This window comes from Clostridium sp. C1 (assembly GCF_018223625.1).
In the GTDB taxonomy this organism is placed as follows: Bacteria; Bacillota_I; Bacilli_A; order Erysipelotrichales; family Coprobacillaceae; genus Allocoprobacillus.
On the sequence record NZ_CP073631.1, the window covers coordinates 1,266,434 to 1,323,230 of the forward strand.

At 29.6% G+C, this 56,797-nt stretch carries 75 protein-coding genes and 1 pseudogene (2 of these 76 cut by a window edge); 22 read left to right on the top strand and 54 right to left on the bottom strand.

Annotated elements, in window-relative coordinates:
- A protein-coding gene (locus KEC48_RS06840; protein WP_211965045.1) for a hypothetical protein crosses the window boundary here: on the bottom strand, positions 1-79 show its start. The gene continues 605 nt to the left of window position 1, outside the view; only the first 79 of its 684 coding nucleotides appear in the window; its start codon is at positions 77-79; its stop codon lies off the left edge, out of view.
- A 153-nt stretch (positions 80-232) separates the two neighbouring features.
- On the opposite strand from KEC48_RS06840, the gene KEC48_RS06845 reads away from it, so the two are divergent.
- The 6 genes from KEC48_RS06845 (at position 233) to istB (ending at position 4,854) form a co-directional block, all read left to right on the top strand.
- On the top strand, positions 233-586 hold the full coding sequence (locus tag KEC48_RS06845) for a helix-turn-helix domain-containing protein (protein ID WP_211965047.1): 354 nt from the start codon (positions 233-235) through the stop codon (positions 584-586).
- 260 nt (positions 587-846) lie between these two features.
- Complete coding sequence (locus tag KEC48_RS06850; RefSeq protein WP_087356922.1) at positions 847-1,539, top strand: hypothetical protein; 693 nt, start codon at positions 847-849, stop codon at positions 1,537-1,539.
- Positions 1,540-1,552: 13 nt separating this feature from the next.
- The gene (locus KEC48_RS06855) at positions 1,553-2,551 is read left to right on the top strand and encodes a GGGtGRT protein (RefSeq protein ID WP_211965049.1); all 999 of its coding nucleotides are present in this window, start codon (positions 1,553-1,555) and stop codon (positions 2,549-2,551) included.
- 297 nt (positions 2,552-2,848) lie between these two features.
- Complete coding sequence (gene istA, locus KEC48_RS06860) at positions 2,849-3,820, top strand: IS21 family transposase (protein ID WP_211965051.1); 972 nt, start codon at positions 2,849-2,851, stop codon at positions 3,818-3,820.
- 97 nt (positions 3,821-3,917) lie between these two features.
- Positions 3,918-4,109: a hypothetical protein gene (locus tag KEC48_RS06865; protein ID WP_211962971.1), complete on the top strand. Its 192-nt coding sequence runs from the start codon at positions 3,918-3,920 to the stop codon at positions 4,107-4,109.
- Positions 4,096-4,854: an IS21-like element helper ATPase IstB gene (istB, locus tag KEC48_RS06870; RefSeq protein WP_211961934.1), complete on the top strand. Its 759-nt coding sequence runs from the start codon at positions 4,096-4,098 to the stop codon at positions 4,852-4,854. Before KEC48_RS06865 ends, istB begins: the two co-directional genes overlap by 14 nt.
- 63 nt (positions 4,855-4,917) lie before the next feature.
- On the opposite strand, the gene KEC48_RS06875 is transcribed toward istB, so the two are convergent.
- From KEC48_RS06875 to KEC48_RS06985, 23 genes are all read right to left on the bottom strand, one after another.
- Positions 4,918-5,370 (bottom strand): GNAT family N-acetyltransferase, encoded by a 453-nt coding sequence (locus KEC48_RS06875; RefSeq protein WP_129739212.1) that lies wholly within the window; start codon positions 5,368-5,370, stop codon positions 4,918-4,920.
- 111 nt (positions 5,371-5,481) lie between these two features.
- On the bottom strand, positions 5,482-5,964 hold the full coding sequence (locus tag KEC48_RS06880; RefSeq protein WP_211965053.1) for a GNAT family N-acetyltransferase: 483 nt from the start codon (positions 5,962-5,964) through the stop codon (positions 5,482-5,484).
- 29 nt (positions 5,965-5,993) lie between these two features.
- Complete coding sequence (locus tag KEC48_RS06885; protein ID WP_211965055.1) at positions 5,994-6,182, bottom strand: hypothetical protein; 189 nt, start codon at positions 6,180-6,182, stop codon at positions 5,994-5,996.
- 75 nt (positions 6,183-6,257) lie between these two features.
- Positions 6,258-6,821: a hypothetical protein gene (locus tag KEC48_RS06890; protein WP_129739208.1), complete on the bottom strand. Its 564-nt coding sequence runs from the start codon at positions 6,819-6,821 to the stop codon at positions 6,258-6,260.
- A gap of 388 nt (positions 6,822-7,209) precedes the next feature.
- Entirely contained in the window at positions 7,210-7,722 is a 513-nt protein-coding gene (locus KEC48_RS06895; protein WP_211965057.1) for a hypothetical protein, read from the bottom strand.
- Between the two features lie 407 nt (positions 7,723-8,129).
- On the bottom strand, positions 8,130-8,288 hold the full coding sequence (locus tag KEC48_RS06900) for a hypothetical protein (RefSeq protein ID WP_211965058.1): 159 nt from the start codon (positions 8,286-8,288) through the stop codon (positions 8,130-8,132).
- A 359-nt stretch (positions 8,289-8,647) separates the two neighbouring features.
- A complete protein-coding gene (locus tag KEC48_RS06905; RefSeq protein WP_211965059.1) occupies positions 8,648-8,839 on the bottom strand; it encodes a hypothetical protein in 192 nt (63 codons plus the stop codon).
- 26 nt (positions 8,840-8,865) lie between these two features.
- Positions 8,866-9,243 carry an SdpI family protein gene (locus KEC48_RS06910; RefSeq protein ID WP_211965061.1) on the bottom strand — a complete coding sequence of 126 codons (378 nt, stop codon included), beginning with the start codon at positions 9,241-9,243 and terminating at the stop codon, positions 8,866-8,868.
- Positions 9,244-9,263: 20 nt separating this feature from the next.
- Positions 9,264-9,845 (bottom strand): hypothetical protein, encoded by a 582-nt coding sequence (locus KEC48_RS06915; RefSeq protein ID WP_211965063.1) that lies wholly within the window; start codon positions 9,843-9,845, stop codon positions 9,264-9,266.
- 219 nt (positions 9,846-10,064) lie between these two features.
- On the bottom strand, positions 10,065-10,352 hold the full coding sequence (locus KEC48_RS06920; protein WP_211965065.1) for a hypothetical protein: 288 nt from the start codon (positions 10,350-10,352) through the stop codon (positions 10,065-10,067).
- 83 nt (positions 10,353-10,435) lie between these two features.
- Entirely contained in the window at positions 10,436-10,585 is a 150-nt protein-coding gene (locus KEC48_RS06925; RefSeq protein ID WP_211965067.1) for a hypothetical protein, read from the bottom strand.
- Positions 10,586-10,598: 13 nt separating this feature from the next.
- Positions 10,599-10,871 carry a hypothetical protein gene (locus tag KEC48_RS06930; RefSeq protein ID WP_211965069.1) on the bottom strand — a complete coding sequence of 91 codons (273 nt, stop codon included), beginning with the start codon at positions 10,869-10,871 and terminating at the stop codon, positions 10,599-10,601.
- The gene (locus tag KEC48_RS06935; RefSeq protein ID WP_211965071.1) at positions 10,871-11,041 is read right to left on the bottom strand and encodes a hypothetical protein; all 171 of its coding nucleotides are present in this window, start codon (positions 11,039-11,041) and stop codon (positions 10,871-10,873) included. The genes KEC48_RS06930 and KEC48_RS06935 overlap by 1 nt, the downstream gene beginning before the upstream one ends.
- An 18-nt stretch (positions 11,042-11,059) precedes the next feature.
- The gene (locus KEC48_RS06940) at positions 11,060-11,509 is read right to left on the bottom strand and encodes a GNAT family N-acetyltransferase (protein WP_211965073.1); all 450 of its coding nucleotides are present in this window, start codon (positions 11,507-11,509) and stop codon (positions 11,060-11,062) included.
- Positions 11,510-11,589: 80 nt separating this feature from the next.
- Positions 11,590-12,459, bottom strand: coding sequence for a LysR family transcriptional regulator (locus KEC48_RS06945; RefSeq protein WP_211965075.1), 870 nt, complete (start codon positions 12,457-12,459; stop codon positions 11,590-11,592).
- Positions 12,460-12,532: 73 nt separating this feature from the next.
- Positions 12,533-13,516, bottom strand: a complete 984-nt coding sequence (locus KEC48_RS06950) for an aldo/keto reductase (RefSeq protein ID WP_087245963.1) — start codon at positions 13,514-13,516, stop codon at positions 12,533-12,535.
- A gap of 356 nt (positions 13,517-13,872) precedes the next feature.
- The gene (locus KEC48_RS06955; RefSeq protein WP_211965077.1) at positions 13,873-14,256 is read right to left on the bottom strand and encodes a cyclophilin-like fold protein; all 384 of its coding nucleotides are present in this window, start codon (positions 14,254-14,256) and stop codon (positions 13,873-13,875) included.
- Positions 14,257-14,302: 46 nt separating this feature from the next.
- A complete protein-coding gene (locus KEC48_RS06960; protein WP_249191417.1) occupies positions 14,303-14,800 on the bottom strand; it encodes a cyclophilin-like fold protein in 498 nt (165 codons plus the stop codon).
- Between the two features lie 109 nt (positions 14,801-14,909).
- Positions 14,910-15,257, bottom strand: a complete 348-nt coding sequence (locus tag KEC48_RS06965) for a MerR family transcriptional regulator (protein ID WP_211965079.1) — start codon at positions 15,255-15,257, stop codon at positions 14,910-14,912.
- Positions 15,258-15,294: 37 nt separating this feature from the next.
- Positions 15,295-15,939: a DUF4405 domain-containing protein gene (locus tag KEC48_RS06970; protein ID WP_087298218.1), complete on the bottom strand. Its 645-nt coding sequence runs from the start codon at positions 15,937-15,939 to the stop codon at positions 15,295-15,297.
- Entirely contained in the window at positions 15,940-16,623 is a 684-nt protein-coding gene (locus KEC48_RS06975) for a flavodoxin (protein ID WP_087298219.1), read from the bottom strand.
- Positions 16,624-16,841: 218 nt separating this feature from the next.
- Positions 16,842-17,384: a hypothetical protein gene (locus tag KEC48_RS06980; protein WP_087298220.1), complete on the bottom strand. Its 543-nt coding sequence runs from the start codon at positions 17,382-17,384 to the stop codon at positions 16,842-16,844.
- Positions 17,385-17,394: 10 nt separating this feature from the next.
- Positions 17,395-18,225: a hypothetical protein gene (locus KEC48_RS06985; protein WP_087245945.1), complete on the bottom strand. Its 831-nt coding sequence runs from the start codon at positions 18,223-18,225 to the stop codon at positions 17,395-17,397.
- A 536-nt stretch (positions 18,226-18,761) separates the two neighbouring features.
- Here KEC48_RS06985 and KEC48_RS06990 point away from each other — a divergent pair.
- On the top strand, positions 18,762-19,166 hold the full coding sequence (locus tag KEC48_RS06990; RefSeq protein WP_087245943.1) for a hypothetical protein: 405 nt from the start codon (positions 18,762-18,764) through the stop codon (positions 19,164-19,166).
- 202 nt (positions 19,167-19,368) lie between these two features.
- Here the strand turns inward: KEC48_RS06990 and KEC48_RS06995 are convergent, their stop codons facing one another.
- Positions 19,369-20,115, bottom strand: coding sequence for a nuclease-related domain-containing protein (locus KEC48_RS06995; RefSeq protein WP_129739333.1), 747 nt, complete (start codon positions 20,113-20,115; stop codon positions 19,369-19,371).
- 153 nt (positions 20,116-20,268) lie between these two features.
- Here KEC48_RS06995 and KEC48_RS07000 point away from each other — a divergent pair, with 153 nt between their 5' ends.
- Positions 20,269-20,451, top strand: coding sequence for a hypothetical protein (locus KEC48_RS07000; RefSeq protein WP_087245939.1), 183 nt, complete (start codon positions 20,269-20,271; stop codon positions 20,449-20,451).
- Complete coding sequence (locus KEC48_RS07005) at positions 20,445-21,182, top strand: hypothetical protein (RefSeq protein ID WP_087298222.1); 738 nt, start codon at positions 20,445-20,447, stop codon at positions 21,180-21,182. The genes KEC48_RS07000 and KEC48_RS07005 overlap by 7 nt, the downstream gene beginning before the upstream one ends.
- A gap of 127 nt (positions 21,183-21,309) precedes the next feature.
- Here KEC48_RS07005 and KEC48_RS07010 read toward each other — a convergent pair.
- The 3 genes and pseudogenes from KEC48_RS07010 to KEC48_RS07020 all read right to left on the bottom strand — a co-directional run.
- Positions 21,310-21,462, bottom strand: a pseudogene (locus KEC48_RS07010) (IS200/IS605 family transposase); the annotation flags it as partial.
- Positions 21,463-21,549: 87 nt separating this feature from the next.
- Positions 21,550-21,702 (bottom strand): hypothetical protein, encoded by a 153-nt coding sequence (locus tag KEC48_RS07015; protein WP_211965081.1) that lies wholly within the window; start codon positions 21,700-21,702, stop codon positions 21,550-21,552.
- 583 nt (positions 21,703-22,285) lie between these two features.
- Entirely contained in the window at positions 22,286-24,214 is a 1,929-nt protein-coding gene (locus tag KEC48_RS07020; RefSeq protein WP_087246112.1) for an FAD-dependent oxidoreductase, read from the bottom strand.
- 135 nt (positions 24,215-24,349) lie between these two features.
- Between KEC48_RS07020 and KEC48_RS07025 the strand changes: the two genes are divergently transcribed.
- The gene (locus KEC48_RS07025) at positions 24,350-24,946 is read left to right on the top strand and encodes a TetR/AcrR family transcriptional regulator C-terminal domain-containing protein (RefSeq protein WP_087246110.1); all 597 of its coding nucleotides are present in this window, start codon (positions 24,350-24,352) and stop codon (positions 24,944-24,946) included.
- Positions 24,947-25,151: 205 nt separating this feature from the next.
- Here the strand turns inward: KEC48_RS07025 and KEC48_RS07030 are convergent, their stop codons facing one another.
- The 4 genes from KEC48_RS07030 to KEC48_RS07045 form a co-directional block, all read right to left on the bottom strand.
- Positions 25,152-25,532: a hypothetical protein gene (locus KEC48_RS07030; RefSeq protein WP_211965084.1), complete on the bottom strand. Its 381-nt coding sequence runs from the start codon at positions 25,530-25,532 to the stop codon at positions 25,152-25,154.
- Between the two features lie 34 nt (positions 25,533-25,566).
- A complete protein-coding gene (locus KEC48_RS07035) occupies positions 25,567-25,695 on the bottom strand; it encodes a helix-turn-helix transcriptional regulator (protein ID WP_211965086.1) in 129 nt (42 codons plus the stop codon).
- Between the two features lie 123 nt (positions 25,696-25,818).
- On the bottom strand, positions 25,819-26,361 hold the full coding sequence (locus KEC48_RS07040; protein ID WP_211965088.1) for a hypothetical protein: 543 nt from the start codon (positions 26,359-26,361) through the stop codon (positions 25,819-25,821).
- A 115-nt stretch (positions 26,362-26,476) separates the two neighbouring features.
- Positions 26,477-27,793 carry an AAA family ATPase gene (locus KEC48_RS07045; protein ID WP_211965090.1) on the bottom strand — a complete coding sequence of 439 codons (1,317 nt, stop codon included), beginning with the start codon at positions 27,791-27,793 and terminating at the stop codon, positions 26,477-26,479.
- A gap of 318 nt (positions 27,794-28,111) precedes the next feature.
- Between KEC48_RS07045 and KEC48_RS07050 the strand changes: the two genes are divergently transcribed.
- Positions 28,112-28,660, top strand: a complete 549-nt coding sequence (locus KEC48_RS07050; RefSeq protein WP_211965091.1) for a biotin transporter BioY — start codon at positions 28,112-28,114, stop codon at positions 28,658-28,660.
- A gap of 135 nt (positions 28,661-28,795) precedes the next feature.
- Here KEC48_RS07050 and KEC48_RS07055 read toward each other — a convergent pair whose 3' ends face one another.
- The 7 genes from KEC48_RS07055 to KEC48_RS07085 form a co-directional block, all read right to left on the bottom strand.
- Positions 28,796-29,356 (bottom strand): prolyl-tRNA synthetase associated domain-containing protein, encoded by a 561-nt coding sequence (locus KEC48_RS07055; RefSeq protein WP_349291048.1) that lies wholly within the window; start codon positions 29,354-29,356, stop codon positions 28,796-28,798.
- 171 nt (positions 29,357-29,527) lie between these two features.
- Positions 29,528-30,106: a helix-turn-helix domain-containing protein gene (locus KEC48_RS07060; protein WP_211965092.1), complete on the bottom strand. Its 579-nt coding sequence runs from the start codon at positions 30,104-30,106 to the stop codon at positions 29,528-29,530.
- Positions 30,107-30,325: 219 nt separating this feature from the next.
- The gene (locus tag KEC48_RS07065) at positions 30,326-31,174 is read right to left on the bottom strand and encodes an SAM-dependent chlorinase/fluorinase (protein ID WP_211965093.1); all 849 of its coding nucleotides are present in this window, start codon (positions 31,172-31,174) and stop codon (positions 30,326-30,328) included.
- 14 nt (positions 31,175-31,188) lie between these two features.
- Positions 31,189-32,031 (bottom strand): energy-coupling factor transporter transmembrane component T, encoded by an 843-nt coding sequence (locus KEC48_RS07070; protein ID WP_087358115.1) that lies wholly within the window; start codon positions 32,029-32,031, stop codon positions 31,189-31,191.
- Positions 32,024-33,727: an ABC transporter ATP-binding protein gene (locus KEC48_RS07075; RefSeq protein WP_211965094.1), complete on the bottom strand. Its 1,704-nt coding sequence runs from the start codon at positions 33,725-33,727 to the stop codon at positions 32,024-32,026. The genes KEC48_RS07070 and KEC48_RS07075 overlap by 8 nt, the downstream gene beginning before the upstream one ends.
- Positions 33,727-34,305, bottom strand: coding sequence for an ECF-type riboflavin transporter substrate-binding protein (locus KEC48_RS07080; protein WP_087358113.1), 579 nt, complete (start codon positions 34,303-34,305; stop codon positions 33,727-33,729). Before KEC48_RS07080 ends, KEC48_RS07075 begins: the two co-directional genes overlap by 1 nt.
- A gap of 100 nt (positions 34,306-34,405) precedes the next feature.
- On the bottom strand, positions 34,406-35,263 hold the full coding sequence (locus KEC48_RS07085) for an S-adenosyl-l-methionine hydroxide adenosyltransferase family protein (RefSeq protein WP_211965095.1): 858 nt from the start codon (positions 35,261-35,263) through the stop codon (positions 34,406-34,408).
- 177 nt (positions 35,264-35,440) lie between these two features.
- On the opposite strand from KEC48_RS07085, the gene KEC48_RS07090 reads away from it, so the two are divergent.
- Positions 35,441-37,054, top strand: coding sequence for a nucleoside kinase (locus KEC48_RS07090; RefSeq protein ID WP_087358111.1), 1,614 nt, complete (start codon positions 35,441-35,443; stop codon positions 37,052-37,054).
- A 68-nt stretch (positions 37,055-37,122) separates the two neighbouring features.
- On the opposite strand, the gene KEC48_RS07095 is transcribed toward KEC48_RS07090, so the two are convergent.
- The 3 genes from KEC48_RS07095 to gpr all read right to left on the bottom strand — a co-directional run bounded on the left by KEC48_RS07095 (position 37,123) and on the right by gpr (position 39,189).
- Entirely contained in the window at positions 37,123-37,425 is a 303-nt protein-coding gene (locus KEC48_RS07095; RefSeq protein ID WP_087358110.1) for a hypothetical protein, read from the bottom strand.
- A complete protein-coding gene (spoIIP, locus tag KEC48_RS07100; protein ID WP_211965096.1) occupies positions 37,422-38,132 on the bottom strand; it encodes a stage II sporulation protein P in 711 nt (236 codons plus the stop codon). Before spoIIP ends, KEC48_RS07095 begins: the two co-directional genes overlap by 4 nt.
- A gap of 88 nt (positions 38,133-38,220) precedes the next feature.
- Positions 38,221-39,189, bottom strand: a complete 969-nt coding sequence (gene gpr / locus KEC48_RS07105; protein ID WP_087358108.1) for a GPR endopeptidase — start codon at positions 39,187-39,189, stop codon at positions 38,221-38,223.
- A gap of 122 nt (positions 39,190-39,311) precedes the next feature.
- On the opposite strand from gpr, the gene rpsT reads away from it, so the two are divergent.
- The 6 genes from rpsT (at position 39,312) to KEC48_RS07135 (ending at position 43,082) form a co-directional block, all read left to right on the top strand.
- Positions 39,312-39,575, top strand: coding sequence for a 30S ribosomal protein S20 (rpsT, locus tag KEC48_RS07110; protein WP_087358107.1), 264 nt, complete (start codon positions 39,312-39,314; stop codon positions 39,573-39,575).
- Between the two features lie 103 nt (positions 39,576-39,678).
- Positions 39,679-39,996, top strand: coding sequence for a DUF6442 family protein (locus KEC48_RS07115; protein ID WP_211965098.1), 318 nt, complete (start codon positions 39,679-39,681; stop codon positions 39,994-39,996).
- 9 nt (positions 39,997-40,005) lie between these two features.
- Positions 40,006-40,329 carry a DUF6442 family protein gene (locus tag KEC48_RS07120; protein ID WP_211965100.1) on the top strand — a complete coding sequence of 108 codons (324 nt, stop codon included), beginning with the start codon at positions 40,006-40,008 and terminating at the stop codon, positions 40,327-40,329.
- The gene (locus KEC48_RS07125; RefSeq protein ID WP_211965102.1) at positions 40,326-40,544 is read left to right on the top strand and encodes a helix-turn-helix transcriptional regulator; all 219 of its coding nucleotides are present in this window, start codon (positions 40,326-40,328) and stop codon (positions 40,542-40,544) included. The genes KEC48_RS07120 and KEC48_RS07125 overlap by 4 nt, the downstream gene beginning before the upstream one ends.
- A 51-nt stretch (positions 40,545-40,595) precedes the next feature.
- The gene (gene pepF / locus KEC48_RS07130; RefSeq protein ID WP_211965103.1) at positions 40,596-42,383 is read left to right on the top strand and encodes an oligoendopeptidase F; all 1,788 of its coding nucleotides are present in this window, start codon (positions 40,596-40,598) and stop codon (positions 42,381-42,383) included.
- A 102-nt stretch (positions 42,384-42,485) separates the two neighbouring features.
- Complete coding sequence (locus KEC48_RS07135; RefSeq protein WP_206080708.1) at positions 42,486-43,082, top strand: helix-turn-helix transcriptional regulator; 597 nt, start codon at positions 42,486-42,488, stop codon at positions 43,080-43,082.
- A gap of 4 nt (positions 43,083-43,086) precedes the next feature.
- Here KEC48_RS07135 and KEC48_RS07140 read toward each other — a convergent pair whose 3' ends face one another.
- The 3 genes from KEC48_RS07140 to KEC48_RS07150 all read right to left on the bottom strand — a co-directional run bounded on the left by KEC48_RS07140 (position 43,087) and on the right by KEC48_RS07150 (position 45,265).
- Positions 43,087-43,584, bottom strand: coding sequence for a DUF6512 family protein (locus KEC48_RS07140; protein WP_211965104.1), 498 nt, complete (start codon positions 43,582-43,584; stop codon positions 43,087-43,089).
- Positions 43,585-43,621: 37 nt separating this feature from the next.
- Positions 43,622-43,894, bottom strand: a complete 273-nt coding sequence (locus KEC48_RS07145; protein WP_211965105.1) for a hypothetical protein — start codon at positions 43,892-43,894, stop codon at positions 43,622-43,624.
- 117 nt (positions 43,895-44,011) lie between these two features.
- Positions 44,012-45,265 (bottom strand): hypothetical protein, encoded by a 1,254-nt coding sequence (locus KEC48_RS07150; RefSeq protein WP_211965106.1) that lies wholly within the window; start codon positions 45,263-45,265, stop codon positions 44,012-44,014.
- Between the two features lie 168 nt (positions 45,266-45,433).
- Here KEC48_RS07150 and ispG point away from each other — a divergent pair, with 168 nt between their 5' ends.
- On the top strand, positions 45,434-46,495 hold the full coding sequence (gene ispG, locus KEC48_RS07155) for a flavodoxin-dependent (E)-4-hydroxy-3-methylbut-2-enyl-diphosphate synthase (RefSeq protein ID WP_087358100.1): 1,062 nt from the start codon (positions 45,434-45,436) through the stop codon (positions 46,493-46,495).
- 569 nt (positions 46,496-47,064) lie between these two features.
- Here the strand turns inward: ispG and KEC48_RS07160 are convergent.
- The 4 genes from KEC48_RS07160 to tig form a co-directional block, all read right to left on the bottom strand.
- Positions 47,065-47,631 (bottom strand): hypothetical protein, encoded by a 567-nt coding sequence (locus KEC48_RS07160; RefSeq protein ID WP_211965107.1) that lies wholly within the window; start codon positions 47,629-47,631, stop codon positions 47,065-47,067.
- A gap of 83 nt (positions 47,632-47,714) precedes the next feature.
- Positions 47,715-47,912, bottom strand: coding sequence for a hypothetical protein (locus tag KEC48_RS07165; protein ID WP_211965109.1), 198 nt, complete (start codon positions 47,910-47,912; stop codon positions 47,715-47,717).
- A gap of 9 nt (positions 47,913-47,921) precedes the next feature.
- Positions 47,922-48,089, bottom strand: coding sequence for a hypothetical protein (locus KEC48_RS07170; RefSeq protein ID WP_211965111.1), 168 nt, complete (start codon positions 48,087-48,089; stop codon positions 47,922-47,924).
- Positions 48,090-48,558: 469 nt separating this feature from the next.
- Positions 48,559-49,512, bottom strand: a complete 954-nt coding sequence (gene tig, locus KEC48_RS07175) for a trigger factor (RefSeq protein ID WP_211965113.1) — start codon at positions 49,510-49,512, stop codon at positions 48,559-48,561.
- Between the two features lie 125 nt (positions 49,513-49,637).
- On the opposite strand from tig, the gene KEC48_RS07180 reads away from it, so the two are divergent.
- A complete protein-coding gene (locus tag KEC48_RS07180; protein WP_205089235.1) occupies positions 49,638-49,898 on the top strand; it encodes a hypothetical protein in 261 nt (86 codons plus the stop codon).
- Here the strand turns inward: KEC48_RS07180 and KEC48_RS07185 are convergent.
- Positions 49,871-50,734 (bottom strand): deoxyribonuclease IV, encoded by an 864-nt coding sequence (locus KEC48_RS07185; RefSeq protein ID WP_349291049.1) that lies wholly within the window; start codon positions 50,732-50,734, stop codon positions 49,871-49,873. The two genes, KEC48_RS07180 and KEC48_RS07185, sit on opposite strands and share 28 nt — an antisense overlap.
- Positions 50,734-52,104 (bottom strand): DEAD/DEAH box helicase, encoded by a 1,371-nt coding sequence (locus tag KEC48_RS07190; RefSeq protein WP_087358094.1) that lies wholly within the window; start codon positions 52,102-52,104, stop codon positions 50,734-50,736. The genes KEC48_RS07185 and KEC48_RS07190 overlap by 1 nt, the downstream gene beginning before the upstream one ends.
- 359 nt (positions 52,105-52,463) lie before the next feature.
- On the opposite strand from KEC48_RS07190, the gene KEC48_RS07195 reads away from it, so the two are divergent.
- Complete coding sequence (locus tag KEC48_RS07195; RefSeq protein ID WP_087358093.1) at positions 52,464-52,796, top strand: hypothetical protein; 333 nt, start codon at positions 52,464-52,466, stop codon at positions 52,794-52,796.
- On the opposite strand, the gene KEC48_RS07200 is transcribed toward KEC48_RS07195, so the two are convergent.
- Positions 52,789-54,357, bottom strand: a complete 1,569-nt coding sequence (locus KEC48_RS07200) for a hypothetical protein (protein WP_205089237.1) — start codon at positions 54,355-54,357, stop codon at positions 52,789-52,791. The genes KEC48_RS07195 and KEC48_RS07200 overlap by 8 nt on opposite strands.
- A 20-nt stretch (positions 54,358-54,377) precedes the next feature.
- Positions 54,378-54,719 (bottom strand): hypothetical protein, encoded by a 342-nt coding sequence (locus KEC48_RS07205; protein ID WP_249191418.1) that lies wholly within the window; start codon positions 54,717-54,719, stop codon positions 54,378-54,380.
- 341 nt (positions 54,720-55,060) lie between these two features.
- Between KEC48_RS07205 and KEC48_RS07210 the strand changes: the two genes are divergently transcribed.
- Complete coding sequence (locus KEC48_RS07210) at positions 55,061-55,972, top strand: 4-hydroxy-3-methylbut-2-enyl diphosphate reductase (RefSeq protein WP_211965115.1); 912 nt, start codon at positions 55,061-55,063, stop codon at positions 55,970-55,972.
- A 22-nt stretch (positions 55,973-55,994) separates the two neighbouring features.
- On the opposite strand, the gene KEC48_RS07215 is transcribed toward KEC48_RS07210, so the two are convergent.
- On the bottom strand, positions 55,995-56,797 hold the 3' portion of the coding sequence (locus tag KEC48_RS07215) for an MATE family efflux transporter (protein ID WP_211965117.1). It continues 541 nt past the right edge of the window; only the last 803 of its 1,344 coding nucleotides appear in the window; its start codon lies off the right edge, out of view; its stop codon occupies positions 55,995-55,997.

The following is a 56,797-nucleotide window of genomic DNA, read 5'->3' on the forward strand; positions in this document are numbered from 1 at the left end:
CAGCTAAGAAATCTTCATCAAAAAATTGATCAGATGGTTGTAAAAAGGTTAGAGAATGAAAAAAATCATATATATACATAGGAACATCTCCTTATATAGTTACTTTTTTATCTATTATTTTTTTCATTATAACAACAGTTTAAATGGATATCAAATATAAATCAATTATTCATGAATATTCCACAGATTTTCCTAACTCTCCGATATAATGGTAAAAGACGAGGTGAGATAAATGTTAAAAATTGGCAAAATTTTAGCAACCAGATTAGAAGAAAAGAATATGACACAAAAAGAGATTGCTAAAAAATTAAATATTTCACCCGGTGCCTTTTCAGCATATGTAACAGATACGAACTTTCCACGTCTGGATATTCTTAAAGATATTTGTCAGATTCTTGATATTGATTTGAATCATCTCTTGCATTTGAATAGTCATGGCAACCCTGATTTGTTAATTCAAGGTAAAGATGAAGAAAAAGTCATTCAATATATGAGAAGTCTTTCTCCTAAAGAACGTGAAATATTGTTGGAAGGTATTCAGTCGCTTATGAATATTATTGAAAAGATGAATCATTTAAAGAAATAGTTTTGCTATTTCTTTTTTTATAATCAATATTTACTTAAAGCAACTTCATTATATCTTATTTATTTGATATTTGCAATGAGTAAATCTTAATATTTTTCTTTTTTTGATAATTTTTTCACTATGAAAGTACGCTCTACATTGACTTTAGAGGCTATTTGACTTATAATCACAGTAGGTGAATTCCTTCACCACAATCAGAAAAGAAGCACAATTTTCTGATTTGTCTGGCTAATCATTTTGAAGATGAAAGGAGTAAAAAAATGATTTATACAAAAGAAGTAGAAGAAATGTGTACTGTTGCACGTGGTGCAAGTCATGGATGTGCTCCAATTCCTGAAGAAGGAAAATGGGTATATTCAAGAGAAATCAAAGATATTTCTGGGTTAACACATGGTGTTGGTTGGTGTGCTCCTCAACAAGGTGCATGTAAATTAACTTTAAATGTGAAAGAAGGAATTATCGAAGAAGCATTAATTGAAACACTTGGATGTTCAGGTATGACTCATTCTGCTGCTATGGCAAGTGAAGCTTTAGTTGGTAAAACTTTATTAGAAGGTTTAAATACTGACTTAGTTTGTGACGCTATTAACACTGCAATGAGAGAATTATTCTTACAAATTGTTTATGGTCGTACTCAATCAGCTTTCTCTGAAGGAGGACTTACAATTGGTTCTGGTCTTGAAGATTTAGGTAAAGGTTTAAGAAGTATGTTAGGTACTGCTTATTCTACAAAATTAAAAGGACCTAGATACCTTGAATTAACTGAAGGTTACATTAATAGACTTGCTTTAGATGAAAACAATGAAATCATCGGTTATGAATTCATTAATCTTGGAAGAATGATGGATATGATTAAATCTGGAAAAGATGCTAATGAAGCAGTAAAAGAAGCTACTGGTACTTATGGTAGATTTGATAGTGCTGCAAAATACATCGATCCAAGAAAGGAATAATGGAGGTACGAAAATGGCATTATTTGAAAATTATGAACGTAGAATTGATCAAATCAACGCTGCATTAGCTAAATATGATATTAAATCAATTGAAGAAGCTAAAGCAATTTGTGATGAAAAAGGTATTGATGTTTATAACATTGTAAAATCAACTCAACCAATCTGTTTTGAAAATGCTTGTTGGGCTTATATAGTTGGTGCTGCAATGGCAATTAAAAATGGGGATACAAAAGCTGTTGATGCTGCAAAAACAATTGGTATTGGGTTACAATCATTCTGTATTCCAGGATCTGTTGCTGATGATCGTAAAGTTGGTTTAGGACATGGTAACTTAGGATCAATGTTATTAGATGAAAAAACTGAATGTTTTGCTTTCTTAGCTGGACATGAATCATTTGCTGCTGCTGAAGGAGCTATCAAAATTGCTGAAAAAGCAAATAAAGTTAGAAATAAACCATTAAGAGTTATCTTAAACGGTTTAGGAAAAGATGCTGCTAAAATCATTTCAAGAATCAATGGTTTCACTTATGTAGAAACTCAATTTGATTATTTTACAGGTGAAGTCAAAGAAGTATCAAGAACAGCTTACTCAGATGGTCCAAGAGCAAAAGTAAACTGCTATGGTGCTGATGATGTTCGTGAAGGTGTTGCAATTATGCACAAAGAAGGTGTAGACGTTTCTATTACTGGTAACTCTACTAACCCTACTCGTTTCCAACATCCAGTAGCTGGTACTTATAAAAAAGAATGTGTTGAACAAGGTAAAAAATATTTCTCAGTAGCTTCTGGTGGAGGAACAGGACGTACATTACATCCTGATAATATGGCTGCTGGTCCTGCTTCTTATGGTATGACTGATACTATGGGACGTATGCACAGTGATGCTCAATTTGCTGGTTCTTCTTCAGTTCCTGCTCACGTAGAAATGATGGGATTAATTGGTATGGGTAATAACCCAATGGTTGGAGCAACTGTTGCTGTTGCCGTAGCTATCGAAGAAGCTTGTAAATAATTTTTAAAAAGTCTTGATTTTATCAGGACTTTTTTTATTTCAGTATAAATTATTTTTATTTTTCAAATTAGGGCAATTTACTTTTTGACACCTTTTCGACACCTTTTCGACACCCTAAAAGCAAAAAAACACCTCTAACCGCATGATATGATCAGAGCTTTTTTATACAATAACTTGTTATCATGTATAAAAGTTAAAATAAGATTACCCAAATTGTTGCAGATAAGTGGTTACACTTTGCATTAATCAGGGTAATCTTTTTTGATATAATTCTTTCCTGTAAAGGAGTGAATTATATTGAATACAGCAGTCATTAAAATAAATAATTTGGATCAGGCTTTAATGTTAAGCAGAGCCTATAAGGAAGGAGAAATTAAATTGAATGTTTCTAAACTTGCAAGAGAATTAAACTGTAGCCGAAAAACACTAAGCAGAAGGCTAAACGGTATCGCACCTAAAAAAACAAGAAACAGAAAAAGATATTTAGATGATTATAAAGATCTTATATACAAATATTTGTGTGATGAACAGAGAAATTTTGATTATATCGATCATATTTATTATTTTATGAAACGTGAACATGGTATCACCTGTACACGTTCGACATTTTTCAGATACATTAAGGATAACGAAGAGCTCAATAGTAAATTTAAAAATAACAGAACCGATTCTTTTATCGAACGTTTTGAAACCAATCCTGGTCAACAGGCTCAGTTCGATATGAAAGAAAAAGTTAAACTTACAGATAAAAATGGCACGCAGACAGTAGTATATATTCCTACTCTGACTTTATCATGGTCAAGATATAATTACAGGCAGGTAATATTAAAACCTACAACTGATAACCTGTTAATATTTTTAGCCCAGGCATTTGAAGAAATCGGTGGTGTTCCTAAAGAACTGGTCATTGACAATCTTAAAGCATTTGTAGAAAAGCCTCGTAAATCAGCTGATGATAAAGCTTTATTAAACAGTAAATTTGAAGAATTCTGTAAAGATTATGGAATAACACCTATGCCATGTATGCCATATAGACCTCAAACCAAAGGAAAAACTGAGACACAAAATAAAATAGTGGATCAGCTTAAAAATTATAACGGTTATTATAGCGGATTATCTGATATACATGACAAACTGGAAATAATCAATAACGAGGATAATGAACGTTCCTCACAGGCAACAAGGCTTCCTAGAAATTTTCTTTTAGAAAAGAAAAGGCGATCTGCTTCCGTTACCCAGCAAAGAAATCAGAAGCAGGTATCACCTTAAATTAAATGAAGTCTATGTTACAAATGAATCACTATTCCAGTATAAATACAATAAATATTCCCTACCACAAGAATATATTGGAAAACGTGTCGGACTAGTGGTCCAAAACAAAGAACTTCTTATATATTATAACGGAAAAATTATTGAAAAACATCCTATTACTAATAATAAATTTAATATAAAAGAAGAACATGAACTTTATTATAAGAAAACAGATAAGCAGGCAGTTAAAGAAAGCAATCAAATAATATTAAAAGAACTGGAGAATATAATTTATGACAATGACTAATGATGTACTGGAACAATTGAATTATTTAAAACTGAAATCAGCATATTCATATTTAAATTCATTAGTAATGAATAATGAAATAGCTGAAGAAGAACTGCATGTAATGCATAAGATACTGAATAAGGAAGTGATAGCTAAAGAGGAGAATAACAGACTTTATAATGTAAAAGTAGCAGCATTTCCTTTTCTAAGAAAAGTTGATGATTATGATTTTAATTTTCAGCCAGGTATAAAAGAAGAAAAAATAAGATCTATTATTGAATCGGATTTTTATGAAAATGCTACAAATATCGTATTTGTAGGTAACCCTGGTACTGGAAAAACACATTTGGCAATAGCAATTGCATATACAGTAGCTATAAGAAGAAATAGTGTATATTTTATTAAATTTAATAAATTAATCAATATACTAAGACAGGCATATAATGAGGGGACATTAGAAAGAAAACTAAGACTCTTTTATAAGTATAAGCTGCTAGTCATTGATGAAGTTGGATTTAATGAAATAACACCACTGGAAGCTAAATTATTTTTTCAATTGATTGATTTAAGATATACTAAACGATCTACTATTTTTACAAGCAATATTTCATTTGATAAATGGTCACAGATATTAGGAAATGATGAAATGATAACTAAAGCCATATTAGACAGGATTCTTCATTATTCATATTTATTTAATATCACAGGTCCATCTTATCGAATCAAAGATAAATTAAATCCTAAAAAAACTGAGAACACTTAATTGCAACAAATTGGTCAAATTATCTTGACTTTTATATCATGTTATTAATCTATAAACTGAAATTTATCTATGGATATATATTCTTGTCATATCAGGCTCATTGTCCCCTTGAACCATACACAAAAATTCCCAGCCGTATCTTTCATAAAAACTCACATGATCTGTAATCAAATAGATAGGAGTAATTCCTTTAGACTTCATATCTTTTACAACTATATCCAACAGTTGTCCCGCAATGCCCTGACAACGATATTCCTTTTCTGTATATACTGCACATACATTTGGCGTAAGGTCTTTCCTGTCATGAAAATCATTTTCAATCACGCCAAGACCGCCTACAATACACTCGCCGTCTAAGCAAAGATACCAACCATATTCGGTTTCATAATTGAGATAGGCTTCCATACATTCAAGATAAGCTTCTTGTGACACTTTCCATTTGTCATGAAACCATGCAGCCACTTTTTCTTTTAATTCTGGTTTTTGCCTTAAAGTAATATAAGTATATTCTTTCATAGTTGCCCCCACAAATTAGAATTTAACGCATTTATAAGCATTCAAAGTTAGAATTGAAATCAATCGTGTATCTCGTTTTCAAGTTTTACTCATTTTCTTATTATCAGAATATTATAATTTTAAAACCGCTACTATTTCTTCGCCATCCATTTCACCATTTTCTATAAAGCCAAACTTTGAATAAAGTTTTTTCGCACCTACATTTTCAGGTTCGTAAGATAAATAACAATATTCCGCTTTACCGCATAGAAATGATCTAATAAACTCTAAAGCTAAACAAATTGCTTCTTTTCCATATCCATGACCCTGATATTTTTCATCAATCATCAATCGCCAGATACTATAATTACCATAAGCAATCTGTGGTGGATTATCAAATGAGTCATCTACATCATATCCTATCATCAAGAAGCCAACAGGAATTTCATCTTCAAAAATACCAAATGGAAAGGCATGTCCATTTCCTGTTATTGCAATATATGCTTCTATGATACTCAAATCATTGGGTGCAAAAAACGATTCCTGTTCCTTACTCACACGTAGTTTTAGTATATCCCATATATTTTTCGCATTTACTTTTTCAATTCTAATCACGACAACACATCTCCTTCAATTAAAATATTCTATTTCTTCAAATTTTCTATAAACCCAGAGATAGCAGATATAAACCAACCAAAACCTATAATAATTAGTCCAATTTTCCACCCAATATCATTATCAAAAACAAAGATAAATGTATATAAAGCAAATAAGCTAACAGGAATAGCTATTCCATATAACACCAAATAAAAATTCCTCTTTTTTTTATCCATTTATCCTCACCTCATTAACCTCCAATTTGATAACTGAGAATATGTCTATTTAACTCCTTGATAAACTGGTATTATTTACTCATTTAATTCAAACATTGGATAAATATTTATTACATTTCTTTTTTCAATATAGGGTAAATGAGCTTGAATAACATAACTTGGAAATTCAGAAACGCAAATCTGACCTTGTGTAATATCTTCCAATATTCTATTTATAGATTCTGATGTATATGGAGGTAAAAGCATAATTGGTGGCATTAAAAATTGAAAATCATTCATGTCAATAAATATAGGATTAAAATTATCCTCATAATTAAGCTCAATAATCATTGAATTATCTTTATCCAGTTGTTTCCAAAATCCCTCAATCACTGCATGTTTGCTTTTTATAAATTCTTTAAACTCTTCAATAGTCTTAATAGAACATATTCTATTGTTATCATTTTTTGCAAAAGCAAAAATAACACCAGGTAAATCTTTTTTATTTATTTGATTGAAAGAGTCTAATATTATAGAATACAAATCACTTAAATTCTTATTTATATGTAAATAGCGACTATTATTAAAATCCGGTTGATACACTCCTTTTTCTTGAATAATTTCAATTACATCTTTAGTTTGAACTGTCCAGAACTTCATATATACCTCCTAAATATATAAATTCTAATTTATCTATATTCTTAATTATAACATATACTATCATTTGATATCATATCTAAATAATAATTTTCATCAATCTACACGTCCATCTATCAAGAATAAATTTAATGATTTGACTTTATCTTCTAAAAATTTTAAACTTTCTAAATCGTCTTTTTCTACCAAACTCAAAGCTTTAGCTTGATATTTTTGTATTCATCAGTTACTTTAACTCCTGTCTGTTGGTGACTAATGGTACTATTTTCATTTAGCAGTTTTTTAACAAAAAAAATAAGATGACGATTCGATTGAAGATGCTAGTAAATAAGCATAAACAAATATTAGATTTAAAAAATTCTGATTTTAATTGAATCAGAACTTTTTCATTTTAATTATTTTTACTGTTATCCAGTATATATTCTTCATATTGTTGTCTACCTTCTTCGACCAATTTAAGTCTATATTTATCTCCAGTAAATAATATGCGACTCCACGTATTAATAGGAAATTCTTTTAATAGTGATGTTAGATATTGATCTCCGTCTTTAGGTATCCAGACTTCTTCTAATTTATACTGATCACCATTTATCTTCATTGTTACTTTCATATAATCCAAATAACCACTTACTGAAACATCACTATCTTCTTTATATTGTTCAATATAAAACATTCCATAAATATCTGCTTCATCTTTTGACTCATTGATTTTGAATAATCTATAAGATACGACTGCAAAATCATATTCAAAATATTCATTATCCATATGTGCTAATTCATATCTTAAACTTTTATCGAGTTCTTGAGATGGTGTCACAATCTGATGATCCCAATAAAATAGCAAAGCACTTAATGCTATAACAGTTCCTACAATTACCAAAATTATTCTTTTCTTCTTACTCATTTTTTCCTCCCGCATATATTCATTAAATCATATATATTTTTTTTAGTTATGACCTGAAATATCATGACTATCTAGATACTCATACATTTTTTTGCACATTATGTAGATAATTTCTCCATATATCCTTTTGGATCATCAAGATATATAAGGCCATGTTCTCATAGGCATGTGCTTTAATATATCAATTGTTGTTTGAGGATACTGATATATCCATGTTTTTTCTGGATTAGCTCTTTGTTGATTATTTTTTAAATAAGCGACAAAATAATTAGCTTCCCATATTCAGAAGAATACATATCAATCTGGTTATCTTTATTTTCTCTAAAAGTGTCATTAGTAAGTTAAAGCAAAACACAATATCCATAAACTTTTATATATGTATTATCTTCTGTGTATCCAAATGCATGTTAAGCTGAAGTTGTTAAATCAAAATGTAAAGGTCCTATCGTTGCTTGATACTCATCTGGTTTTAACCTTGTTTCAATACATTCCATAACAGTCCAAGCAACTTCTTTAGGCAAGTTCACAGACAAATTCAAACAATAATAAGCCTGTATTAACCCCATAAGAACTGTAATAACAACTGATATGATAGTTATTTTTTACTCTTTTTCATTTTGCTCTTCTCACTTCTCATTTAGTTCTTATAATTTATTGAAATGCATTGCTCATGATATGAAATCAAATAATCCATATGAATAATGCTATTGACAAAAAAATTATATAATTTATGAACTATAAATTTTTTAAAAATACTTTAATATATTCTTAAAAATGCTTTAATCTCTTCTATAAATCAATAATATTGTTTATAAAAGAACAGAACTATTATAGAAATACAAAAGTTTTTCTTGTATATAAAAAGCTGTAAAAATTATTTTTTAAAATAATATCTTTACAGCCTTCCATATAAACTAGAATTTTATTATTTTCGTTTTCCAAAATATTCTACTAAGTTGGATATTCCAGAAATTATCCAAAATATTGCAATTATAACTAAAATCATTCTCCAACCTTTAGAGACTTCTGCAACAAAAACAAAAGTATATAAAGCAAATATACTTAATATCAAACAAATTATTGTTGTCATGGCTTTTATTTTTATATGTTTATCCATAATTCAATACCATCTTAAAATCTCATTTATCGCCTTTTACCATTTTTATCAAACTTCTTTCTCAATGCCAATTCTGTTGGAAAAATACAACCAATGAAAGGGACAAGTTGCACAAACACTATAATAGTTCCTACAGTTCCTACATAATCTGTGCTTTTTCCAATGACCAAAAACATAAGTATAATAGTGATTGGTAATGTAATTAATCCACATATATACCATATTTTACCACAATATTGATGAGCAAAGTCCCATGTTTCTTTATTTTTCATAGACATAGATGTACGATATCCAAACATGGCATTTATTTCATTTGGTGCCTTTTTCATAAAATATCTTCCAAAACCAATCATGACACTTGGAATAAGTAAAACCATTATCAACACAAAAATCCAAAATCCCATAAGAAATTTTCCTCCATCAATTACAATCTATTAAATTCACGGCAAAATTCTCTCCATGGTTTTCCAAATGTATGATATGCAATGGGCATATAAACACATAAAAGAAGTAAAATAGGAACCAAAATTGACCCAAGTAAACCAACCAGAACTTCCATTTCTCTAACAGTCAAACCTTCTTCAACATTTGTTACTTGTATAACATTTTGCTCATTATCTACATACACTTTCAATTCATCACCAAACTCATATTCATCAGGAGATAATCCATAATTTGCAAGGGGATGTTCATATTTTTGAGAATCTTGAGTCCAATAAAAGTTTCCATCATAGTCTACTCTTGTTAGGACATAATCAGTTGCATTTTGAGGTGTATTCTTGGCTTCTACCCTTTTTGAAATAGGTGCATCAATAGCCAAATATGTAAAACCCATTATGATTGGAAGGCAACATACAAGAATAAATAAGGTTGTTCTTTTTTTCATTGTATGATATGAACGATGAATTTCTTGATATTTTTCTTTTGGTAAATTTTCTTTTGCCCATCTTAAAGCCAAACGCTGTGCTTTAAAATGAAATGCACTCGACAAGCCTAATAATTTCATAAATATCCCCTCCTTCACATAGATTTAGCATTTATTTTATTTTCATTTCTCTACTCTTATTATAACAATCGCAATTCAGCCATTCAATCAAATTCATAATGTGACTTTCTTTTACTATACCTTTTATTGAAACTTCTTTTTTAATAAAAAACAGTTAATCATAATAGACTAACCGCTTTGTGTCATGTTGGATATGAATTTATTGATCATGTATTTCATTTAATTTTTTTCTAAAAGAGCAAGTATCTCTTTAAATGTCTGTATATTGTACTTCTGTTCATATTTTGCTACTCGTAATGCATAAAACAGTGTGACAATCTCTAAGAATACTGATACTGCTATTCCATACCAATGAAATAATACTGCAAGAGGAATTATCAAAACAATCACAATTAACAACAATATTGTAGTTCTATAGCTGTCTTTTCTCAATTTTTCTATATCTCCTTTGATGAACTTATCAAGTGAGATTTGAAAGACTTCACTTAACAGCAAGATACTATTCACATCATAATTAAAGTCATCCTATATATCAATCAAAGACCTTTGTCACACTCTAAAATGACTGTCAAAAGTCTTTAGCCTTATATCTAAGCCAACCATACAAAGAATAAAACGAGTAAACCACTCAATAAAGTCATACTTCCCATAACCATTCCACCTACAGCAGCAGTGCTATCTTGTTTATAACCATCAATATAACTATATTTGGGATCATGATAATCATACCAAATCTTCACTTGATCTCCTCTTTCATACTGGCAATATGTTGTACCCCCAATTCATTTCTACTCTTATGATTTCATCATTAACGACATACTCATAAGTTGGGAAATACGCTCTACTATGATTTGTTTTCATAGAACTGATACTGACAATCTTTCCATAAGTATATGATAAACATCGCTTTTTCTTATCTTTTTTTGTTTTAAAATAAACGATGCTTTTTTTCAAAAGAAAATCACCTATTCCACAAAACAACAAAGGAAATAATGTTCCTATCATTATTTTTTCAGACAATCCCATCATGATACTCCCTTCAAACTCTCATTTATGCAAATTTTATGAATATATTTCTCACAGACAAAAATATATGATATCAAATTTATATTATAAAGATACAAGCCAAGGATACCACCAATCAATGCTCCAAACAAAAGAGCTTTATAATTCACTTGTTTGACTTTCTTATTCATAATGTCCTCCATCAATTCTCATAAAAGACTTCTTTTCATATATAATAAGGGATATGGATTTCCCTGTTCGTCTAATGCTGTTCGTTTATAAACTTCAAATCCCATATATTCATAAAATCCTTTCGCTAGCGGATTTTGTTCATTGACAGTGAGTTTGTTAATTGCATAATTTTCAATAGCGTATTGTATGAATTGTTTTCCTAACCCTTTTCCTCTGTATTCATTTGAAATAAATAACATTTCAAGCGTTTGATCAGCAACACCCATGAAACCTATGGGTTTGCCTTCTTTGTTTTCTGCTACCATCAAAATAGGAACATCTGTCAGTGCTTGTGGAACATACTGCTTAATATGATGAATTTCATCAGGTGATAAAAATAAATGCGTTGCTTGAACAGAACTTTCCCATACATCAACTAGCTCTTGAATCAATACAGAGTTGCGCTCTTCAACTCGAACTATTTTCAATTGATTTTTCCCTCCCAACTTCCACTTTCCTAATATACATCATTATAACAAATCTTCTATCAATTTTCATGAGAAACCTTTTATATGTGATGATCATTGATATATTGAATAAATTTTTTCATTGCCGGTGATAAAATGAAATCTTTTTTCCAGACCATAACTGAGTGACTTTCAAGTTTTGGTTCTAATGGAACAAACGTTAAATCACGCATTTCATCAATACTCTCTAAACAAAAAGCAATTCCTAAATCATTTTTAATAAAATGAACCAAGTTATAACCCAAATTATAATATGCTGCAATATTTAGATTTTGATAATACTTTCCAAACCAATTTTCTATTTCATTGATAACCATTGTACGATTAGACATTAATAATCTTTCATTGATTAAATCTTGAGGTTTAATCAATGATTTCTTTGCGAGGGGAGAATCACTTTTTGTTAAAATTCCCCATTGTTCTTTTTGTGCCATTTTTTTAAAATTATATTTCGTTATATCTACTGGTTCTACTAATAAACCTAAATCCACAATGCCTTTATCAAGATTATTTTTAATCGTATCAGAATTAGCTGTAATAATTTCAAATTTAACCAAAGGATTATCTTTTGAAAAACGACTTACTATTTGAGATAAATATTTCACTCCTAAAGCTTCTCCACAGCCAATCGTTATTAAACCTGTGATATGATGGGCATCATGATTAAAATCTTCTTTTATTTTTTCTTCAATTTGTATCATCTCTTGTGCTCTTTGTCTAAAAAGCATGCCTTCACTTGTGAGTTCAATGCTATGTTGTTTTCTTTCAAATAACTGAACGCCTAATTCATCTTCTAATTGAATTAATTGTCTTGATAAAGTGGGCTGTGTAATATGAAGCAATTCTGCAGCCTTTGTTATATTTTCTTCCCTGGAAACCATTAAAAAATATTTTAATACTCTTAGTTCCATGTTGATATCCCTCCTTCTATAAAAACAATAAACAAGAAGCTTATACTTCTTGTTTATAGTCACCTTAAATCTATTATTTTTGAGCCATCATTCCTACTAAACGATGAGGTTGATATGGTTCTTCCAAATAGGCTTTTTCTTCATCTGTTAGTTCTAATTCAGTTGCTTTCACAGCTCCATCAATATGATGAAGTTTTGTTGCGCCAACAATAGGTGAAGCCACTTTTGACATTAACCATGATAATGAAATTTCAGTCATTGACACATTATGTTTTTCAGCTAATTCCATAACTCTATCAATAATGATTCTATCTTGTTTTTCTGTAGCATCATATTTGCCTTTGGCATAGCTATCTTCCTGCATTCTTTTTGATTGTTCTCCTGGATGTTTAGCTAATCTTCCTGATGCCAAAGCACTATATGGTGTCATAGCAATGTTATCTTCTTTACAAAGTTTAGCCATTTCACGTTCTTCTTCTCTAAAGATCAAATTATAATGTCCTTGAATGGAAATAAATTCTTCATAACCTTTCGCACGAGCAATAGCATTCGCTTTCGCAAGCTGATAAGCAAAACAGTTTGAAATACCGATATATCTTACTTTTCCTTCTTGAATCAATTCATGTAATCCTTCTAATATATCTTCAATAGGTGTATGATCATCCCAAGAATGACAAATATATAAATCAACATAATCCATGTTCAAACGTTTTAAACTGGCTTCTAAACAATTTCTGACATGTTGCTTTCCAGAAATACCATTTGCAATTTCTTCAGGTGTTCTTGCTGAAAATTTAGTCGCAATCACAACATCTTCTCTTCTTGCAAAATCTTTGATTGCTCTACCTAAAAATTCTTCACTTGTTCCTCCCTGATAAGCCATCGCTGTATCAAAAAAGTTAATACCATTATCTAGCGCATACTTTATAATTTCTCTAGATTTATCTTCTGGCAAAGTCCAAGAATGCATTCCCTTTGTTGCATCACCAAATCCCATACATCCCAAACATACTTTTGATACTTTTAAATCACTATTTCCTAACATTGTATATTTCATATATTTGACCTCCTTCAAAGCAATGTTTTTATCTTTCCATGTATAGTGTCATCCATTCATAATTACAGTCATCAAAATCTTTTCATTCTTCATTTATATAAGACAACTGTTAAATAGATATATTCATATATATCATGGCTATCTCGACATCTATTATATTATTCTTTCTTACATAAAAAAACAATTTACAAAGATTTTATAAAGTCTATATATTGACATTTTTTATAAAATGTCTACTTAAATTCTTTCTAAAATCCTGTTGCACTGTTATTCTATTCTTTACTATCAATCTATGACATCTTTCATGAAATATAAATATAGACGAAAAGGATTAAAAAATCATTTAATCCTTTCTATCAATTCTCTTCATCAAGTGATAATGTCACAGTGACATTTCCTCGACCAAGAATTTCCATCAATTCACTTTTAGAAATTCCCTGTATTTGACCCAATTGAGTAAAATTCCATGTATTAGGTCGATAATAAATGACAAACATATGTCCTAAATACAAAATCAAATCACAAGCTTCAGTTGTTATGCTTTGATCATTGGTTGGTAAATGGAATCCCAAATCACCTACTTTTTCCATACTTGCATAATCTTCCATTTCAATTGTGATGGGACCATTTTGAAGCTTTTCTTTTAATGCTTTTGTAGAAGAATTATCAACCAATGATGCCTTTAAAATTTTTTCACCAATCTGAATCATCATAATTATCAGCTCCTTTTTACTTTTCATTCCATATCATTCTATTATTTTCATCCAAAATCATTTCATGATATATTTATTCAAGATATGCTTCAATTTCTATTGTCCCTGACATATCTTCAATATATTCACTTCCTGAAATAGCTTGTCCTAGTTCATAAAGGCCACTGGCACTGCCAAAATCTTCATAAAACATGACTACATTTGTCCATGGTTCATAATAGGCTAATGTTCCTGTCACAGCATCAGCACTCACTGCATCTGTCATTGTTAAATCAACAGGTGGATAAAATATTTTTTCATTATCACTATAATTTTCTACTTCAATAGTAAGGGGTAATTGTTCATATAATGAGTTTGCTGCTTGGCTATCGTTTAATTCAAAAATAGTGATTTGTCCATTCGAAGTGACACTGATTTTTTTAGACTCTTTTGATGTCACATCTTGTTCAACAGTTTCCTGATGATCCTGAGTTTGTGTCGTACTCGTACGATTTGGTTCTGTCTGATTTTGACAACCTAATAAAGAAAAACACATCACTAAGGATAATATTATTTTGATAATATTTTTCATACTAACCCTCCCTTATTTCAACTTTAAATCATCTTAATTAAAAACAGAATGATATCATTCATTTGTTAATAAGAACTTTAAATCCAACATAAATTTCAATATGATATATTTATTGCTTAGTTTTCATTAGATAAATAAAATAATCCAATATATCAATAGATTTATAACAAGTATGCGCTTTTTCCAATAAAGACTGTCGATATCTTGTCAGCATATCTATTCTTTGTGATAGTGTGCTATCACCTTCACTTATATATTGAATATACTTTTTCATATCCTGTATACTCATTCCTACATTTTTTAAAGTCATAAGAAAACTAAGCTTTTGTATGTCTTTTTCTTCATATATCTTTTTTCCATTTATTTGCTTGACTTCATCAAAAAAACCTTGATTTTCAAAATCCTGAATACAGTCAACAGGAACATTATATGCTAAACTGATTTCATTGATATTCATTGTTTCACCACCTTATCAATAAGTATTTCTACATATTTTACTTAACTGCTATTCGTTTTAATAATTGGTTTCCTATCAATGAAAATGTCACCATAATCAATAAATAATCCAAGTAAAAACGAAGTTTCAATTCTGAAAAATCAAAGAACTTAAATTCAGTCATAAAGAACATATCTTGCCACATTCTTCTTTGATAAAAGACAAACAAACCACAAACGAGAACGGCTATCATAACTATATGGAATATTTGATGATGTCTTATATATAACGAACTTCTTTTCAATTTTGCTATCATCGCATTGAAATGGAATCCAATATGAATAGACATCACAATATATAGCCATGATGAAGAAACCAGATGCACTGTTCTTCCTAAAGATGTTCCTCCAAGATCTATAAAGCTTAGGACATCTCTTGAAATCATAAAGCCACTTACAGCTGTACATATCATAGCAATGAATAAACATGTATTGATGATGGTTTGAAAGATTCTTACTGGTGTATATCTTCCTTTAAACAATGTTGTATACCATTTTCTATTCCAAATATGATGCCATATAAATAACAGACATAAGATGACTCCAAGCCATTCATGTACAAAATTTGACCATAGATGATACCCCATCACAACAATCAATAATATTGTCATGATGATATCTAAAATGATTTTATTCTTTTTCATCTAATCAACCATTCCTATATCTGATAACCATTGATTGACATCATCTTGACAGCTATCTGTATCAGGGCGATAAACACCAAATGCATCTAGCAGTGTACTATGAGGTAAAGCATCCTGTAAGTCTTCAATACTTCTTCCCAGTCCACCTGTCCCATGTGCACAAAATGGAATTATTGTTTTGTTGGATAAATCATAACTTTCGATAAATGAGAAAATGGCCATTGGACATGAAGACCACCAATTCGGATAACCTAAAAATATAACATCATATTCATCCATATTTTCTACTGTATCTACAATTATAGGTCTTGCCTGTTGTGCAGGTTCGTCTGAAGCACGATCTAAACATTCATCATAGTCACTGGAATAAGGTTCATCTACAATAATAGAAAACATATCTCCACCTACTTGCTCCTGAATAAAATGTGCGACTTTTTCTGTATTACCTGGTGCTAAAACACTGGCTGATGTCGAAGCATCAACATCTACACTTGATGGATCATCCACATGTGTATTATCTGCCCATGTAAAATAAGCAATCAATATTTTTCCATCTGAACTTATCGTTTCGTTAGGTACAGAAACACTCTGTTGTTCATTAACCTTTGATACATTGTCATTGCTTTGACATGCACTTAATAGACATACACAAAATACGAATAAAAGGCATTTAATTTTTTTCATATCCTTCCACTTCCTTTCTAACTACATCTTATCTAACAAACAACCATATGTCTAATACTTATCAATCATATTGAGCCATGCTTATAAAGCATTTGTAAGTGTAGACTCTCTAATCGTATCCATACCTCAAATAAAGATATTTTACTCATTACAAAAAATTCCAAAAATAAAAAGAGTTGAAAATTATCAACTCTCATCTAGGCTTTTATTGCAAAGTATTAAGATTCTTTAGTAAACCCTTTTTCCTCTAAAGCTTTTTCTAAATCGCTTAATGGATATGTTCCGTCATCATTATATTTTTCTGGGTCTAATCCACAATTAATATGAATATAATCTTTTATTGTAGCATTATCAATTTCTTGTAATTCGTATGCTGATTCTAATATAATATTTTTATCATTTTTAGAAATACTCATTTCAACTCCTGAATTTTTATTATATTCATCTACTAGTGTAGCTTTATTATCCTCATACAATTCATTTACATAAGTCGTTGAGGCTTTAGAATAATCATATTCTGATTTCATCTGTACTTCATGTACACTATCATTAATAAAAATAATACTTAATTGATATTTATTTGTTATATCAAACCACTCATTTGTTTCACTATCAATATCTTCAGACTCTTCTGTCATAACATATGTTACACTTTCAGTATTATTTTGTGTTTCATTATCTATATTTTCTGACGAATTATTAGAACAACCTACTAAAGCAATGCACATTATTAATCCTACTATATAAAATATTTTTTTCATTCTATACCTCCTACCACTCAGATAAATTAGTACCTAAATCTTTATTTAATCCTTCAATACAACTTCCGTTGTCTAATTTACAATTCTTATTTAAATCATCATATCCGCTATAATGAATTAACTTATAACCATCATGATAAATTGATTTCTCATTAGACAATAATTTGCTTAACCATACTTCCTGACTATCTTCATCATATCCAGAAACAATATCACATGATTTCATATAATCGTAATCTGTACTTGTATCTGTAACTTTATCAAAATCGATTTTATCTGTACATAGAAAAGCTCCTTTTACAACAGGAATTCCGCCATTACCCAAATAAGTAATTCCACCAGATACTGAAAAACCATTCTTTATGTAACTAAAATTTTTAGATTTAGGAATTTTAATCGAATTAACTTTATCACCAAATTCAGATATATCTTGATCGCCCATTTCAAAATATGACTCATCAACTTTCTTTCCACCGTTCATTTCACTTAAATCATCAAAAGTATAAAAGTCATAATTAGCACAACTTACAACTTTATCGTTTTCAACATAAAGCATAAGTCCATCCCAAGTGTTATTACCATTTTCATCTAGTTTTGTTAAACTATATATACCATTATAACTACTATCTCTTTTTGTTTCTATTTTGTATGAATCATCATTATAAGCATTTCCTGATTTATAATCAGACCATAATTTATATCCACCAAAAATAATTCCAAAAAATAAGACAACTCCTACAATATCAGATAATATCTTCTTAACAGTCGTCTTTCTTTTTAATCTTTTTACAGCTTTATCATATTCCTTACCATGAAGATTGCTGATATCTTCTCTTTTCACATATCCTTACCCCAAATATATATTTTATATCTATATCATTTTATTTCAGTATTATGTTTTCTACACTTTTATCATACAAAATCGATATTATATTCTTTAACTACTTATAATGATTATTTGCAATTAACTGCACTTTATGCAATTGAGGTGGTGCAGATGTCTTCGACTTCCGGTGTTTTTACATGAGAATAATCATATAGCAGTGTAAAAAAAGACTATTTCATATGATATGTATAATTTTTTATTACACATGTATTATACCATAAACGCAAACTTTTCTCAATGCAAAATTTGTGAAATGCATAAATTTGTTTTGGATATTTCGACATAGATTGATGATGTTTGTTTTTTCTTATTTTTACTATAATAGCTGGTATAGGATATTGGGATAGATTGTTGACAATGTTCAAGAATGATAGTAATAATAAAATCAGAAAACAATATAAAGGCTTTACCTATTCGGGAATAATAACCCAAATAACCTATGGGAGCCATCTCAAAATACTGTATTTATATAACAAAGAGGAGGAGTAAGTATGAAGACGGATATCAAATATAAACAATGTGACGATAAACTTCTAAAAGAATATAAAAAACGTGGCGAGATTAGTCAATTTCCATATGGATGTTTGTATGGAATCGATACGTATACACTTTATTATTATAGGGAATCTGAACCCAATATTCCAATAGCTTTCATTTCTTTAGCATTAGAAGGAGAATCACTTACAATTTATGAATTTGAAGTTGTTAAGTCTAAGCAAAGACAAAGAATTGGACAATCCATCATCTCAGATATTCAGCAAAACGGAATCAATTTGATTAACAAATATTTTAATTCAATTAACTTAAATCCTTCAGACAAAGATGCATATGAATTCTGGGAAACTTGTGGTTTTGAATCAGAAGATAAAGAAACTATGATTTGGGAAAAGAAATAATGAAATAGTTGTTATTGTTATAACTTTCACCGTCATAAAAAAATCCCTAAAAAATGAGACAAATCGAACTTTTAATAAAACTTCTGATTGAATAGTATGGAAAACGAGAAATTTTTAAAATATTTACTTCATTTACAGATTTTTTTGGATTCATATTATAATATTATAATTAAAACACCAACCCTTCTTCGGTTGGTATTTTTTATTGGCCTAATACTTTCTTAATTCTTTCCATATCCTCTTCACTTAAAGTATTTTCTTTTCCTGAAGATAGAATTGTCTGAATCAAATTACCAGAATGAGTAAAAACAACATCAGAATTTACAAAACATGTTGCTTGATGTATGAATACATATCCATCAATCCAACAATGAATCTGATTTTGTTTTAAAATCTGTGACAGTATATATGTTTGTCTTTTTACCTGTTTGATAGGGTTTTTTATAGAATCTTGATAATGATTTCCTTTTCCTGATGTTTTAGTGATTTTCCATTCCCTATCATCTTCATTACCTTGAATATTGCCTTTATAATTCTTCGTTTCAACAATAACAATCCCTTTGTTGCTTAAAATAAGATTGTCTATCTCACTTCTCTGACCTTCATATTCAATAGGAATATTAGATAGAATAGTATAGTTTGAAGGTAGGTTTTCTAATACATTCTGTGTTCTTGCCTCTCCTTGAATACCACTTTTTAATCTTTGATATGGTCTTTGACAAAAATATATTAAAGCTGAACCAATAACCATGAATATAAAAGCAATAGGAAGATTTGACTTTAATTGGCTTGATTTTTCAAATTGAACATACCACTCATTGCTGCCTAAAGGAGCAGTGACACGTCCAGCAATAAAACTATATAAAAAATATATAACAAATATTGTTACACAAACATAGCCTATAACCACTCCAAATTTTAGATATTTAATTTTTGATTTGTTATCCATTTCTATCCCTCTCTTTTCAACATCATAATTATATAAAAAAACTTTTGCTCAGTAAATACAGAATCTAGTTTAATTATTATTCTTAAATTTTGTCTTAAATGTATAAACATGATAAAATACTAGTAATAGTGGTATACCGCTGGAGTGATATATTTGAAAGCAATATATTTAGAAAGGAAAGATGGATATATGTCATTTAATCACGCAATGCTCAATGAAGAATTAATGTGTTATGAAACGGGAAAATACTATCAAAATTCATCATGCTTTTTTATATTAAAACAACTAAAATACATCAAAAAATCTTATAGATTATTAAAGGAGTATTTATGTTAAAAAAAATCATCATTTCTCTATTAGGTCTATCATCAATATTAAGTCTCCTGTTTCTTTGGTTTTGTTCTTGGAGATTAGATTTATACGTTGAGAATAAAGATGATGATTCTTTTTTTCATTCCACTCAAATAAAAGGATATGCCAGGGGATTAGATGAAGCTAAGTTTCAAAGAAGTCAAAATAATGAAAAAGATTTGCTTATTTTATTTCGTGATTGTGATATATTTCAATATCCTCATATTTATTATGAAGACACGATTTATTTAAAAACATCTGCATTACATTATTCATTGCATGATGCAAACACTTATGCACAATTTTCAATTAGCGGAAAATATTCCCAAGAAAATCAAGATGAATTTGAAAAACTGCAACAAGATTTTGAAAATGCTTTAGATAAAAACATAGCAAAAAGAAATTACAATTTTACCAGTTATATTGAATCAAATAAAAACCAAAATAATACTTCTTATACATTTACAATTTACTCTACTTTAATTTTCCCATTAACAAAAGAAAACATTTATGAGGAAAAAGGGTTATATGAACCACAAAATTATAATAAAAATGACATTCAAGTGGGAAGAAAACTATTTGAATATGATTTTAAGATATACCAAACAAACATTCAAAAGAAAATAAACCAATATAAACTGTACTGTGAAATATCTACCATAACACTTTTTCTATCAATCCTTTTGCTTATAATTTATTTATTCAAAAAAAGCTAAACGTATCATAACCACGCCTAAAAGACGTGGTATGTACGCGCCCTAGAAGGGCATTCTGTTGCGCTGTGTTTCACACTCTGAAGCCTGACAGCCGCAACGCCTTTTCTGGCTAGCCCTTTAAGGGCTTTTATTTTTTGCCTCCTTTTACTGGCTCACCCGTGAACGGGTCTATGAATTCTCTCATACTCATTTGATCATATAGCTTATCTTCCTGCAATTGATTTTGAATATATTCCTTGATTACTTTTTCATTCTTTCCAACTATTATCATACTAAAATAGTCTTATCATTTAAAGTGATTATTTCTTATTCATTCACTTTGATAAGACTTTTTCTTTTATTTTGACTATTTTCTTTATTTTTCTTTTTATTTAATTTGGCATTCAACACTTTGTTCTTCTTGACCTTTTTGATAGCTATCTTCAAGTTCTCCTGACTTAAAATCTTTTCCATTAATTTCATTTGCTGCTCCTCCTCTATTTGTAAATCTATCCGGAACCATCCCAATTACCTTTACCATCTATGGTTGCGCTCCATAGTTCTAGGCTATCCTCATATTCGGACTGTCCAGACATTGCTTATAGTGATTTGCACTCTATAAACGTTTCAGTCCTTCAGTATCTCTACCTACTATGACTTCATCTGACTTCTTATGGCAAACCTTTTTCGACCGAGGGTACTATCACTGATTTTAAAGTTTACTAGACTTCCTCGTCCATAAGACCTCCCGGGGTAATTCATGAACCCTCTTTCTTTCACAACGTCCTGATTTACTGTCTTGGTTTTACGTTTACCTTTTGGACTTCGATTTGTTATGCAACCTTATCCACCATTTAGCCTTATATCAGGTTTCTGTTCGTACGCTCGAAAGAATCGCTACACCACTTCCTTCACCCATGACATCACTGTCAACGGCTTGTGGTTCACTACACTTGGCGGTAAATACCCGTGGTTGGTTTATCTCCAACTGAATTCATGCCCTGCCCGGCACACATATAAAAAATGAACATCATTTTTATGACATTCATTTTTATCATCTATTCATTTTGGGAAGGATAAAAAGAATAGATTCAACAAAATATGATAATATAACAGAGCAAATATTAGATTTGTCTGGCTGCTATAAATCCTTCATGAATAGCATCGTAAATTTGACGAACTTTCTTGCTATCCCCTATATTATAAACTTCCATTTCTGTATTTTCTTCTAATTGATTTGCAAGATCATACTGAGGAGTAAATCCTGCTGCAATAACAACATTATCAGCATCAACAGTATTTTCGTTACCCCATCTGTCAATTAAAACTACCCCATTATCTTCTACAGCAACCAAACGTTTACCAGTCATAATTTTTATATTTGATTGAGCAATGGCAATATTATAAGCTTGACAAGATGAACCAGAATTAGCTAAGAAAGTATCTGCCATTTCTACAATGGTTACATTTTTTCCATCATTATCTAATTCTAGTGCTGTTTCAGCTCCTGTAATACCTCCACCAATAATAACGACATTTTTTCCATCAACAACTCGAGAACCATTTAAATAGTCATTTGCATAAACAACTGATGACTTATCACTACCTGGAACATCTAAAATTCTTGTTTTACCTCCTATGGCAATAATAACAGCATCATAGCCACCTTGAACAAGCATATCATAATTTGCTTCTTTTTTAACTAAAGTAATATTAGGATCATGAGTAATATGGTCTTCATAATAATTAATCAAACGTTTGATATTTGCCTTATTGTCTGGTTTACTTGCTTCTATCATAGCACCACCAAAACTTCTCTTTTCAAAAATAGTGACTTTATGTCCTCGTAAAGATGCCGTCAATGCTGCTTCACATCCTGCTGGACCAGCACCTACAATTGCTACATTTTTCTTAACTTCAGCTTCAACAATAGGTTTGCATTCAAATCTGTATAAAGTTGGATTCACTGTACAATGGATTGGTGTATGACCTAACATTCCTTTATCAATACAACCGATCATACAATTGATACATGGTTTAATATCTCTTGCTTTCCCCTCTTTCGCTTTTTTAGCCCATGCTGGGTCAGCCAATTGAGAACGTCCTAAAGCCACAAAATCACCATTTCCTTCAGCCAGCATTTTTTCTGCCTCTTCAGGAGAGAAAATATTGTGTCCAATAAATACAGGAATATGAACAGCATCTTTAATCATTCTTGTATGTTCAGCATTAAAAGCATTTGGCAATAAGAATTGTCGAGATGCAGTTGCATGTGTCCCACCCATCATATTTAAATGAGATACACCTTCTTTTTCTAATGCTTTCGCAACTTCAATTGTTTCCTCTATACGAATTCCTTCTGGTTCCCAATCTTCAGTACTTAATTTAACACCAATAGGAAAATCAGCTCCACATTTCTGTTTCATATTTCTGACAATCTCTATCAATAATCTCATACGATTATGCAGTGATCCACCATACATATCAGTACGTTTGTTATCATGAGGTGATAAGAAATTTGTAGGAATACATCCAGCAGCCCCATGAATTTCAAGGACTTCAAACCCAGCTTTTTTTGCTCTTAAAGCAGCATCTCCAAATTTCTCTACTAAATCATGAATTTCTTCAATAGTTAAAGCTCTAGGCATTTTAAATCCCATTTCATACCATGGTTCAAAAGTAATTGGTGATGCTCCAATAACATCAGCACTTCCTACAAATGCTGCATCTCTACCAGGATGTGCCAATTGTAGACCAGGAGTTGCTCCATGTTCTTTGACTGTTTCTGCCAACAAAGTTAATCCAGCAATAAATTCATCTTTGTCCGCTCTTAAACCACAAGATGTCATAGGAACAGGTACAGCATTATCCATAAAAATAAGTCCAGCACCACCATCAGCAGCTTGTGCATAAGCTTTAATTTGTCTATCAGTGACTGTACCATCTGGATTACCTAAGTACGTTCCCATAGAATTACGTACAATTCTATTTTTGATAACAACGTTTCCAATTTTTCCTTTTTCAAATAGATGAGGGTAATATTTGTTTTTCATACTTTATCTCCTTATATCTTTATTATTTCTATAAATAATGATATAATTATGATAAATAATTAACAAGCGATAAATCACTTAAAAAAGTTGCATATGCAACTTTTTCATAATGAATGTTGCATTAGAGAGGAAAAAATGAGTAAAGATTTAAGAAACATCAAAACAAAAGAAAATATTGAATCACATTTTATCAATTTATTAGAACGCTATAAATTCCAAGACATTACCATTAAACTATTAATTAATGAATGTCAAATCAATCGTTCTACTTTTTATAGAAATTATGAAGACAAATACGATTTAATTTATAAAATAGTTGAAGAACTCATCAAGCAATTTAAAAAAAATATTCATTGCCAATTTATTACTCTTCATTTAAAAAAAGAGAATGATTTTAAACCATATTTTAGTTCATTATTAGATTATTTTAATAAACATAAAGATATTTTTATAGTGTTATACAATAATGATTTACCCATAAATATTTTTGATGAAATGCTGACAATCTATAGTCATTATTTATTAAACGAACTTATTTATCATTATCACATTAGTGATTCTCAAATCAAAATTGCTAATTATTTTTCAAAAATTATTGCTTCAAACATCTTAGTTGCTATAAAATGGTGGCATCTAGAAAGCCCACAAACATCAAAAGAAGAAATATTACAAATCATCACTATTACTATCACAGAAGGTATTTTAGCAAGTTTACATTCCCAATTTTTATAAATAATTTGAAAATAAAATAATTTTCTCATAACAATACTAGAACACGAAATCATTGCTTTATGACAATTCATTTCTTGTTCTTTTTTTAATCATAAACATATGATTACCAATAATTTCATCATAAATGAGCTAAAAAATATACAAATAAACATTTATATTCAAGATAAAAAAATGAATCCGCATCTTAATTATCAAACTTTTATATCTAGTGAATATTCTTAAGCTTCATTCGTCTTGCTTTTATCTTTCCAAGAACACCCGACAAGTACATTGTAATCACAATTAACATACCAAAGTCCAAACCCAGCCCTGCACTTGCTATATATTCGTATAAACTGTCTGGTGTATTCAAACCTAATGTTTCAATTACTAAAAACGCTATCATTCCTAACAAAGCAGCAATCGTTAACCAAAATAATTTTATCTTTATTTTTTGATTTATTGTTTCCGCATAATCCGATAACTTTAATACTGTTTCTTTGACTTCTTCATTCATTTTCTCGCTCTTCCTTCCTCCATCAATAATTTCAGGGATACTCACATTATAGAACTCAGCCAAATTAATCAAAATACTTATGTCCGGCATATTTGTGCCTCTTTGAATTCCGATATCGGAATCTTTAGAAAGTCGGGATATCAGTTTCCCAATTAGAAATAGTCTGTCTGGAAACCATAAGATTTTCTGCTGATTGCTCTTGTGTATATTCTTTTTGTATGCGAGCACTTTTTATTTGATCGGCTATTCTCATTATCCCCACCCTCCTTCACTTACGAGTTTATCAAAATAATATAAATCTTTCTATCAAACATCTTTTACAAAAAGAAAAATTTATGTAAAAATTCTTTGACATCATCTAAAAAATAAATACATATTATTCAATAATCAAATCATATTCTCTTGGAGACTTAACATTTATGGTACAAAAACGATATTGTTCTCTTTGTTGATATGCATGATGGCAAATACTATAACCATTTTTTGTTATTGTGGTGTTTTTACGAACTATCTTTTTAAGGTCATTAAAAAGTTGATTAGATAATTCATTTTCATAATGTATAGTTGAAATTTCAGTTGGAAAGAGTATAGAATCCTTGTATAGTCCACCCAAATCAATAAAAGTATTTTCTAGATTTTCTTCAGTTAATGTAGAATATCTTTCTGTATTTGTATGGCTAACTTTTATTTTTTTCCAGTGACAGACACATCCTTGATAGAATATCAAAAACTGATTATTTCCTATTTTCCTTCCAGTTGTATTGATTCCAAAGCTAGAAATATTTAATATGTTATTGATTCGAATATTTTTCTGTTGAGAATAAGTAGGAACATAATATACTGTAAAATTTTGTTGAAAAGTTAAAAATATGTTTTGTAAATCTTCTTTTGTTGCAAATATTTTCATACTTTTCTTCATTTAATTCATCTCCTAAATTTAATTTTTAAAACCTTATAAATAATTGATATTCAACAATAATTCAGAATCAAATCTGTTAAATAAATCATAAATAATCTAATGACCCTATTTTATTCTAAAAGAACATTATAAAATATATTGGTAGATAAATAATTTTACCTTTAACCTTTATTTGTCTTTCGTTAGATAAAACATATACCTTTTGAATATGATAACTTTCATTTTTCAATAAATTATTAAGAGCACTATGAACTGTATAATCTTTTCCAGATTTCACTTCAATAGGAACAGCAGATAAGCTATCATAATCATCATACAAGAAATCTACTTCCCCTTTTGAACGATTATCATAATAATATAATCTCGAACCATGAGCAATAAGCTCACTGGCAACAACATTTTCATAAACTGATCCTAAGTTTATACTTTTTTCATTATCTAATACTGCTCTTATATTAGGTCCATAAAGAATACTTGTAAATATACCAACATCATTAAAATAAAGCTTGAGCAGATTCTTTCCCATCGATTCTATTAACGGAAAAGATGGATTAGATATTGCCTGTACAGCTAAAGCAATACCAGAACTTATTAAATATTCAAATTCATCAACATAGTCATTAAATGTTTTTCCTTTTTTATTCTCTATATTCTTTATAATCATACGTTTCTTTTTATTCTCCATATTTGATGGAATCATGTCATATATACGTCGTATTTTCAATTTGTTTTCTTGGCCATATTTAGAAGCATCTGCTGCATAATATTCATGAATTTCATTTTGTATTTGACGTACCTCCTGAATATTTTTGTTTTCTATATATGAATTTACAGCATCTGGCAAGCCACCAACTAACAAATATTTTTTAAATAAATCCATTATTTTTTGATGCACTGATTCATCTAATGATTCTAAATTTTTAAATTTATTTTGCATTGATTCAATAACAAATTGATTCATCCCATTGGCATATAAGAATTCCTCAAAATCTAAAGGATACATATGAATTCTTTTAATACTTCCCATAGGAATAGAAGTTGTTTGAGATAAAGTAACTCCAAGTAATGATCCGCTGGCTATATATGTAAATCTATTATCTTGTGCCAGAAATTTTAATAATGTTAAAAAATGTGGATATGCTTGAATTTCGTCAATAAATATAAGAGTCTCTTCTTTTTGACTCATTTTGTTTCCATCTGTCATACTTACTTGTAAATAGAAATCTTCTACAGATTTTACATTTTCATATAATCTATTACTTATTGAGTCTTCAATCATATTAATTTCAATAAAATTTTTAAATAATTTTTTCCCTACATAACGAATAATATATGTTTTCCCGACTTGACGTGCTCCATCTACGAGTAATATCTTTGAATTCTCTGATAATAAATGTTCTTCAATAACTTGACTTATTTTCCTATATAACATATCTCTCCTCCATATTTTAAATAGAAATAAATTTCATGATAATAAACTTTTCAATAAAATTATATAGCTTATTTTATGACTTTTCAATATTTTTATATCTATAAAGCAATGACTTTTCAATATTTTTTATTATATAAAATGATAATTTTTCAATATTTTCTCATATTATTTGTCAATAAGACATGATTTTTATCATTGATGAATGGTATATAACATATCATATAGCATATAATTGTAAATCAAAATATAAATTACAGTTTACAATTATATTAACATCTGTTATGATAGCTATAACATTAAGAACAGGTGGTATATATTATGACAAAAGTAATCTCAAAAAACAAAACAAGTGATATTGTCTATATAGGTATATTCGCTGCGATGATATCAATTTGTTCATGGATAACTATTCCTGCAACTGTTCCATTTACCTTACAAACGATGGGCATCTTTACTGCGATTGGTATTTTAGGTGGTCAAAAAGGAACTTTAGCTGTATTGACTTATATTCTTTTAGGAGCAGTTGGTATTCCTGTATTTTCAGGATTTTCCGGTGGTATTGGTATTATTTTTGGCACAACGGATGGTTATATTATAGGCTTTTTATTTTCAGCAATACTTATGTGGAGAATAGAAGCAATATTTGGAAGAAATCAAATCGTTTTCATTCTTTCTATGATTGCTGGTCTTTTTGTATGTTATGCATTTGGAACAGCATGGTTTATGATGATCTATACTCAACAATCTGGACTTGTTGAGATTTCTACAGTTCTAGAGTGGTGTGTCATCCCATTTATTATACCCGATTTTATAAAAATGGCAGTGGCCCTTTTTTTAACAAAAAGACTCAAGAAAATATGCCAATAAAAATCAAGGAAATAAATAAAAAGAATATCATATTTGTTGTTAAAATATAGCACATATTCATAGGTAATATTATATCAATAAAAAATGAGAAAGATAAATAAAAACTCTATCTTCCTCATTTTTTCACAACATCTTTTAACATTGAATGATATAATAATCATGCTTAATAGAAGGCAAGACTTTCTCAAATAAATCTTTTGTCTTTATTTTCATACTTGTTGTATTGATACAAGGATGGAAACCAATATATTCCTCTTTGAGAATATCCTCATCTACAATGAGCTGTACATGACAATCCGTATCATTGATTAATCCTATGACACTCACTGAGCCAGGCGTTATATCAAGATATTCAAGCATTTTATCATCACTCGCAAAGCTTAACCTTGAACTATGAATCTGTTTTGATATATCTTTTGTTTTAAACTTTTTATGTCCTAATAACATCAACAAATAATATTGACTCTTGTTAGAATTGACTAAAAATAAATTTTTGCATATTGCTGCATCTAATTCCTCTTCAATTTTCACACAGTCTTCCATGGTCATAGCACTCTCATGATCAATACGCATATATTCTATAGAAAGAGAATCTAATAAGTCATAAACCCTGATTTCTTTTTTTAATCTATTCTCTATATCTATCGGTCTTCCTTTCATTAATACCATAAGATTATCACATCCTTTTTCATTCACATAAGAACATTATACTCCAATTCTTGATTTTTGAAATCTATTTTTCATTTCTTATAGATATGATAATTATCTATAAGAAATGAAAAGTAAAATAAAGAGTTAATAGTGTTGTTAGTCAAATTTATATTCATGAAAATTAAAGCCTATAACAAAAAAGACCTTTTGGTCTTTTTAAATTTGCAAAAGATATGCAATCATATAAGTGATGAAGAATGATGCCACTGCAACTCCAATAACAATCAGAAATGTTTGATAATGTCTTTTCCCTATTTCCTGATTTTTTTGAATTTCATCTAATGTTTTTCCTTCCGTAAATGCCAGGATTTCTTTATAGGTATGAATATCATATTTCTTCTTTTGCTTTTCTAATTGAAATGCATAATAAATAGCAACTCCATAAATCAGTATCCAAATAAAGATACCTGCAGCTTGTAAATAAGTCCATAATGGGACAAGTGATAAAACAGCGATAAGTAATAAAGCTCCATAAATAACAGCATTTTTATTGAACTTATTCACTTCTTCTTTTTCAATTTGATATTTCATCATTTCTAAATCTCCTTTCACTAATTGATCAATAGAGACATTGAAAATCTGACTTAATAAAACCAAACTATGAATATCTGGATAACTTTTATTTGTTTCCCAATTTGATATTGTCTGTCGCGTTACATAAATTTTCTCAGCTAACTGTTCCTGTGATAAATGTAATTGATCACGATATTTTTTAATTTGATTTCCAACTTGCATTCAATTCCCTCCTTGACAACTTCATAATAATCCATTGAGACTTTTCATTCTATCTAATTTCTTTGACATCCTGTTTTTGACCTTGTCAAAACATTTTGACAAGACCATATTATACATAATAGCTTATGATGAAACAACAAATTCAAATAATCATAGACATAAGAAAACTGCATTCCTTTATCAACAAATCTCAGAATGCAGCTTTAAAATTTATTTTTATTAATCAACTTTATGAAATTGAACTTTCCATTGAAGACCAGCTTTGACATGATAAGCATCTTTAAAACTTCCTTGATTTAATCCCAAAGAGATATAATTTGATGAAGAATTGAAAATCACTGGTTTTCCTATATCAACAAATCCAAAGGATTTCGCATAAGGAACCGTTTCATCAAAATAAATACCTTGTTCATTTTCTAAAACAACATGAATATAATCTCCTTCATGATAACCAACACGATTAAAATCTTCAGTCAAAACATTAAAAACAATACTTCCAAATGGATCAGAAACATTAGAAACAATACCTTGAATATCTTCATTTTTCACATCAGCTTTTAAATATTCATAATCCAATAAAACAATATCATCAAGAGAATAACTTTCCCCCACTTCTTCAAATGTGATTTGTCCACTGGCAAGTTTTGCGGCTGTGTAGGCAAATAAATCTCTTCCATGAAAAACAGATACATTCTCTGTTCCCTGATAACGGTTCTTTGTTTCATCAATTTCCCTGATAGCTTCAATTCCAACATTATAATAAACATGTGTTAAAGTCCCATTATCTGGTGTAATGACATAATTGCCATCCTTTAATAAAGCGACACTGGCTTTTCTAGGTGTTCCTACACCTGGATCAACAACAGATACAAAAACTGTTCCTTTTGGCCAAAATGGCTCTACATAGTTTAATTGTTGACTTGCTTCTAAAACATTAAATTTTTCAATTGTATGTGTGCTATCAACACATTCTAAAGAAGCATCTACTTGTTTACAGACACCTTTCATTGTCGCAACAAAAGGCCAATCCAAACTAAAATCAGTTTGCCATACAATACATGGTTTCATTTTCTTCCTCCTTGTTAAAATGGATACCAGACTTCAGATACATTAAAAAATATTCTCCCAATAATATATCCTACAACAAATAATCCTAATAAAATATAAACAATTTTAACTTTTTTATCATTTGGTGTTTCTTCATGTTCTGCATAATAACTACGTTTCTTTCCTTTACCGAACCCTCTTAGATCCATTGCATTAGAAATATTACCAATACGATCAAAAGAAGTGATGACTAAAGGGATTAAAATCAAAATATTTTGTTTAATACGTTTCAGTAGTCCTGTTTTCTTTGGATCCAATTCGACTCCTCTTGCCTGCATAGAAACTTTAATATTCTGATAATCTCTGGCAATATCAGGAATATAACGAAAAGCCATTTCTACAATTGTACAAATTTTATATGGAACTTTGCATGAGTAAAGGCCAGCTGCAAATTCACTTGGTGTAATCGCTAAAATAAAATCTAAAGAAATCAAGAAAGACGCAATCATTTTTAAAAAGCGTGATAATAAAAACCAGACTTCTTCATAAGTCACAATATAATAATCATTAAATTGAAACCAGATAGTTTCATGACCAAAATAAAGCATACCTAAATGAGGATTCGCTAAATAATATAAAAGAATATTCACCAAATTCATCACAACAACAAAGATAATAATATATCGTACTGATTTTAACTTAGGTCTTAATGAAATCAATCCAATAATACCTAAAATAAAAACCGGTAGAATTAATCTTAAATCAAATGACATAATTAAATATACAATGAGAACAAAGAATAAACGAACTTTTGTTGTTCCGGACAACTGATGTAAAAAAGTTTTACCGGGAATCAGATTAATGATAAAATTATTCATGACGGTTCATCCTTTCATGTTCAATAAAATGTTGTGTAAATGCATCACAAGGAAGACCTATGCGTTTTGCTAGAGTAAATAAAGATGTCTGTTTCAAATGAGCTCTTTGAATAATATCCTCATCACTTAATATTTTAAAGACACTATCATCACCAATGCAAGTTCCTTCACTAAAGACAATCGCTCTGTCTGTATATTCAATTGCTAAATGCATATCATGCGTAATGAATAATATTGTGATTCCATATTCTTTATTTAAATGGTCCAAAAACGTCATAATTTCCGTATAAACACGATAATCCTGTCCCGCTGTTGGTTCATCTAAAATCATAACACCAGGTTTCATAGCCAGAATAGAAGCAATTGTGACACGCTTTTTCTGTCCATAACTCAAAGCAGAAACAGGCCAATTTCTCATCGCATAGAGATTACACATTTTCAACGCTTCTTCAACATTTTTTTCAATATCTTCTTTTGAGTAATCATGCAATGTCAAACCTAAAGCCACTTCATCTTTAATCATATCTTTGACAATCATCTGATTAGGATTTTGCATTACATATCCAATCATTCCACCTATTTCTTTAATGGAATATTGCATATAATCTTGACCTTTCAGCAAAATCTGTCCCTTTGTTGGTCTTAAAATACCACATAATAATTTAGCGATTGTACTTTTACCAGCACCATTTTTTCCAACAATGGCGATTTTTTCACCTTTTCTTATCTCAAAAGAAACATTGTCAAGAATCTGATGATCAGACTGATATGCAAAAGATAAATCTTTTACCTCAATAATCACATCTTGTGGCTCTTGAGGCTTTGATGGTATGGATTGTTGAAAGTCATCAATAAGCTGTTGGCGATAAGGTTCAAGATCAATATCTTGGATATGACTAATATGACCAGGCTGTAATTGACATCCAGCATTTTTTAATGCTGTAATATATAAAGGTTCTCTAATACCATTTTCTTTTAACAATGGACTTAATAAAAGTTCATCAGGTGTCATATCAGCAATAATTTTTCCTTCCTGCATTAAAATGACACGATCAACATGACGATATAAAACATCTTCTAAACGATGCTCAATAATCACAACTGTTTTCTTTTGTTCTCTATAAATACGGTCAATCAAATCAATAGCATCATTTCCCATCATAGGGTCTAAAGCCGCCAAAGGTTCATCGAACAGTAATATTTTCACATCATCATGCATGATACCAGCTAAAGCAACACGCTGTTTTTGTCCACCACTTAAATCATAAGGAACATGATTTAAGAATTCATGCATGTCTACCATTTTGGCTGATTGATATACACGTGGAATCATTTCTTCTCGTGGCATATTCTCATTTTCCAGTGCATATGCAATATCTTCACCAACAGACAATCCAACGAACTGAGCATCAGAATCCTGTAAAACTGTTCCAACTTGACTACTTAACTGAAAAATGCTAGATTGAACAACTTCCAAACTAGCAATTTTACAAGATCCCTGACATTCCCCATCATATGAAAACGGAATTAATCCATTGATACAATGAGCAAGTGTTGATTTCCCACAACCACTTGGTCCAAGTAACAACACTTTTTCTCCTTCATAAATCGTTAGATTAATATGCTTTAAAGTATCTTCAGTTTGAGATTTATATCGAAAACTAAAGTCTTTAAATTCAATGACAGGTTTTTTCATTATTCAGCTTTTAAGTTTCGACCACGAGAATTTCTACTAGCTAAAACTTTTAAAACTGGAATACCAATAACCAATAAAACAATAATATTAGAAATAGACCCAACAACAGATTGATATAAAGTAATTGTTAATTCTCCACCATACCATAAATATGTAAAGAATGGTGTCACCAATCCAAAACTAATACCACATCCAATCACACAAAGAATAGCATAAATAATCATATGTTTGACTTCAAAAATACCATCTTCAATATATGCCCCATATAATGGAAGTGCTCCAATAAACAATCCTAAAAATGCATTTCCAATAGACCAGTCAAACCAGAAACCTGAACCACTGATTAAATCAGCAATTACATTTCCTACTCCCGCAGCAACTGCAGCTGGAAGTGGTCCAAATAATCCCCCAACAATAACAGGAACAACCATAGCTGTTGTTAAACTGGTATTTGTAAAGATTCTAATTGAACCAAAATTCATCAATACACCAAATAATGCTGCCCCAATGGCAACCCCTACAATTGTTTTTGTATTCCAAACACCTATAAATTTTTCTAAAGTTGTCTTCTTACTCATAAGACACGCCCCTCTCTTTTTAATTATTTTTAAAATACAACAAAATAGTAAATCTTTCTCATTTTTTTGTCAATAAATTTATCTCTAACAAGCCTCATTGTTATTCATAAATTACTTTAGGTGCACGACGAATGCTGATTTTCCAATGAATACCCGTCCCAATGTTATAAGCTTTTGCAAAGCTTCCTTGATTAATAGCGACTGCCATATGATCTAAACTATTTGTGTATAACAATGTTTCTCCTGTTGATACATCAGCAAAGCTTTTTGCATAAACTAAAATATTTTTATAAACAATGCGATGTTCATGTTCAATACAAATCTCAACACGTTCACCAAAAGACACATGTAACTTTTTAAACATCTCTCTAGGAATATTTGTCCATAGACTACCAAAACGAACATCTAAAACATCAATCGTTCCATTGATGATATCATGATCCATCGTTGCTGGAATTGTCATTAACTCAACAATAGAAGCCACATCCACTTTTGAACCAATATCTTCAAAAGAAATAATACCAGCTGCTAACTTAGCAGAAGTATAGGCATAAATATCTCTCCCATGAAAAGTGTAACTTTCCCCTGAATGAGGTAATCTATTTTTAGTTTCATCAATTTCTCTTGCTTCTTCAATTCCAATTATTTTTTTAATATGTGTTAATGTTCCATTATCAGGTGTAATCACATATTGTCCACCTTTTGTTTTAACCGCAATGCTTCTTCTTGAAGACCCAACACCAGGATCAACAACCGAAACAAAAACACTCCCTTCTTTCCAATAATTCACAGTTTGAATCAAACGATAAGAAGCTTCCCATACATTATAAGGTTGTATATCATGTGTTAAATCAAATATCTTTAAATTCTCATCGACACTAAATGCAACACCATACATAGCACTGACAGCTCCATCAACTAAACCAAAATCCGTCTGTAATATTAATGGTTTTGACATATTTTTTTCCTCCTTCTTTTCTAACGTATTCTATTATACAAAAAAAATAGTTTTATTGAAAATATATTTTATCATCAACTATAATTCATCCCTATTGAAAATAAACGTATTAACCATCAAAAGAAAGATGTCAATAGATATCAAAACATGTTAAGATATGAATAAGGAAGTGAAACTATGTTATTAAATATTCAAAATCAACAGATTGAAATAGAAAAACCCATGCGTTTAGAAGACATTATCAAAACATATGATTCTAATCAGTCAATTTATGCAGGAATTGTTGATGGAAAACTATGTGAACTCACATATAGGATTGAAAAAAATGCATCCATTGAATGGGTTAAAAAAGATAGTATGATCGGTAAACAAATCTATGAAAGAACTTTGACTTTTGTATTTATTGTTGCAGTCAAACACCTCTTTAAAAATGCAAATATACATATTGAATTTACATTTCAAGATGGATTATATTGTTCTATTCAAAAAAATGAAAGTTTGACACCACAGGATGTCAATAAGATCAAACAAAAAATGTTAGAAATCATTCATAAAAAAGCAAAAATAACTCGTCATATATTACCAAAAAATCAAGCCATTGATTTTTTGAAAAAGAATCATTTAGAAGATAAAGCCGATTTATTACAATATCGTTCAAAAGATATATGCAGCATTTATGAAATGGAAGGTATCTATGACTATTTTTATGGTTTCATGCTGCCAGATGCTTCTTATCTTCACGATATTTCACTTCAATTCTTTGCTCCAGGATTACGCTTAGGACGTTATGATGTTACATTTCAACATTATAAACTCTTTCAAGTCATGAAAGAATATGAAGAATGGGGTAAACTTATTGATGTGGCTAATGTTGCGAAAATGAATGAAAAGATTATGAATGGTCAAACCAATGAATTGATGTTAATGTCTGAAGCGATGATTGAAAAGAAGTTATCTGAACTGGCATCATATATTGCGAAAGAAAAAGAACATTTAAAAATGATTTTAATTGCTGGTCCCAGCTCTGCTGGTAAAACAACATTTTCTAAACGTTTAGGTATTCATTTAAAAATCTTAGGAATGGATCCTATCACAATTTCTATGGACGATTTTTATTTAAACAGAACACAGACTCCACGCCTCCTAGATGGTAGTTATGATTTTGAAAACATTGAAGCTATAGATTTAAAATTATTCAATGAAACAATGCTTCAACTGATACATCATAAACCCGTTTACTTACCACATTATCATTTTCAAACAGGATTAAGAGAATACAACCAGCAGCCTACTGTATTATCTCCACGTCAAATTCTTATTATCGAAGGCATTCATGGACTGAATCCTCGTACGTCATACTATATTCCCGAAAATATGAAAATGAAAATATATATTAATGCTTTAACTCATCTCAATTATGATAATCATAATCGTATCCCGACATCAGATTATCGCCTCATTCGCCGTATAGCAAGAGATTATCAGTTTAGAAATGCTGATGCGACAGAAACAATCCGTCGCTGGAAAAATGTTCAAAAAGGTGAAGAACAGTACATTTACCCTTATCAGGAACAGGCAGATGTTATTTTTAATACATCTATGGTCTATGAATTAGCCATCTTAAAACCTATTGTTCAAAAATTATTATTACAAGTATCACCAAAGGAAAAAGAATATATAGAAGCACATCGTCTTTATAAACTCTTAGATTATTTTATAGCTGCCAAAGTTGATGTTCCTCAAATATCCATTTTAGCTGAGTTTATTGGCAATTCTATCTTTCAAGAATAAACACTTTTTAATATCCTTATAAAAAAAAGAATCCTTTCATTCAAAATAAAGGATTCCATCTATAACCATTAAAGAATATAAATTATTTTCAATAAAAACAAACTTATAAAATCAGAAAATATTTTGGCAAAAAATTCAATCACATTGACACAAAACTGACTTGTTGTTTTCATTAAAGAAGAAATTTGATTATCGCTTGTATCTTGTAAAGTCATCGGTGATTGAATTTCTTTTTGTGAAGCGACATCTTCTTCAAACTGCTGAATTTCTCTTTCAAACAATGTCTGCGAAACTTGATGATCACCAAAAAACAGACTGATGACACATATCAGAAGTAAGACACAACATAAATCAATCCAAAACTGTTTCATGCACTCAAATATTCATCTAAAACCATTGCTAAAATATTTAATGAGTTTTGTACTTCTTCATATGTGTTTTCATTTGCTCCCACTTCTATTAACATCATATTATCAGTGACACCTTGATTATAATGACTTTGTTTAAGATAAACACCTCGACATATTTTAGGAATTTTTTCATTCAACATATCAGCCAGTTTTTCACAACGCTTATTAACTTCACTATAATGAGAACTTCCTTTTCCTACTACAAACATGAGTTTAGCATAACTTTTATTATCTACTGTTATAGTAGATAAACTTTTTTTAATAGAATCTCTATGAAAGTCAATAACCAAATCGTATTCACCATGTTCCTTGACAGCCTGTGATAAATATTTTTGTGATACTGTATATGATTTTGCATAATCTATATGATTTTTAGTTTTATACAACTCAAAATCCGTTATTTCATAATCTACCTCATATCCTTTGTTTTCCAATAATTGCATTAAATAACGACTCCCTTCCTTAACCGACTTTGTCGCATATTTCTCACCTTGATGCGTATTATAAATATAAATTGATTTTCCATTAAGCTGTTTTTTGACATTTGTTGTTGTTAACGATGAAACAACATTTTCGACACTCTCACTATAAATATTTTGAAAAGGAAGATTCAATAAAATAACAATCACCACAATCAGCTTTAAAACAATTTTCATATTCTTATTCATGAATCCTTCCCTCCTTTTAACTATACAATGAAATATATGCAAAAAAAGTTCTTTTTAGTACATAAAAAGGAAATTCATTTTGAATTTCCTAATAAGTTAACTCATTGATGCTTGTTGATAATAGTTTTGCTAACATTTCAATATCAAAATCAATCTGTTTATCACTCATAATAAACTGATCTTCAATAGGATTTAAAACTTCATTTAATAATTGTATTCGCTTTTGTTCACTCAGTTGTCCTATCTCACCTAAAATTAAACGCCTTTGCACTTCATTAAGTCGTCCCTCATACCTTTTTCTTTTTCCTACCTTTAAAGCTGTAGACGGGTCTAAAGACTCTTTAAAATAGCCCTCCAATAAATTATAAACATCACTAACAAGACTTGAAACATGAATAACTGTTGGTACACCAATCGCAAGAACTGGTATACCCATTGTTGCTTCACTTATATTTTTACGATGATTGCCAATTCCACTTCCTGGATATATACCTACATTATTCATTTGAATGACACGACAGATTTTTTCATAACTTTGTGCACATAAAGCGTCAATCGCAATCACAAGATCAGGTTGAAATTCTTCAATCAAAGAAAGTAAAATATTAGCTGTTTCCATTCCTGTGTGTGCCATCACTCCGGGTGCAATACACATAGTATCATAATATTGATGACGATGCCTTTCTTCAATAGGATAATGATGTGTGGCACGTATTTGATGTAATGTTCGTGGTCCAATCGCATCACTCGTTAATGTTGGATTACCTAATCCTATCCATAAAATCAGTGGATCAATTTTCTTGACTTTATCCTTAATAAGTTGTGATAACTGTTTTTGAAAATGTTTAGACACTGTTTCATATTCTTGATAGTCTGGAAAACTAATTTCGATATATTTTCCAATATCATGAGGATAAAGTGAACTTGTCTGTAAAATCTCAAAGATTTCAATTGTGACATTTCCATCCTTTTTTTGATTATGTTTATAATCCTTATCTTTTGTTGCATAGGCTAATGATTCAATCGCTAAATCACTGCGTGTATAATATTTGTTCATATTCTCACCATAATAAGCATTACCAAAATAAAAAAAATCTAATCAATTATCAATAAAACATTGCATTTATCATCTATTTTTGATAGAATAACAAAGCATAAGTCAAAGCGAGGTGAAAAAGAATGGCAAACATGAAACAACAAATCAAACGTTATAAAAACGACAACAAAAAACGTTTAATCAACAATTCTTATAAAAGTGCTTTAAAAACAGCAATTAAAAATGTAAGAGCTGAAGTTGAAGCTGGAAATAAAGAAGCTGCAGTTGCTGCATATAATGTAGCTGCATCTAAATTAGATGCTTCTGTCAGCAAAGGAATTCATCATAAAAACTATGCTAGTAGACAAAAATCTAAATTAGCTAAATTAGTAAACTCTATCGCTTAATGAGATAGAGTTTTTTATTTGTTTAATATGTCAAGTTTTCTTGACACACTTTCATTTATGTTCTAAAATAAAAGTGTAAAGAAAACTTGTCAGAGGTGATAGAATGAATAAAGAAGATATTTTACAAAGTCATCGTCAAGAAAGTCATAGAGAATATATTCAATTTTTAGATTCGAAAACAGTTCCCCTTATTCTTTTGACTTTTCTTTGTCTGTGTAGCGTGATGATTATCCTATCTTTTTTCTCTCCTTATCAAAAAGATATTTTATACACAACGGGAACTCTCATTTTTAGCTTTTCTACATTTTATAGTCTTTCATGTTTCTATTACTTACATCGTTACTTATATCTCATCTTAGGTTGTATTTTTACAATTTTACTCATCATTACATTCATTTCTTTATGGTTTATAATATGGTAGGTGAAAACAATGAATAAAGAAAAAATATTAGCTTCTTATCGTCATGAAAAAGATGAACGTTTATTACAATTACATGGGAAAGCATTTATGATAGGGCTTATTTCTATTATCATTTTAAGCATATTTTTCATGCTCCTTTCATTTCAATTTCAAGATATACCAACGGTTTATTATACAATATATATACTTATAATTCCTGCAATCATTATTGTTTATGGAGTCAAGGGATATATTGAAAAATCAAAAACTTATCTAATCATCAGTTTCATTTGGTTGATTATTCTCATGATGAATGGTTTTCTGTATATTCACCTTTTATTAGGAACAGTATGAATCAAAAATTAGTGTTTAAAAATCGTTTAAGAGAAATGAGAAACGAAAAAGGACTTTCCCAAAGTGAATTAGCTCAGATCGTTGGTGTTTCCAGACAAACCATTTCTTCCATTGAAAATGGTCAATTCAACCCTACCGCAAAACTTGCCTTAATTTTATGTATTGCCTTAGATCAAAAATTTGAAGATATGTTTTATTTTGAGTTATCAGTTTGACTTTTCAATCCGTTCATTTTATCATAGATGTATATCGAAAAGGAGGAAATTATGGAACGTCAAAATATAGATATCCAATATACATGGGATTTATCCCCTATTTATGCTCATCATCAAGATTTTTATAAAGATTTAGATAAAGCAAAAGAATTGCTCACTTCACTACTACAACAAAAAGATTTATTCTTAAAAGATGTGAATCAATTCTTAAAATTTCATCAAGAAGAAACAATGTTATCACGTTATATCCAGAAATTACATTGTTTTGCACATCTTCATTGTGATGTTGAACCAAACAATCAAGAATACCAGACAATGTATGCTGCAATTTTGTCATTCTATGATCAAGTTTCTTCGTCATTAGATTTCTATACTGTCATGATGATTGAAAACAGTGAAAAAGTGACACAGTATTTACAAGACGAACAATTAAGTGATTATCGTTATACAATTCAAGAAATTTTACGTCAAAAGAAACATGTTTTATCACAGGAATTAGAAACATTGGTATCAAAAACATCTACGATTGCAGATATATCATCACAAGTTTTTGATGCTTTAAGACTAGACTATGACCCTGTTCATATTGATGGTCAAGAAAAAACATTGAATAGTGCAACTTTAACTGAATTTCTTAAAAATAAGAACCCTGAAGTCAGAAAAGAAGCTTATCATAACTTCTTTAAAGAATATAAGAAATTTGAAAATGTTTATGCTGCTACACTTTCTGGAGTCATGAAAAAAGATGCTTTCTATGCAGATGTGAAAAAATTCGATGGACCATTAGAAGCCAGTCTATTTGATGATAATGTTCCAACATCATTATTCTTTAAGATTTTAGATAAAGCAAACAATCAATATCGTCCTTTATTTCATCGTTATAATGCTTTAAAAAAGAAAGTTTTAAAATTAGAAACAATGTATAATTACGATCTCAATATTCCTTTAGTTCAATACAAAACAAAGAAATATACAATTGATGAATGTTTCGATATTATTTTAGATGTTGTTAAAATCTTTGGAGAAGACTATGTCAATATCATCAAAAAAGCCAAAGAAGAAAGATGGATAGATTATTATCCACACTCAGGTAAACGCATTGGTGCTTATTCAAGTGGATGTTATGATACAAATCCTTATATTCTAATGAACTTTATTGGAGATTATAATTCACTCTCTACCATGATTCATGAATTAGGACATAGTGCACATACTTATTTATCATGTCACAATCAATCACCTGTCAATTGTGATTATCGTATCTTTGTGGCGGAAGTGGCTTCTACAGTGAATGAAACACTATTAATCAACTATATGCTAGAACATGCTTCATCACCTCAAGAAAAAGCCTATTTCCTATATGAACTTTTAGAAAACTGTGTTGGTTTAATTTTTAGACAACCTATGTATGCTGATTTTGAACATATTTTACACACATGGGCCAAAGAAGGAAAACCAATGTCATCACAAATGATAACAGATTTGTATGACAAAAAGAATGCTGAGTATTATGGACCAGAAATCACAATGGATGAATATGTGGGTTATTCTTGTTATTATATTCCACATTTCTATTATAATTATTATGTTTATAAATATACTTTAGGAATGACTGTTGCTTTAGCCATTGTCTCACGTTTATTAAATGGTGATGAAAAACAAAAAGAAGCTTATCTCAACTTCTTAAAATCAGGTGGCAGCAAAGATCCTGTTGACCTTTTAAAAGATGCTTTAGTCAATCCTTTAGAAGATCAATTATACGATGATGCTTTCCATTATTTTGAAACAATTTTAAATGAATTTGAAAAAATTATCCTAGATATGTCAAGCACTTTGTAATAAAGTGCTTTTTTTATAAAGCAACTGATAGTTGACAAAGAGTTGGTGGTCTTTTGAATATCATTTGATATAATGATTATACAATGAAAGGTGGTTTATCAAATGTCATTAGGTCAAAATATAAAAAAGAAGAGACAGCAAATGAAATTATCTCAAGAATATGTTGCTGAAAGATTAGGTGTTAGTAGACAAGCTGTTTCAAAATGGGAAACAAACCAAAGTGAACCCTCAATGAAAAATCTTATTGAACTTGCTGAATTGTTCCAAATCAGTTTATCTGAACTTACAGATACAAAAGATTCACACATACCAATCATCAATCAGCATGTCAAATGTTCTTATTGTGGAAAAGAAGCTCGATATTTTTTAGACCAGACAAAAACTCAAGCCTATTGCTCACAAACATGTCAATTGGCACATACTGAAGCTTTAAACAAAATCCAAAAACAACTGAAATGGTTTTATCTTGGTATTATCTTATCTATTCTCCTTTTATTAACAAGTGCTTTATCTCTTTTACCATTTCAAAAAAACATAACGACAGGATGTGGTATGTTATGTCTAGGTATGACACTGATTCTATTTCCCTTTTGTACACCTGAAACTTATCAAAAATTTGGCTATCTTAAGAGCACTCAAATTGGACGTTTTTTAGGCTTTCTCGTTGAATTATATGCTCTTTTTATACTATTTCTATGAATAATTAAAGCAGTGTTTCCACTGCTTTTTCTTCTTGAAATAGAGGTATATTCAAAGGATAAAAAGTCCCTAAAACAAGTAAAATCATCAATAAAACAAAAGCGGCAACATAAATAATCCATGATGATGTATCAACATGGAAATAGACATAATAAGATAGACTATTTCCTACAATGATTGAAATCAACAACAATAAAATATCAAAAACAAGACTCTCTATCCCTAAACCATAACGAACAAAATAATAAATGAATAACAAAGAGAGTAAACCACTCAAAAGGCCATAAAACATAGCTTTCATATATTTTTTGATATCAATATCCTTGAAAATATAAATCCATAAATAACCTAATAACATTGGGTAAACAAATAGTTTTAAATGTTCAAAAACACTTTCATTCGTTGCTGAAAAAATAGCTATAAAAGGATAAGGAAAAAAATCATAAAGAAAATGTAAAAGTGTTCCTACTAAAAACTCTAAAAAAGACAATAAAACAGCCATAATAATCACCAATGTATTGTATGCTTTCTATATTTTTTTATTCATCAACAACGTAACCCATTTGTTTCATCAATGCTTTGATTTCTTTTTGACTTAATCTTTTTCCAATAAGATCTTGATCATTTTTCATCTTCATAAGTGATGTATGATCTAAAATCATAAATCCTTTAGATGAATAAACATATTGAACTTCATGATCTTTCCCATGATGTGTATATTGATTTTCTTCATTCATAAAGGCTTTTTTCGCATCCTCTTGTGTATAATAAGTATATATTTTTAAATATGGTCGATTATGTGTACCTGTCACTTGTATATCTGTCAGTGAATCAATGGTTGCATATGTATCTGAAAAATACTCATCCCAATTTCCTAAAATATGCTTTTCTTTTTCAACATAGGGTTGAATTTGTCTTAAAACGTTTTGTCAATGTTCCATAATAATACGTATATCCTCTAAAGGATAAGGTAGAGATGCAATAAAAAACTGAGATATCCCTATCATTATTCCTACAAAAAACAAGAAGAAAGTAAACTGCACCCCATATAAATATTCAGATGGATATTTCTGTTTTGGTTTATAAATACCTTGATGTTGTTTCAAATAAAATTGAATACGTCGTAAATATTGTCTTTTGATTTCTTGAAGACGAGTCTTTAAAATTGTATATAAACTCCAAACAACAATCATACATATACAAAAAGAAATAACCATTGCTAATTCTAAATCAATCGCTGCAAAATACTTAGAAACAGGAAAGTATGACATAATATGATAACATATATCTAAACAACTATAGAAAATATTTCCGAATGGAATCATCTCTAAAACTGTTTTAAGTTTCAAGTTACTGACTGCATTAAAATTTTGCTGATAAAAGATCAGCAAGGCAAATGAAATATACATTGGCATAGCCATACTTCCTAAGATATTTTTGATCGTATTGGTGCATGTTCTTAAACATAAAATCATCTGTTCATGTTTTGTTAAATCTTTGATTGTTCCTTTCATATCTTCATGATGTTTTGCAATCAAAAGATAAGCTTGATAATAAAATTCAAAAAAATCCTTACGATGTCTTTTATGAATCCTTTTTTCAAATAATGATTTGATATATAACCATGTATCATCTTCACAACAATTGAGATAATGATAGCTATCTTTTAAACTTAGTTCTCTTTTCTTTTTCTTAGGATCGTTCTTTTTAAAAAGACTCCATATATATAATGATGTATAAAACAAAATCAAAAGGATTGTTAAACCTAGAACACAAAACAAAAATGATGTTGATTGTTCTGTATAATTAAAAAGATTTGATAATGCAGGAAAAACAGTTTTTTGTAACGAAACACCTAAATCAAAACAAAACTGATAAATTCCATCAAAAACATGACTTGTAGTTAAAATAGAACTCACAAAAGTAGCACTAATAAATGCACCACATATAATAAAAAGACATGCAAAAAAGATCCACCCAATAATATTCAATACATCCCATACTCTTTGAATAACCTTTGCATATTGATATTGAAACATCTGCATTTTTGTCTTATTTTTGTGAGTGATGTCAACATAAACTTCTTCTAAATGCTCATATTCTTCTGTTTCCTTTAATCTTTTATATAATTCATCCACAAGATGTTGATCTTTAAAATCCAATATTTCTTTTAAATCTACCACAATTATCCTCTCCTATTTTTACACTATATCATATTTATTCATAAAATACTGAACGTAATCATTATTAGATAATTTGATGTCAAAATCTGCACTTAGTAAGATTCCATTACAACTCATTTATTTTTTAAAGAAGTTCGTGTATAATAAAAAAAGAAACGAGGTAAGATTATGTTAAGAACACAAACAAGATCATTTCAAGTCGGTCATATCACAATGGGTGGAAATAATCATGTCATTATCCAGTCTATGTGCAATACCAAAACAAAAGATATTCAAGCAACAGTTCAACAGATTCATGCATTAGAAAAAGCAGGTTGTGAAATGGTAAGAGTTGCTATCTTTGATCAAGAGGATGCTTATGCTATTCAAGACATTAAAAAACAAATTCATATCCCATTAATTGCCGATATTCACTTTGATTATCGTTTAGCTTTATTAGCTATTGAAAATGGTATTGATAAAATTCGTATTAATCCGGGTAATATTGGTTCTATGGATAAAATCAAAGCTGTGGTGGAAGCATGTCAAAAACATCATATTCCTATTCGCATTGGTGTCAATGGTGGTTCTTTGGAAAAAGATATTTTAGAAAAATATGGCAAACCAACTGCACAAGGGATGATTGAAAGTGCTCAAAAGCACGTTGATATTTTGGAGTCACTCAATTTTCATGATTATGCGATTTCATTAAAATCATCTAACACTTTACTTACAATAGAAGCTTATACTCTTGCCAGTCAAACTTTCGATTGTCCATTACATATAGGAGTTACGGAAGCAGGAACAAAGCTTGGCGGAACGATTAAATCAAGCTTAGGTATTGGAACATTACTTTATCAGGGAATTGGAAATACAATTCGTGTTTCTTTAAGTGCCGATCCCGTTGAAGAAATCAAAGTTGCCAAAACATTACTCAAAGAATTAGAACTGATTGATCATGTGCCTACACTGGTATCATGCCCAACATGCGGACGTATTCAATACGACCTCATTCCTGTCGCTAATGAAATTGAAGATTTCTTAAATAACATTCATAGCGATATTACGGTTGCGATTATGGGATGTGCTGTCAATGGTCCAGGTGAAGCCAAACATGCAGATATTGGTATTGCTGGTGGTGTTAAAGAAGGACTGCTTATTAAAAAAGGAGAAATTATTAAAAAAGTAAAACAAGAAGATATGGTTTCAGTTTTAAAAGAAGAAATATTAAAAATGGTTGAGAAGCAATGATGAAAAAAATCATTGCTTTTTCTTTGAAACTTTCATCTTGCATTTCTAAAAATATAGCAATAATACTACTTGGATAAAGTACGACTTTAAGCTTATTCTGTTTTATATCGTTATATTCTTTGCAAAGAGGAATATTATTTATTCTAGAAATATAATCCAAAGTCGCTAATAAATAAAAAAATTCAGGATACCATTTTTTCATAATCAATTCTAATCTGATTACTTTCTAAAAGCTCTACAACAAAGTTTGTATCTGTTATTCCTTGAATTTATGACAAACATTACTTTTAAATAACTCAAAATCACATCTTAAAGTATCTTCTATTAAATACTCTACTGTTAAATCCAAAGCTTTAGCTATTTTATAAACAGTTTTAGCACAATAATGTGTAAGTTCTATATTTTGTTTCAAAATATTTTCATTTTAATAAAGATAGATACTATTATTTTTAAAATTTCTTAGTTTGCTATGGATATTTAATTATGATTTGATACACCTTTTTCATTGTCATTAAAAAGCTGTACCTTCGAAAATATACTTTATTTTCGTTGATACAGCTTAATTTATTTTATTGGTTAGAAAATAACATTGATGCATAATATGGAGTATTGCTATCATATTGAAATGTTGCTTTGTTTAATTCTTTACATGAATCCAAATCATATTTTCTAATATCTATTTTTCCATCTTCTGAATACATTGTATATATACCATCTTGGTTAGAAATCATTTTATCAATAAATGTATTAACCTCTACGATTTTCATTTTTCTATCATCGAGTTGTATAATACAAATTTTATTACCCGGTTGACTGTGAATGCCAGAAGATACATATAATTTATTTTTAAAAATGGCTATTTCATTAGGAATCATATCTAGTTCTATTTTTTCTAATTGCTCATTGTCTAAATCAAGGATTCCAATTGAATGATTATTATCTGAAGAATTAACAAAGTATAATTTATGATTATGTATTATTGCTTTTGATTGACTATAACCATAATCAGAAATATTGATTTCTTTTATCAAATGAAGATTCAAATCATAAACACATATATATGATTTAATATGTTCTTCATTATTTATGCTCTTAAATACTAATATTTTATCATTATAATCAAGAATTTCAGTCATAATATAATCTTTATCCGTTATTTCTTTTATTATATGACCTTTTTTATCTGATAATGTTAGATATTCTATACCATTACTATTATTTAATGTATATAATCATTTTTAATTATTGCATTTAATATATTAAATTTTGGAACGTCATACGTTTCCAATTTCCCAGTTTTAAAATCTAACGATGTAACTTTTTGTTCATTATTATCAAGATACAATCCATTAGGAACAAGAGTCATTTTACCATCTTTAATCATTGGAATATTCATAGAATCACCTAAAGTCGGCAATTTTTCATTTTATCTATAAATCTCATTAAGATCATTGTCCAAATAAACAATATCAGAATCTTTTTTCTTTTCAGTTGTTATAATAAATCCAACCTGAAAATCCTTGTCGTATTGTTTATTATGTGTACATCCACATAAAATGATAATAGTCATTAAAAATACAAAATATTTTTTCATATATATCATTTCTCCACATTCATAATTATGCAAATAAATTTGTATATTTTGTGGAGAAAAAGTGAATTTTTTGTGGATATTTAAATATCTTAAAATAATAAACATATCAAACTTTTGTTGCAAAGTAATCATATCATGTAAGATGTCATGAATCTTGCTAAAACTCAATGAATGGTTTATGCTTACGAGAATATATTACAATCATAAATGACAGAATCTTGATTCACCCAAAACTTTTAATCATCCAATTTCTGTCATATTAAAGTAGTCAAATATTGACGAATTTCATAAAAATATCTCATCTTTCTACAAATTTATACAGATGATTTCATTTTTTTCTGCTAATGTATCAACAGTCTAACTTTTTTGAAGTCCAATTGTTTGAGAAATAGATTCTATTAAACGATATACACAGAAAATATCATTTTTAAATGAAACTCTTATTAAAAAAGATTGCCCTTAGACAATCTTACTCTACTATAAATTTTGCACTGTTTAAAATCAATTGACTTGCTTGAATACGATTTAAATCACGTCTTAATCCTTCTAAATCAATTTTTTCTAAAATATCTTTTTTATCCATTTGATATTGTTGTGCCATTAAATCAACTTGACGATCAACATCTTCATCACTTGTCATCAAGTTTTCAACTTTAACAATTTCATCAATAATTGCTTCAAAGATAGCTTGTTGTTTTGCAGCTGGCATTAATTGAGCATGTAAAGCATCTTGATCCATTGACATCATTTGAAGATATTGTTCTAAAGCCATTCCTTGTTTTGCTAATTCATTTGTTACATATTGAACATGTTGATCTAAAGCTCTTTGAATATCTTCATCTTCTACTTCTACATCACTATTTTCAATTAATACACCTAAAACTTTATTTTCTTTTTCAGCATTTAAAGCTTGAATATTTTGATTTTCTAAACCTTCACGAATTTTCATCTTCAAATCATCTACTGTTTCCACATCTGGAATTTGTAATGATTTTACAAATTCCTCATCAAGCTGTGCTTTGACTTTTGAAGCAATATGATGAACTGTCACTTGAAAAACAACATCTGCTCCAGCCAAATCTTTTGCCCCATAATTTTCTGGGAAAGTCAGATTTAAATCTCTTGTTTCTCCTTTGACCATACCAATCATTTGTTCTTCAAAACCAGGAATGAAAGAATCAGAACCAATTTCTAACTGATATCCTTCAGCTGTTCCTCCATCAAAAGCTACACCATCTTTTAATCCTTTAAAATCAATCGTTGTGACATCTCCGTTTTCTACTGTTCCATCTTTTTCAACAAGTTGACTTCTTTGTGATAATAACTGTTGAATTTCTCTTTCTACATCTTCTTGATTGACTTGACGTGAAGAAATTGTCACTTCAATCCCTTTATAATTACCTAATTGATTAACTTTACTCATAATCTAAATCCTTTCTTTTAAAAACGTCCATATTCTATCATATTTTTTATCATCACTTCAAGCTTATTTCAAAAAAGTGTTCTTTTTTTCTTGAGTCAACATAGGATATATTTAAGGAGGCAAACATGAGAAATCAAAATAATGAGTATATATCAAGACTACAATTAAATGATTTTCAAGTTCTTTTAAAAGAATTTGATATTGAACTAGACCAATCTACACAACAAAGCATTCTCAATATGATTAAAAACAATCAATATGCTTTAGCACATGAACAATATCATTTTATTCTAGAAAACTATATAAAAAAATTGACAAGTGAATTCACTTGTCAAAAAATATTTGTATTACTCAATAGTTATTTTAAACCACTATTAAATGTCTGATGCATAAACATCTCTATTTCTTCACGATAAGGTGCTTTTCCATCAATATAAGGTGTTTCAAGAATCTTTGGAACATCTTTTAATTTAGGATGATGGACAATTTGATTCAATGTTTCAAATCCGATATAACCATAACCAATATTCTCATGACGATCTTTATGAGCACCACGCTCATTTTTAGAATCATTCACATGAACAACAAGTAAACGATCCAATCCTATCTTCTGATCAAATTCCTCTAAAATATCATCAAAATGTGTCAAATCATAACCCGCATCATGAATATGACATGTATCCAGACAAACACCTAATAATGAACTATGCTTTGTATTTTCAATCATATATTGAATCTGATCAAACGTTCTTCCCATTTCACTGCCTTTACCAGCCATTGTTTCTAAAGCAATATGAACTTTTTGATCTTCACGTAAAACCTCATTTAATCCCTTAATAATCTGCTTTAATCCTGCTTCATCTCCAGCTTTGACATGAGAACCCGGATGCAAAACAAGACGACTGACACCGATTTCTTCACATCGGGCAATTTCTTCTTTTAAAAAGCGCACGGCAAGTTCATATGTTTCAGGTTTAACAGTATTAGCTAGATTAATAATATAAGGTGCATGAACAACCACATCATCAATTGATATATGATGTTCTTTCATATATTCTTTTGCTTCTTCAACACGCAATTGACTAACAGGCTTACGAGCAGTATTTTGTGGTGCTCCAGTATAAAACATAAAAGTATTTGCACCATAAGATACAGCTTCTTTAACAGAGCCCAATAACATCTCTTTTCCACTCATGGAAACATGACTTCCAATTTTCAACATTATTGTGCCTCTCTTTCTCTTTTTTCTCTTTGTGCCTGTTTTGCACGTTCTTTTTTCTGTCTTCTGATATCCTGTTTAATAATAGCTCTTTTTTCTTTATGAACCATTTCTTCAATTTGTCTTTTACGTTTCTTCTTATATCCCGGTTTGACTTTCACTGGCTTTCTTACAATAGCTGAAATCTTCTTTTCCAGTTCCGTTTGATGTTTCACACGATTTTTACGTTTTTGACGTTCTTTTGTTTGAACAAATTGTTGTCCCTTTAATTCCTTAACTTCAAAATGAATCCCTTTCTTTTCCAATTCTTCAACAATAGATTGATTAGATGTATCATACATATTATAACATTCACCTGTATATTTTCCTCGACCACAACGACCACTACGATGAATATAAAAATCAAGTTCAGTTGGAAATTCCATATTGATAATATGACTGACTCCATCAATATCAATACCTCTTGCGGCAATATCTGTCGCCACGATATATTGATATTCCATGTTTTGAATACGTCGCATCATTTGACGTCTTTCTCTTGGTTCCAGATTTCCATGAATTTCTCCAACTTTATAACCATCTTCACGTAACTGATGACTAAGTTTCTCAACTTCTTCACGTTTATTGCAGAAAATAATACAAATATAAGGATCAATCACATCAATAAGACGCTTTAACACATCATAACGATCACGATGTTTTGTTGGTAATAAATAGTGGGAAATATTTCGTGATGTAGAAAGATGTTCATCTATTTCAATGATTTTTGGTGCATCCATATATTTTTTAAGGAAAGGTCTTAACATTTGAGGAATGGTTGCTGAAAAGACAAGCATCTGCAAATTGTCTTTCATCTTTCCCAGTACTGCATCAATATCTTCTAAATAACCATATTCTAAAGTCATATCTGCTTCATCAACAACGAATATATCTGCTGTTGTAATCTTTAAAGCCTGTTCATCTAAAGATAAGTCTTTAATTCTACCCGGTGTTCCAATAACTAAATGAGGTTGAACATTTAACTTTGAAATGGTTTTTTGTTTATCTTTCCCACCAATAATTAAAGAAACTCGTAAATCTTTATTAAACTCAATAAATATTTTGGCTTGTTCATAGATTTGTTGTGCCAGTTCTCTTGTTGGTGCAGTAATAACTGCTTGAACACAATCCATTGATGTTTCAATCATATCCATGATAGGTATTAAAAAAGCATGTGTTTTTCCTGTTCCTGTCTGCGAAATACCAATGACATCACGATGTTTATACACAAGAGGAATAACAGCTTTTTGAATTTTTGTTGGTTCTTGAAACTGTAGTTTTTGTAATGTTTCCTTGATAAAAGGTTGAAATTGATACTGTTCAAATAATTTCATATAATATCGCCTCCTTTAAGCCATATGATTATACACTAAAATAAATAAAAATGCAAAAAACTTTGATACAATCTTATCTTTTCTTTAACGAATCTATCAAAGAAAAGATATCAATCATGACAACTCGATTATATACAATATTTCTGCTTTCTTTTCAAATGATATCAACATGTAAAAATGATAATATTATTTCTGTAACATTTTTTTGTCTTGTATATTGAATTATTTATATCATGTTAGGCAGTAGTATCAATCTTTTAATTGACAAACTAAAGGTATAAAAAATCATAATTTTCTTTATGAAGACACAAGTATCATCTTTTTTCTTTTGGCATATCTTAACATAGGAGGTGTTCACTATGTATCCACAATATCCACCCTATGATTTTTATCCATATTATCCTATGATGTATCAAAAACCATCTCTTTTACAATCTATGCGATATTCACTTCATCAAATGAATTTAGCTTCAACAATTCAAACTGCTCAAAAAACATTATATACAGCTAATCAACTCATTCCAATCATTCATCAGTTGCAGCCTGTTTTACACAATGCCAAAACAGCTTTTCGTGTTGTCAAAGCTGTGAAAAGTATGCAATTTGATGATATAGATGAAGATATTGATAAAAATGTACATGTGGAAACACAGCCATTTGAAAATATGTATCCAACAAAAAAGCCTAGTTAGGCTTTTTTAATTGACACAATATATCTTGATGATAACCATAAATTTCCAATAATGCGATAGCGTTCCCTACTGTACAACGTCCTTTATGAATTTTATAGTCACAAGACAGCTGTTGATTGATAATTGCATCACGGAAACAGTATTGATCAATATCTTGAAATTTTTCAACTAATGATAAATCATGGGTTGTTACCAAAACAATGGATGTTGATTGAAATAAATAATTTAAAATAGCCTGTGAAATCATGACACGTTCTGTTTCATTTGTTCCCCTTAGTATTTCATCAATAAAAATAAGACAATCTTTCACTTTCACATCATCAATCATCGTTTTTAATGTTTTAATTTCTTTGACATAATAACTATCACCTGATGTTAAATCATCCTTCATATGGATAGCACTATGAATCGTAAAATCATAACATATCCATTCATCAGCAAAACAAGTATGTAAAGTTTTTGCCATAACCATGTTGACACCTATCACTTTTAAAAACGTTGATTTCCCCGAAGCATTTGAGCCTGTAATCATGCATGAATGAGATGTTGTAAAACTATTTTTCACAGGATTTTTAATCAATGGATGATATGCTTCGACAAACGATATTTTTTTCTCATCAACAAATACTGGTAAACATGTCTGTTCATGTTCACGTAACAACAAGACACTTAAAGCTAAATCAGCGATACCAATATACTCATAAATCAACATCATATGTTTTTCTATATCTTGGCGATGTTTTAAAAGCGTAAAGTACTGGTGTAAAGATATAAAAAGAAAACTTTGGATAGTTTGGGTGAAATAAAAGACATCAATTTTTGAAACTTTAGAAATCATGCGTGTCAAAAAAGTATATCTTTTTTCTTTTTTTATAAAACAAAGGGCATCTTGAATGATAGACTCTGGAAAAACATGATGATTGATAAGACGTGAAAATGTTTCAACCATACAACAATAACTCATGGTTTCACTCATTATTGTTTGTATACGCTGACTAAAATAAGTATGTAAAGCAACCATTATCCCAAGATATAAAGAAAAAGGGAGCCAAATATTGTGACCAAACACAAAAAATGCTAAAAGAAATAAAAGTGGACCAAAACTTAAAACTTGAATCAATCTTTTTTCCCATAATGTAAAAACATCATGATGATCAAACAATCCTAAACAACGATCATATTCTTTGCTTAACTGATATAATTCATATAAAGTATGTGATAAAATTTTTTGATCTTTATAACGTTCAATCATAGTTTCTAAAAGTTGATATTCATATTTTCCTGAAACCATACGCCCATACATATATTCTCTACCAATATTCGTATAAGTATAATCACATTTTTGTAAAACTTGGCACAACTGAAAATCATCAATTTCCTGTTGTGTCAAAGCATATTGATTCAGTTTTTTCGCATATTCTTGATTCCACTCTACATCATTTTTTGCCATCTGATAACGGAAAAGATGCAATAATCTTTGATGCATCCAAAGATTCCATAACCCTTTTAAAATCATAACACTTAAAATCATCAAAATAACAACTGTCCAAAAAATCCACATATCATTTCACCTCATCTTAATTATATATCCCTGCCCTTAGGGTAAAGCAACTCCTTTTTATACTTTTGATAGATTTCATATAAAAGCAATCTCAATCTAGAAGAAAAGTGGATTGCTAAAATCAAAAGCATAGCGAAAGAAACAAAAAGAGATAAAAAAGAATCATCAACAAATAAAAATAAAGCATAAATCAAAAGTGATAACCCAACCACTATTTTTTCAAAGGGGAGAATTGTTTGGGTAGAAGAATTGATTTCTTTCAATTGCTTAACTTGTTCTAAGTGATGACTTAAATATTCTAATGACTGTTTTTGCATGAAATTCTCTTTGACCTCATCAATATATTGTAAAGATGTTTCCATCTCAAAAAACTTTTTTTCATATTCTTCTTTTTTCAAATCAAAGATATCATATTGATGATGAAAAAGGATATCTTTGATTTGAGAAATAGAAAAATCAAGTTGTCTTAAACATTTAATCTGTATTAATCTTTCAATATCTTTGTCTTGATAAACACGATAACCATATTGATCTTTTTAAGGCTGAATTAATCCTTTTTGTTCATAAAGCATTATTGCTTTTTTAGATAAATTGAGTTGTTGAGAAACTTGTTGTATATGCATTTTTATCACCTCATTCCATTATATAAAGATTTCTTCATCATCACAAGAAATTATGTTACAATGTTGATGAGGTGAAAAACATGCAAGTGAAAGCAATTACGCCTAGAGGTTACTGCAAAGGCGTTGTTCGTGCCATACAAATGGCTAAAAATGCTCAAAATGAAAAACAACCTATCTATATTTTAGGTATGATTGTTCATAACCAATATATTGTTGATGCACTAAAGAAAAGAGGTATTCAAACAATTGATATCCCTCACTTGACACGTCTAGAACTTTTAGATCATGTCCATGAAGGTACTGTTATTATTACCGCTCATGGAGCAAGTGAAAAGGTTTTTCAAAAAGCCAAAGAAAAAGGGTTAAATATTATTGATGCATCATGTTTAGATGTCATTAAAACGCATGATTTGATAAAAGCAAGACTTGATGAAGGATATGAAATCTTATATATTGGAAAAAAAGGGCATCCTGAAGCCGAAGGAGCTATTTCTATTAATGAGAAAAAAGTGCATCTTATCACAAAGAAAGAAGATTTACAGAAGATACCTGCCAATCATTCCTATGTCATAACCAATCAGACAACAATGTCATTATATGATGTCTATGATTTATGTGAATATGCCAAAACCATTCTTCCTCATGTCCAAATTGAAAAAGAAACTTGTAAAGCAACACAAATCAGACAGGAAGCGATTAAGAATATGGATGAGGATATTGATATTGTTTTTATTGTTGGTGATCCTCATTCTAACAACACACAAAAACTGGCAAGTATTGCCAGTCAAAATAAAGAAGTTCATATGATTGAATGTCTGGATGATTTGAATATTGAATGGTTAAAAGGCAAAAAAAAGGCTGCTGTATCATCAGGAGCATCAACACCAACCTATCTTACTAATCAGGTCATTGATTTTTTAAAACAGTTTGATGAATCGAACTCTCAGACCTTTTATAAGCAACCTATTGATTTTACAAAAATTCTTGATTAAATGCATGGAAACATGCATTTTTTTATTGTTCAGGTAACCATTTGACTTTATGATAATAAATAATAAACATGATAGCTGCACTGATCCATGTGACTGGCCATCCGAAGAAAACAAAAAACACATCATTTGTTATAGAGGTGATAATGGCTAAATAAATTTGACGTAATATCACAAAGTTAAAAACCATAATATACATTGGAATTGATGATTTTCCTGCTCCTCTTAAAACACCATTATAAATTTGAACGATTGGTAAAACAATATAACAAGTGATAAAGGCAAATAACATCTTCCATCCTGCCTCAACAACAGCTGGGTCACTATTAAAAATACTAATAACGTTTTTACCAAAGAAGAATAAGAAAATAGCCATCGCTCCAACCACTGCAAATGTCATCCACAATGCAATATTTGAACCACGTTTGACACGATCAAAACGTTTAGCACCAATATTTTGTCCAACAAATGTTGTAATCGCCATATTGAAACTTTGTAAAGGTAAATTCACAAAACCATCAATACGAATAGTTGCTGAATATCCTGCGACAACATCTGAACCAAAGGCATTGACATAGGATTGAACCACAACATTGGATAAAGACACAATACTTTGTTGTAATGCGGTTGGTAAACCAATAGTGATAATACGTTTTAAAATAGGTAAGTGAAAACGTATATCTTTGACTTTTAAAGCATAAACTTCATCACTTTTCATCAAAACAATACAAACAAGCAATGCACTTAATGCTTGAGAAATATCTGTCGCAATGGCTGCTCCGGCAACACCCATATGAAAGACTCTTACAAATAATAAATCTAAAACAA

Excerpts from the sequence above, each read along its gene's own strand:
- KEC48_RS07025 (WP_087246110.1), top strand. The coding sequence starts at position 24,350 with ATGAGTAAAGATTTAAGAAACATCAAAACAAAAGAAAATATTGAATCA.
- istB (WP_211961934.1), top strand. The coding sequence starts at position 4,096 with ATGACAATGACTAATGATGTACTGGAACAATTGAATTATTTAAAACTG.
- KEC48_RS06975 (WP_087298219.1), bottom strand. The coding sequence starts at position 16,623 with ATGAAAAAAATTAAATGCCTTTTATTCGTATTTTGTGTATGTCTATTA.
- KEC48_RS06930 (WP_211965069.1), bottom strand. The coding sequence starts at position 10,871 with ATGGGATTGTCTGAAAAAATAATGATAGGAACATTATTTCCTTTGTTG.
- KEC48_RS07210 (WP_211965115.1), top strand. The coding sequence starts at position 55,061 with ATGCAAGTGAAAGCAATTACGCCTAGAGGTTACTGCAAAGGCGTTGTT.
- KEC48_RS07200 (WP_205089237.1), bottom strand. The coding sequence starts at position 54,357 with ATGTGGATTTTTTGGACAGTTGTTATTTTGATGATTTTAAGTGTTATG.
- KEC48_RS07195 (WP_087358093.1), top strand. The coding sequence starts at position 52,464 with ATGTATCCACAATATCCACCCTATGATTTTTATCCATATTATCCTATG.
- KEC48_RS06980 (WP_087298220.1), bottom strand. The coding sequence starts at position 17,384 with ATGAAAAAAATATTTTATATAGTAGGATTAATAATGTGCATTGCTTTA.
- gpr (WP_087358108.1), bottom strand. The coding sequence starts at position 39,189 with ATGAACAAATATTATACACGCAGTGATTTAGCGATTGAATCATTAGCC.
- KEC48_RS07015 (WP_211965081.1), bottom strand. The coding sequence starts at position 21,702 with ATGGTAAAGGTAATTGGGATGGTTCCGGATAGATTTACAAATAGAGGA.
- KEC48_RS06955 (WP_211965077.1), bottom strand. The coding sequence starts at position 14,256 with ATGAAAAGTAAAAAGGAGCTGATAATTATGATGATTCAGATTGGTGAA.
- KEC48_RS07180 (WP_205089235.1), top strand. The coding sequence starts at position 49,638 with ATGAGAAATCAAAATAATGAGTATATATCAAGACTACAATTAAATGAT.
- KEC48_RS06990 (WP_087245943.1), top strand. The coding sequence starts at position 18,762 with ATGAAGACGGATATCAAATATAAACAATGTGACGATAAACTTCTAAAA.
- rpsT (WP_087358107.1), top strand. The coding sequence starts at position 39,312 with ATGGCAAACATGAAACAACAAATCAAACGTTATAAAAACGACAACAAA.
- KEC48_RS06885 (WP_211965055.1), bottom strand. The coding sequence starts at position 6,182 with ATGGATAAAAAAAAGAGGAATTTTTATTTGGTGTTATATGGAATAGCT.
- KEC48_RS07005 (WP_087298222.1), top strand. The coding sequence starts at position 20,445 with ATGTTAAAAAAAATCATCATTTCTCTATTAGGTCTATCATCAATATTA.
- KEC48_RS07170 (WP_211965111.1), bottom strand. The coding sequence starts at position 48,089 with ATGAAAAAATATTTTGTATTTTTAATGACTATTATCATTTTATGTGGA.
- KEC48_RS07160 (WP_211965107.1), bottom strand. The coding sequence starts at position 47,631 with ATGACTGAAATTCTTGATTATAATGATAAAATATTAGTATTTAAGAGC.
- KEC48_RS06995 (WP_129739333.1), bottom strand. The coding sequence starts at position 20,115 with ATGGATAACAAATCAAAAATTAAATATCTAAAATTTGGAGTGGTTATA.
- KEC48_RS07125 (WP_211965102.1), top strand. The coding sequence starts at position 40,326 with ATGAATCAAAAATTAGTGTTTAAAAATCGTTTAAGAGAAATGAGAAAC.
- KEC48_RS07030 (WP_211965084.1), bottom strand. The coding sequence starts at position 25,532 with ATGCCGGACATAAGTATTTTGATTAATTTGGCTGAGTTCTATAATGTG.
- KEC48_RS06910 (WP_211965061.1), bottom strand. The coding sequence starts at position 9,243 with ATGGGATTTTGGATTTTTGTGTTGATAATGGTTTTACTTATTCCAAGT.
- KEC48_RS06855 (WP_211965049.1), top strand. The coding sequence starts at position 1,553 with ATGGCATTATTTGAAAATTATGAACGTAGAATTGATCAAATCAACGCT.
- KEC48_RS07050 (WP_211965091.1), top strand. The coding sequence starts at position 28,112 with ATGACAAAAGTAATCTCAAAAAACAAAACAAGTGATATTGTCTATATA.
- tig (WP_211965113.1), bottom strand. The coding sequence starts at position 49,512 with ATGAGTAAAGTTAATCAATTAGGTAATTATAAAGGGATTGAAGTGACA.
- KEC48_RS07060 (WP_211965092.1), bottom strand. The coding sequence starts at position 30,106 with ATGCAAGTTGGAAATCAAATTAAAAAATATCGTGATCAATTACATTTA.
- KEC48_RS06965 (WP_211965079.1), bottom strand. The coding sequence starts at position 15,257 with ATGAATATCAATGAAATCAGTTTAGCATATAATGTTCCTGTTGACTGT.
- ispG (WP_087358100.1), top strand. The coding sequence starts at position 45,434 with ATGTTAAGAACACAAACAAGATCATTTCAAGTCGGTCATATCACAATG.
- KEC48_RS06850 (WP_087356922.1), top strand. The coding sequence starts at position 847 with ATGATTTATACAAAAGAAGTAGAAGAAATGTGTACTGTTGCACGTGGT.
- KEC48_RS06895 (WP_211965057.1), bottom strand. The coding sequence starts at position 7,722 with ATGAGTAAGAAGAAAAGAATAATTTTGGTAATTGTAGGAACTGTTATA.
- KEC48_RS07070 (WP_087358115.1), bottom strand. The coding sequence starts at position 32,031 with ATGAATAATTTTATCATTAATCTGATTCCCGGTAAAACTTTTTTACAT.
- pepF (WP_211965103.1), top strand. The coding sequence starts at position 40,596 with ATGGAACGTCAAAATATAGATATCCAATATACATGGGATTTATCCCCT.
- KEC48_RS07040 (WP_211965088.1), bottom strand. The coding sequence starts at position 26,361 with ATGAAGAAAAGTATGAAAATATTTGCAACAAAAGAAGATTTACAAAAC.
- KEC48_RS06945 (WP_211965075.1), bottom strand. The coding sequence starts at position 12,459 with ATGGAACTAAGAGTATTAAAATATTTTTTAATGGTTTCCAGGGAAGAA.
- KEC48_RS07090 (WP_087358111.1), top strand. The coding sequence starts at position 35,441 with ATGTTATTAAATATTCAAAATCAACAGATTGAAATAGAAAAACCCATG.
- KEC48_RS06890 (WP_129739208.1), bottom strand. The coding sequence starts at position 6,821 with ATGAAGTTCTGGACAGTTCAAACTAAAGATGTAATTGAAATTATTCAA.
- spoIIP (WP_211965096.1), bottom strand. The coding sequence starts at position 38,132 with ATGAATAAGAATATGAAAATTGTTTTAAAGCTGATTGTGGTGATTGTT.
- KEC48_RS07140 (WP_211965104.1), bottom strand. The coding sequence starts at position 43,584 with ATGGCTGTTTTATTGTCTTTTTTAGAGTTTTTAGTAGGAACACTTTTA.
- KEC48_RS07075 (WP_211965094.1), bottom strand. The coding sequence starts at position 33,727 with ATGAAAAAACCTGTCATTGAATTTAAAGACTTTAGTTTTCGATATAAA.
- KEC48_RS06900 (WP_211965058.1), bottom strand. The coding sequence starts at position 8,288 with ATGGGGTTAATACAGGCTTATTATTGTTTGAATTTGTCTGTGAACTTG.
- KEC48_RS07080 (WP_087358113.1), bottom strand. The coding sequence starts at position 34,305 with ATGAGTAAGAAGACAACTTTAGAAAAATTTATAGGTGTTTGGAATACA.
- KEC48_RS07120 (WP_211965100.1), top strand. The coding sequence starts at position 40,006 with ATGAATAAAGAAAAAATATTAGCTTCTTATCGTCATGAAAAAGATGAA.
- KEC48_RS07095 (WP_087358110.1), bottom strand. The coding sequence starts at position 37,425 with ATGAAACAGTTTTGGATTGATTTATGTTGTGTCTTACTTCTGATATGT.
- KEC48_RS06935 (WP_211965071.1), bottom strand. The coding sequence starts at position 11,041 with ATGAATAAGAAAGTCAAACAAGTGAATTATAAAGCTCTTTTGTTTGGA.
- KEC48_RS06970 (WP_087298218.1), bottom strand. The coding sequence starts at position 15,939 with ATGAAAAAGAATAAAATCATTTTAGATATCATCATGACAATATTATTG.
- KEC48_RS06915 (WP_211965063.1), bottom strand. The coding sequence starts at position 9,845 with ATGAAATTATTAGGCTTGTCGAGTGCATTTCATTTTAAAGCACAGCGT.
- KEC48_RS06845 (WP_211965047.1), top strand. The coding sequence starts at position 233 with ATGTTAAAAATTGGCAAAATTTTAGCAACCAGATTAGAAGAAAAGAAT.
- KEC48_RS07115 (WP_211965098.1), top strand. The coding sequence starts at position 39,679 with ATGAATAAAGAAGATATTTTACAAAGTCATCGTCAAGAAAGTCATAGA.
- KEC48_RS07185 (WP_349291049.1), bottom strand. The coding sequence starts at position 50,734 with ATGTTGAAAATTGGAAGTCATGTTTCCATGAGTGGAAAAGAGATGTTA.
- KEC48_RS07035 (WP_211965086.1), bottom strand. The coding sequence starts at position 25,695 with ATGAGAATAGCCGATCAAATAAAAAGTGCTCGCATACAAAAAGAATAT.
- KEC48_RS07190 (WP_087358094.1), bottom strand. The coding sequence starts at position 52,104 with ATGAAATTATTTGAACAGTATCAATTTCAACCTTTTATCAAGGAAACA.
- KEC48_RS07045 (WP_211965090.1), bottom strand. The coding sequence starts at position 27,793 with ATGTTATATAGGAAAATAAGTCAAGTTATTGAAGAACATTTATTATCA.
- KEC48_RS07020 (WP_087246112.1), bottom strand. The coding sequence starts at position 24,214 with ATGAAAAACAAATATTACCCTCATCTATTTGAAAAAGGAAAAATTGGA.
- KEC48_RS06875 (WP_129739212.1), bottom strand. The coding sequence starts at position 5,370 with ATGAAAGAATATACTTATATTACTTTAAGGCAAAAACCAGAATTAAAA.
- KEC48_RS06960 (WP_249191417.1), bottom strand. The coding sequence starts at position 14,800 with ATGAAAAATATTATCAAAATAATATTATCCTTAGTGATGTGTTTTTCT.
- KEC48_RS06950 (WP_087245963.1), bottom strand. The coding sequence starts at position 13,516 with ATGAAATATACAATGTTAGGAAATAGTGATTTAAAAGTATCAAAAGTA.
- KEC48_RS07065 (WP_211965093.1), bottom strand. The coding sequence starts at position 31,174 with ATGAAACCATGTATTGTATGGCAAACTGATTTTAGTTTGGATTGGCCT.
- KEC48_RS07135 (WP_206080708.1), top strand. The coding sequence starts at position 42,486 with ATGTCATTAGGTCAAAATATAAAAAAGAAGAGACAGCAAATGAAATTA.
- KEC48_RS07085 (WP_211965095.1), bottom strand. The coding sequence starts at position 35,263 with ATGTCAAAACCATTAATATTACAGACGGATTTTGGTTTAGTTGATGGA.
- KEC48_RS07205 (WP_249191418.1), bottom strand. The coding sequence starts at position 54,719 with ATGGAAACATCTTTACAATATATTGATGAGGTCAAAGAGAATTTCATG.
- KEC48_RS06905 (WP_211965059.1), bottom strand. The coding sequence starts at position 8,839 with ATGGATAAACATATAAAAATAAAAGCCATGACAACAATAATTTGTTTG.